Source organism: Neorhizobium alkalisoli (assembly GCF_002968635.1).
Taxonomy (GTDB): Bacteria; Pseudomonadota; Alphaproteobacteria; order Rhizobiales; family Rhizobiaceae; genus Neorhizobium; species Neorhizobium alkalisoli.
The window spans coordinates 1-46,735 of the sequence record NZ_PVBN01000021.1; the positions used below are offsets into that span (position 1 = coordinate 1).

Consider the following 46,735-nt stretch of genomic DNA (forward strand, 5'->3'; position numbering starts at 1 on the left):
ACGCTAAAGGCGACGGAGCAGCCAATCGACACCAGCTCGGCCGCCGGCAAGGCTTTCCTCGACATGCTCGGCGTATTCGCGGAGTTCGAGACAAACCTGCGCAAGGAACGGCAGATGGAGGGCATCAAGGCTGCGAAAGCACGAGGTGTCTACAAAGGGCGACGCCCGAAAATCGACACGGCTGAGATCCGCAAGCTGAAAACTGAAGGCATTGGTCCCGCCGAAATAGCCCGTCGTCTCGGCATTGGGAGAGCGAGCGTGTACCGCGCACTGGAAATATCATAAAAAGGCGTTGCGAAATACCTATTTCGTGCGTTGCAAAAATCGGTCGCAAACTCAAAACTTCGATCGGCTAAATCTCGTTCGAAACCTCGATGTCCTGGTTCAGCACGGCGCTCTCAACGAAGTTTCCGAGTGCGCGCGCCGTCGAGTCGTAGATCGATTTTTCTCCATCGGGGCTCGAAAGGGTTAGGACAAAAGCGACCTCTTGTGCCCCGGCCTGACTGTGGTGCGTCCAGCCGAACTGATACAGGTCGCGCATGTAAACGCGGGCGTAAAGACGGAGATGCGACCCCGAAAAACTGAGACCACTGCTTTTGGTAAAATCCCGGCAATGCCTTCTTATCGGCTGCCATTTCCGGAGCTCATCGCGAGCATCGTTTTCCGGAAGCGTCGATTCCTTCATTGAGCCTAGAAGGGACGGCCATTTCTTCGGCCCGGTAGGATACATCAACGATGTCTCCAGCCGGGACGCGAAGTAATTCGCACCACCAAACGGTGAAACAAGGGGCCTAAGCACAGCGGTCAGGCTGGCGCGGCCAAACAACTTCCCATCGCGTACCAACTCGGGAGGGATGGGAATATCGTTCCAGTAATAGGCGGTCCCGGGCTCAAGTTGCGCCCGCCACGCGAGCGTGACGCTGCCAGGCGCACAGGTCCACGGCAAATGACCTTTATATGGCGTCCCCCAGCCGAGACGCGGATCGTGCTCGCTGCGTTCAGCTGAATTGATCAGGAGAGCTTTAACCAAATCCGGCGTCGGCTCGCGTAAGCTATCGAACGTGTGGGCTGCCAAAGACGAGACCAATGGCGTTGCGTAGCTGCTTCCCGTATCCACGACCCCACCAAGCATCCTGAGATTCGAAAACCACGACAAGTCTGGTTTCATCATCCCATCGGGGCCGGGACCGGGCAGGCAGGCGGGGCAACTATCGCCCGGCGTTCCATCTGGGAGCGCCTGACGCCCCCCGACAACTATTGCAGCTTCACAGTCAGCTGGCGGATTGGGTCGAGAACTGTTGTCAGGGCTGACATTCCCAACGGAGATTACCGGGAGGAAGCCCGCCGATCTCGCCAGGAGGCTGATTTCATGGCCAAGAACGCTAACGTCAGATGGGTCCAAGCCGGCGCCGTCCTGATTGGCAGAAATATTCCAAACGCGCGCTTCGGGATAAAGTCGTGCAACCTCCGTCAGATAGTCGACCAACTCACGTTCATCAAAACGACGGTTTGCATTCTTATGGGGAACTGCCTGAACCGATCCGATGCGGCAATTTAGCTCCGGCAGCAATCGGTTGTTATTCCAGGCGTGGCCGTGGACAACGAGCGAGCTAACACAATTGCCATGAAGCTTGTCGGCTTGGGCGTTCGTCACGAAAGGCGTTGCTTTGAAGGCTTCAGCTGCGCTGTAACTTTTCGCATGTAAGCCGCCGTCGACGACAACGACAACGGGTGCGCTTTCATCGATGACTGGCGCAGGAGGCTCCGCTCCTTCGCCAGGAGCCGCCACCCTGATAGGCCGCACAGGATCAATTCGATAGGAAGCACCGGAGGCAATGAGCTGCCGCAGTCCTTCTTTGTTCGGAATACGAACCGTGGCTCGGCCGACGCCGGTGTTTCGATAATCCCGCATGGCCCTCGCAATGCTGGATTGTCGCGGTGTCGTTAGAGCGCGCGGTTCTTCCGCTTCCTCTGACGTGCCGAGCGTGAGGCGCACACTGGTGAAGGTCGGCAATACCAATCTTTCATTGGCAAAGCTCTGAATACGCTCCAACACTTCAGCCTTGGCCTCGCGATCGCGAAACGGAGCAAGCCAGACCACAAACAAACGTCCGTCATCATCTTCTGGCGCGGAATTCCAGAGTTCGCTGACCGAGCGCCCGCGTAATCGACGTTTCGTATCAAATCGCTCCAGAGACGAAACTCGCGATATGTCCGCTTGCATCGCATAGCCGACTGGATGCTCGATAGCGCCGATAAGGCGAGGCAACTGCTTGACCTCAGCCTCGATCAAATAGCCTCCCGGCAGGGGAGCAACCAAGCGGCACCCCTGCCGCTGGGAGAAGAGATCATCTGGTGTGTGTGTCGGAGCGAGTGAATCTTCGCTGAACATGCGAACGACGAGGTGAGTTAGCCCTGAATATGTTGGCAACTCCGTGCGGTGCGCATAGATGTCGCGTGTTTCGCTCGCAAGAACTTCCTGCTGTCGGCCGAGCCGCTCCGTGACGATACTGTCAATGCCTTTGCCACGCCCGGTCGGGCTCCGGAGCGCGGGATCCATTTGAAGGCTCAGAACAGGATAGAGAAGCGGCTGGTCTCGAACTTCAGCCATGCTATGCCTCCCCATCCTGTTGCTTCAAATAAGCATAGATGGCTTGCCGTGACACACCAAGAATGCGGGCAGTATCCGCGCCGGCAATACCATGCTTCTCTTTTAAAGCTAACGCCACCTGGCGCTTCTGCTCGGCGTCCAACGCCTGCCGCTGCACAGGGGCAGCCCGCCCTGATCGTGGTTCCAGCAATGCCGCAACAACAGCTCCAAAATCGATGTCACGCGACTCATGAACTGCATGGCGCCGTGCTGACAAGCTCATCATTTCGATATCGGCCCCCGATAACCCTTCGGACACTGTAGCAAACAACTCCGCGCGACCTTCTTCATCTTTGTCCTCAAAAAGAAAATGTCGCCAAAGGTCGGCGCGGACGCCTACCTCTGGAAGACCAAGTTCTATTTTGTAGGGAAACCTTCTCCAGATTGCGGGATCAAGAAGGTGCGAGTGGTTGGTCGCGGCAACGACGATCGAGCTCGGATCTAAACCATCCAGAGCCTGAATTACAGTATTGACCACACGCTTGAGCTCGCCCAGTTCGTGCCGATCGTCACGTAGTTTTGCAACAGCATCCATTTCATCCAAAAAAAGGACGGCGTTTCGCGCCGGCACGAAATCAAAAACCGAGCGGATATTTTTTGCCGTATCGCCGAGCAGCGAGGAAATTACGGAGTCGAGCCGGACGACATAAAGCGGGCGGGACAACTGCGCTGCGATGTGACCGGCAAGAAGAGACTTGCCCGTTCCCGGCGGGCCAGAGAGTAAGAGCCCAAGTCGCGACGCCAATCCTTTGGCGCTCAGATCGTCTATGCGCCGAGCATCCGCGATAAAATCGCTGAACACGCGCCACCCGCCTTCGTTCAGAAAAACAGGGGTATCGGGCCAAGTTTGCTCCTCGACAAGCGGCAAGCGGGATTTCGAATCCACGGGCAAGGATTCCACGTAACCAGACGCCTTCAAAGGTACGCCTCGCTTCCGCACCAGGGCTTTCAGTTCCTTCGCGATCGAGGGTTCACCATTCTTGTCGAGATCGCGTGCGAGCGCATTCGCCGCACGACGCACGCGCGTGTAATCAGCCGAAAGCGCTGCATCGGCCAGTTCCAGCACATTTTTCATCTCAATTGTCACGATCACTCCATGCGTAAAACTTCTAGGCTAATTCGTAAACCAAAATAGGCATATTGACAATTAAAATTTGCTTAATGTAAAATGAAATGGCACTCAAGAGAAAGGATTTTGATGCAATGACAAAGAAAAATCAGCATGTGGTGCCTCACAACGGCGATTGGGCCGTGCGAGGCGCTGGCAATCAGAGGGTGACCTCTACCCACGCAACGCAGGCAGATGCGGCGGCTGCCGCGCGCAAGATCGCCATCAACCAGCAGAGTGAAGTGGTTATTCATCGTCCCAACGGACAAATCCGAGACAAGGATTCCTACGGTCGCGATCCCTTCCCCCCGCGTGGCTAAGACCTGAGGTCGCCTGGAGTGAGGCGGCCTCTTCACCAAAGGAGAGAAAAATGCAGTTCGAAGGCGCGTTAGTTCGCGAACAGGGCGTCACATTCGCCATTGTCATCGTTAAGCCGCACGTTCTTAACATCGGTCATCAAGCCGATGACGTTGCTGATAGTTTCCAGCCCGCCTTTCCAGGTGTACCTATTGTACTCATGGCGCAAAATAGCCGAGGCATTCCCACATATCGTGGCCGACGTGATCTCGTGAATTTTCTGTCACGGGTGCCGATGCAGGCCATTCCTTGGCGGCGCTATACCCTGAACTGATCTGGAAGATGCGGCAATGCTGAAGACCGATACCCGTCAGGCGAATTGGCGCCGGGCCAATCCCGCCAAATACGATGCTCACCTTGCCGTGCAGCGAGCAGTGAAGGCCGGCGACTTGGAAAAGCAGACATGTGAGGTCTGCGGGGTCCAAGCGGTTGATGCACATCACGACCAATACGACGAGCCTTTAAGGGTACGCTGGTTGTGCCGCCGGCATCACACACGACTTCATCACTACGGAGAGGATATGTTTCCGATCAGGGATGCATGAGACCTGCAATTTCAATTACCCATGGCGATGAGATTTTGCGGCTCTCCAGCAGCAGGTTTCGCCTGCCATATGGCTCGCTCCCAACGCTTTTCCCCAGACCGTCTTTTCAAGCGCCGCTCCATCGTGGATCGCAAACCCTGTCTCAAAGAGGACGAAGCTACCCGCATCCTCCAGCACTTTCAGACTCAGCCTCTTTTCGTAGAATTCCCTGGATCGGCTGATGTCGCGAACGAAAGGGATTGGATTGATAAAGCGCGTCGAGGCCCCGCTACTCATGGCTGGTCTTTTTTCAGATAATCGCCATACAGGCGCGCGCCCTCCTCGGCGGTGATGACGCCCTTGCGTTCCAAGGTCACAACCAAGTCCTCAACGGGATCATGCACGACCCCATCGCCGGAAAGCTCCGTCACCTTGTCGGCCCAATCATCAATCGGCAGCCGCTCGGCCACAATGCCATGCTCTGCTGCCAGCGCATAAATCCGGGGGCCAGTCCCATGGCGCTGTCTGCTGTAATCATGATCTCCCTCCTATCGGCCTAACCCGAGCCCTTGCGAGCGGGAAAGCTGCTGTTTCAGTGTGTGGTCGCGGCTCAACTCGGCCACGCGGGTGCGCTCCACCATGCGGGCGACGGTCTTGATCTGCTCGGCCCGCTTCGCCAGCTCCGGACGCTGCTCGAGCTCCGTGGCGAAGTTGCGAGGATCGGAATGACCGAACCGGCGCTCGAGCGCCTTGGCAACCTGTTTGGCTTCCTCGAGCGCAGCCTTGCCCTCCGGCGTCGATCGCAGTTCATCAATCAGCTCGTCCCGCTTATCGCCCGACACCTTGTCCACTCGGTCGAGGATTTTGGCGCTGCTGGGTGTCAGGCCGGGAACCTCGACCACATCGCGCTTTTCCCGCTGCCACTGCTCGGCTTTGCGTTCCTCGCCCAAACGCCATTCCCAAGCCGAGGCCGACGATTCCAGATGCGAGGCGACGGAACGGGCATACCGCAATGCGTCCTTGCGCTCCTTGTTATCTCCGAGCAGGCCGGATTTGCCGCGAAGGTCTCCAAACCGCTCCGGCTGCTCGGCCATGGCCTTCGCCATCACCTTGCCGTCGCCATTCTGGTCAATGATCGCGGAACGCAGGCGGCCCGCGACCTCGGCCGGATCGCGGAAGACACGCCGCGCCACCGATTCCACGGTCTCAAACCGCTGCTCGAACACCGGCATCGCCTTTTCGCGGGCAATGTCCTCGATGCTCCTGTCATGGCGCGTGATCGCCGGTACAAGCGGCTCGGGCTTCCCGGCCTGCTGCCGGCGCTGACGATTATCGCCGCTATCCCGCGTGAGATCCTGCGCAGGATCCTCGCGGCGAACAGGGCCGGCCAGCTCGCCGGCGCGTTCCTCGTAAACTCGCTGACGTTCGGATGGCCGGTCCTGCTGCTCCTGGGCCGGACGGGCCGCACGGGACGACATGCCCTGCGCCAGCTTTTGGGCAGGAACAAGGTCGATCTCGCTGCGGACCCCGAACGCCTCGGCGATCCCGCGCCGCTCTGCAAAGGCCTTGGCGTAATCCAGCGTCGTTTCCTTCGCACCGGATCTGGACAGCCGGTTTTCAAGCTGCGCATAGGCCAGTTCGCCAGCATCCTGCACCTTCCACCCATTGCGGTGCGTCTCCGTACCGTCCGGAAGCCGCACCGGCTCCGCCCCCTCATGACGAAGGCCGATTGTCGCGCCAATCTCCGGCGCTGCCTCTTTCATCGCCCGCTCAAGATCGACGCCCCATGTGGTGGACCGCTCGCCTTTGGCGTTTTCCAGCGTCACAAAGTAGCTGTCGCGATTGCCGGCCTTGTGCTCGTAGGGTGCAACCCCATGCTCTACCAGCTTGCCTGGGGCCAACATTTGGCCGGCGCGCCGATCGGTGAATTCATCCTGCGCCGCATAGAGCTGTGCCCCGTCACGATGCCGAGTCATCGCGACATAGGTCAGGTGCCGGTCCATGGTGCTGGACGCCAACACAAACGCGCGATCGACCGTCGCCCCCTGATTTTTATGGATGGTGGTCGCATAGCCGTGATCAACGGCCTGATAGGTATCCATCGGAATGCGGACGCGCTCCCCGCCTCGACCGTCGAGCTGCGCCACGATCATGGGGCCAGCACCTGGCCGGCCGGCCTCCACGCTCTCGACGGTGCCGAGCATCCCATTCTTCACCCCGAGGTCGCGATTGTTCTCAAGGAACACGATGCGGTCACCAGGCGCGAACTCTCGGCGACCGTCATTGGTCTGGAAGGTCCGCGCCCGCCCCAAATGACCCTGATCTACCTCGCCCCCGCTCGGCCCGTGGCTATCGCCGGGTTCGCAACTCTTCGCCAGCTCGCCGCGCTCCTGCAGCGCGGCTCTGATCCCGGCATTGATGGCGCGAACATCGGCACGACGATGCGCCATCGCAACCCGGGTGCCGTCCGGACGCTGCTGCCGATCCGCCAGATAATCGCGCACGATCTCCCCGCTTGCCCCGTCGCGGCTCTCACTGAAACGAATATCGCCTCGCTCCTGATAGGCAGCCAGACCCTCGGCCGTTCGATGCGTGGCGAACGCAACAGAAGCTTCGCGCTGCCAGCCCACACGCTGCCGGCGAATGTCGGAAAGCTCGACATGGCCGACCTGCTCGGCAATCGCCCGGAAGGGCGCACCGGCCCCGATCGCCTGAAGCTGCTCATGATCTCCGACAAGAACGATCTTCGCCCCGCGCGTCTCAACCTCTGCGACGAAACGGGCGAGCTGGCGGCTCCCCACCATGCCCGCCTCGTCGATCACAAACACGTCGCCTCGGCCGACCGCATAGCGATCCCCACTATGTGGGTTCTCCCAACTGCGGGACCAGGACGCGAGCGTGCGGCTCTGGATGCCGGAACTTTCCTCCAGGCCCTCGGCCGCCTTCCCCGACAACGCCGCTCCGTGCACCGTGTAGCCCTCCGCCGCCCAGGCCTCGCGGGCAGCGGCAAGCATCGTGGACTTGCCAGCACCAGCAAAGCCGACGACAGCCGCGATGCGCTCCGGTCCGGTGATATGTTCGATCGCCCGTCGCTGCTCATCCGAAAGCCCCGCCTCTATCCGTTTTGCGCTGCCATCTTGTACACCGCGCTCATTTCCTGGGGATACGAAAGTCGCCATGCTTGAGCGGATCGCCTGGTCCTGCCTCCCTATCGCTCGCTCGACATGATGACGGGCAACGCCATGGCTTCGGGCATTCCCCATCCTGACAGCTCGCCCGGCCATGGCGCTTTCGATCTCGACCATTTCCCGGGTCGAATACCGCGGCTTGTGAACCTCGCCTGTCTCTGGATCAGCTCTCTCGGCCTGAAGCTCGACCAGCGCCGGCGAAGCCATCACCGACGCAAATGCGTTCTCGAACGCCTGCGCGTCATCGTTGATGTAGCGATGCAGGGTGCGGGCAATATCGTGCCGGTCGAACACACTCTTTTCGTTCGTGATCAGCACAAGCACCTGCTCCGGCTTCTCCCGGATCAGATCGGCGTTGCGCCTGGCAGCCTCCTCATCCAGCCGCCCCCGATCGACCGGCTTTCCCTGCCGCTCCATCTGCGTCGCATGCACACCCATATGCTCGGTGGGCTGAAGCTCAAGGCCGCGATCCTCGTGCGAACGATGGTCGATCCGGATATCCAAACCCTCACGCGCCAAGCGCTCGTTGGCGATGCTCTCCCACGACTGCCTGATATCGCGAAGCTGCATGTCGGTCGTGGCAAGACCGTTTGACAACAGACGCGCATTCTTGTGCTCAAGATAGGTCTTCTCGCCAAGCCCGCTCTCGCCAACCTGTCGCGTCGTCATCATCACATGCGCATGATAATTGCGAACGTCGCCGCGCTCATGCGGCGCATGGATCGCGAAATCCACCGCTGCGCCATAGCGATCGGCCAAATCCTGAGCAAACGTCCGCGCCGCCTCGATCCGTCCTTCCGGAGACAGCTCGTGCGGAAGCGCAATCTCGAATTCACGGGCAACGCGGGCATCTTTGCGTTTTTCGGCGAACTCGGCCGCATTCCACAAGGCTGAACGGTCGCGAGCCCAATCGGCTGAAACGCCTTGCGGAAGGACGATCTCTGTATGCTCCACCCCCTCTTTCCGAGTGAAGTCATGCACAAGCCCATCGCGTTCGTTCGTCAGCTTCTCAGCGGAGCGATAAGCCGCTGATGCGACCGCGCTACGACCGGACGCCCGCGAGATTGGCTTTGCGCTGAGATGATAGATTGCCAAACAATATTCCCCGAACCAAAAGGAGGATATCAAGCACTGATTTGCGCAGCAAGTCGTAAGTGCGCCCTTGTAACTTTCTTCGCTACGCTTATCCAGCCACGGTGTGGTGCAAAATTGCTAGTACCTGTGTGTGATCTGAAAAGTAGCAGAGCGAATTCACTCCGCCGTCAAGAGCCAAAACATTTTTCATTCGGGAAGAAGAATCTTCTCGATCGGCTCTTGTGCTTCGCGGAAATCCGAAGTCCCATAAATTCAGGTCGCAGTTTCGGCGACTAACCCCAAACCATGGAGACATCCAAATGAAGCATCGAGAAACACCTAACTGGCCCGACTACATCGCTCGTGCAGTGGCGCTGGCGATCGCGGTCGTCGGCCCCTTCGCTCTGCAGGACCTGCCGCGCATTCATGAAAGTGAACATCCTTATGGATATGCGATCGGCATCTCCACCATCGCTGCCCTTGCCGCCGGCTTCCTTGTCCTCCGGTTCTGCGAGTGGCTGTTCAACGCCCATATGGATAGTGTCGAGAGCAAGAACCGCTTCGGCTTTGCGTCCATGCTGATTACGTTTGGTTTGTTCGCCGTCGCCATTGCAACTTTCGCGATCCAATGGCAGAAAAGCTGACATGGCAAACGACACCGCTTCGACGCTCGCGCTTCTGATCGACGGCGACAACGCCTCGCCGAAGATCATCGCCGGATTGCTGGCCGAAATCGCCAACTACGGCACGGCGAGCGTCAAGCGCGTCTACGGCGATTGGACCAAACCCAATCTCAATGGCTGGAAGGAATGCCTGCTGGAGCATTCACTCCAGCCGGTTCAGCAGTTCGCCTATACGACAGGTAAGAACGCCACCGATGGCGCGATGATCATCGACGCCATGGATCTGCTTTATACCGCACGATTCTCCGGTTTCTGCATCGTCTCAAGCGACAGCGATTTCGCAAGGCTGGCGGCGAGGATCCGCGAACAGGGCGTCACGGTGTACGGGTTTGGCGAACGCAAGACGCCGAGACCCTTCATTACGGCCTGCGACAAGTTCGTCTATTTCGACGTGCTGAAGGGACTTGGAGAGGAAGCGGCGGCAACACCCGCCGCGCAGGAAGAGGCGAAGGCAAAGGCGACGAAAAACGCCAAGGATAAGACTTTGCTCTCCATGCTACGGACCGCCGTCACGGCGGTCTCAGATGAAAGCGGCTGGGCCAATCTCGGCGCAGTCGGCAGTCACGTCGCGAAACAATCGCCGGAATTCGATTCCAGAAACTTCGGCTTTGCCCGCTTGAGCGATCTCGTCGAGGCCACCGCAAAGTTCGAGATGGATCGATCCGGCAAGGTGCAAAAGGGCATCCTCATCCGCGCGAAGACAAAGTGAAAGAAAGAAGACTGATGGCTCGTAAGACGATCGAAGAACGGCTGGCGCAGATCGAAGCGCAGCGAAAGACCCTCAAGGCCAGACTGGGCAAACAGGAACGCGCCGAGGACACCAGGCGCAAGGTACTGCTCGGTGCCCTCGTGCTGCATCGCCTCGAAAATGGCAAGGATGAATTCTCGCGCAACCTGTCCGCTTGGCTAAAGCGGGAACTACCTGGCTTCCTCACCCGCGATATTGACAAGGCACTCTTTGCCGATCTGCTAGCCGCAAAGGACGGTTAGGTGAGCAAACCCCACCTTCGTCACGTCGCAGGAGCCCGGATGACAACGAACGACCAACCCGAGCGCTCCGGCGCGCGAGGCGCCTGTTCTTTTGCTCCTTCTGCCGCAAAAGCACCGATGACGTCGCCACGATGATCGCCGGCCCGACAACCTTCATCTGCGACGAATGCATTGAACTTTGCCTGTCGATGATGACCGAGGCGGCGGCCAAGGCGGATGCTGAGCAACAGGACAAGGATGTCGGCCTCCCCGGAGGGCATCGCAAACCGAATGCCTGGGGGCAACGGCAGGCCGCCGTCTGGGCGAAAACCGTCCTCAAGCGGTTGCCGAAATCGGCCCTGACAGATCTCGAACAAGCAAACGCGCTGGATTTTCTCACCCGCATCACCGCCAGGATTGTCGAGATCGGCTATGAACGCGGCGCGGCCGACGGCTTCGATCAAGGCTACCGCTATAATCGGGACCGCGAGCGGCAAGAAACAAAATTACGAACGGAGGGGGAAGCATGAACCAGGCGACGCTTGCATGGGCCGCGTTCAAGAACATGATGCGCGCCGCTGCGCGAGATCCACTATGGGCTTTCGTCTCCGTGCTCTTTGCACCTTTCCGAATCTGGAAGCCGACACTTCAAATCCTGTTGGTCGTCGTCATCGTCACTTTCGTTATCGGTTTTGGCGGTCGGTTCTTTCTTCAGGATATGTTGGGATTCGGCCCCGGCAGCATTCCGTTCATTGCCGTCGATCTCTTCATGCTGCTGGTGCTCGTTGCACTCGTCTTCCGGCTCATCACCAATCCGCTGATTGCTCATTTCGGGGACATGGAAGGCGATACTCACGGCTCCGCGCGCTTCGCAACTGACAAGGAAGTAGCTCCCCTCTCCCAAGCCGATTCCGGCCTGCTGATTGGCCGCAACGGCAAGACCGGAAAGCTCATGCGCTATGATGGACCGGCGCACCTGCTCACCATGGCGCCGACGCGAACCGGCAAGGGCGTGGGAACCATCATCCCCAACTTGCTCACCGCCGACCGCTCCGTGATTTGCATCGATCCCAAGGGGGAGAATGCGAAGATCACCGGCCGCGCCCGAGAAACCTTCGGGCCGGTCCATGTCCTCGATCCCTTCGGCGTCACCGGCCTGCCCTCGGCGGCCTTCAATCCGCTCGATACGCTCGATCCGGCCGGCCTCGATGTCGCGGAGGACGCCAGCACCCTTGCCGACGCTCTCGTGTTCGATGAACCAGGTATGGCCGGCGAAGCCCATTGGAACGAGGAAGCCAAGGCGCTGATATCAGGCCTGATCCTCAAGATCGTGGCCGTAGAATCTCCCGGTCGGCGTCACCTTGGCACGCTGCGCGAATATCTCACCCTCGCTCCTGAGCGGTTTGCCGCCCTCATGAAACGCATGCAGGACATGGACGACGCAAACGGCCTGGTCGCCAGAGCGGCAAACCGCCACCTCGGCAAGTCCGATCGCGAGGCCGCCGGCGTCCTATCGGCCGCCCAGCGCCATACCCATTTCCTCGACTCGCCGCGCATGACGGCCGTGCTCTCTCGCTCCGATTTCCGCTTTGCTGATCTCAAGCGCCGGAATGTGACGGTCTTCCTCGTGCTGCCGCCTGATCGCCTTTCGACCTATTCGCGCTGGCTGCGCCTGCTTGTCAGCCAAAGCCTGCTCGATATGGCCCGCGATCCGGCAAAGCCGGCCGTCCCGGTCCTCTATCTGCTCGATGAGTTCGCCACCCTCGGCCACCTCTCCCCTGTAGAGCGCGCCATGGGCCTCATGGCCGGCTACGGCGTCCAGCTCTGGCCGATCCTGCAGGACGTTCACCAGCTCCGCGCCACATACGGGCAGAGAGCCGGAACCTTCCTGTCCAATGCCGGCGTGCTGCAGGTGTTCGGCGTCAACGATCACGACAGCGCCCGCCTCGTCTCCGATCTGCTCGGACAGGAGACAGTCGTGTTCCAGACCATGGCCCGCGCTCTCGATTCCGAAAAGTCGGGCATCTCCTACAGCCAGCACCACACTGCCCGGCCGCTGCTCACCCCGGACGAGGTACGCAGCATGCCGCAGAACATCGAACTGCTGTTCCTGGCCGGGCAACGGCCGATCGTCGCCGGAAAGCTCGCCTATTACGCCGATCCGGAATTCAGAGAATTGTTTGATGCGCAGGCATAAGTCAGTAGCCCCGACGTCCTCAAAAGAATTCTGCTATCCAAAAGCCGGCGTCACCCCTGCCCGCGAGAAATTAGACCCTCACCCGCATTTGTCGCCGGGCAAAGCAATTATGAAGGATCTGCTATGACGACCCAAATCAAAGCCTACATTGCCGAGCATGGCCTTGTTAGAACAGTGGAAACGCTGCTCGCATCTCCGGCGACCTTCGATATGACCGAGTCCCATGCGGCGCAAAGAGTGCGCATCATTACTCAGATCATCGATGCCCCCTGGGAGGTGATAGACTCGATCAGCGGAGTCGCCGCCTGCTTTGAGCGCATTGACAGCACGAACTCTGATCGCGATACAGATTCATTCCCTGAATGACGCAACACTATGCGCGCGATCTAACACTGCCTGCGTCGGTTGGACACTGACGGCGCTTCAGGAGCGCGTGAACGAACGAACCCTCCCGGACGGGTGACAGCTCCGCAAGGTCCTCAACAAGACCGTGAAGCTGCTATCCCTGTCCAGACCGACAGTGCACTGAAGGGCCGACCTATGGAAAATGACCGTCTAGCCCATCTGCCCGAAAAAAAGCGCCGCGAACTGAAACGCGTGGCGCAAATCCTGTTCGACGAATTTGAAGATGCCCTGAAAACCAAGCTCTCCGACAAAGGAAAGCGCGGCCGCATCCTCAAGCTCATCCTGTTCGGCTCCCATGCGCGTGGCGATTGGGTCGAAGACCGCACGAGCGGCTATCGCTCCGACTATGACCTTCTCGTCGTCGTCAACTATGAGAGCTTTGGCGAGCAACACGAGGCTTGGGAAAAAGCGGGCGAGCGCTTCTTGCAGGAGCTGACCATAACCCGCCGACTCTCAACGCCGATCAATTTCATCGTCCATAGCTACCAGGACCTCAACAACCAACTCGCTCAAGGCCGCCCCTTCTTCGTCGACATCGCCCGCGACGGGATCGCGCTCTACGAAACACCGGGCTTCCCCCTCGCCTCCCCCAAAACCCTCGCACCCGAGGAAGTTCGCGCCGAGTCGAAACGGCATTTCGACCAGTGGTTTCCAAGCGCCGATGCGTTCAAAGCAGCAGCCGGCTTTCTCGTTGAACGTGGAAACTTACCCGAAGCGGCGTTCCAACTGCACCAGGCCGCCGAACGGCTCTATCATTGCGTCCTGCTTGTGTTGGCACTCTACAGTCCCAAATCGCACCGACTGACATTCCTGCGCTCACAAGCCGAACGCATCGCCCCCCAGCTCATCGACGTATGGCCGAGAGATTCCCGTTTCGCCAAGCGATGCTTTACCCGTCTCGATCGCGCCTATGTCGATGCACGCTATTCATCCGCTTACGAAATTACCGGCGAAGAACTGGCCTGGCTAGTCGGGCGGGTGGAGGCCCTGCAAGAGACCGTCGTTGCGATCTGCGCCGATTGGCTCGACGGCTCCGGTTCCAGCGTGACGGAAGCATGACAGACGGTCCCGGCGCTGGCGCACCGGGGGCACTGTCACTTGGCCCTCCGGCTCTCTACCGCCCAACATGAAAGAGCGTTCGCCTCCGGGCTGGCGCGGCTACCGCCGCGCGTCACGTGGCGACCTTCGAGCCGTGTTACTCCGACGGCTCTTGCGCCAGCGCCTTCACTAAGCTGAGGATTTTTCTTCTGACAGCCGCGTCCTGAACCTTCACGAAGGCGCGATTGAGAGCGAGCCCCTCAGCGGAGTTCAGGAATTGGACGAATTCATTGCGTTCCGTCGTCGGTTCTGATTCTACTGCTGAGAGTGCTCCGGGGTTATTCTCGAAGAAATAGGCGACCTGAACGCCAAGAATGTTCGCGATCGCCTGCAGCCGGCTCGAACCGACACGATTGGTGCCCTTTTCGTATTTTTGGACCTGTTGAAAGGTGATACCAAGCCCTTCTGCCAATGTCGTCTGGCTCATCCCTTTGAGGGTACGCTGCAGACGGATGCGGCTGCCGACATGAACGTCAATTGCATTGGGTGTCTTCTGCTGTGGTTTATGAAGCATCATTTCCTCAAACTGGATGGCGCAGCCGGTGGATTGGGCTGCTGCGTTAAAACTAAACGAATGTCACTTTTTCCGGTACGACCTCGCCGGGGGATGCGCAACGCCGCATGTCCCGCAACACGTGTTGCGCCCGTTCATAGGCCAAAACCAAGTCCGCATTTGCGGCTTGCCAAGGTTCGAACAGCTTCGCGCGTCGTTCACCCAGCGACATGTATGCAGACTGAAACGCTTCATAGTCGTCCGGTCCAATACTCGCCTTCGACAACTTCACCGCCCATATATGCAGGATGACCCGCTCTTCAGTGTCCAGCGCGTCCTTTTGTTTCTGCAATTCATGAAAACGAGCCTCGGCCCGCCGATAGGCATGCAACGCCTTCGCCGCCCTCGCCCTCAAACTCAACGATGCACGGAATCCGCCTTGCGGCCATTCCCCCATTGGTTCACCTTCCAACAACCCGCGTTTCTGCCGGTGACTGCTCCCCAATAGGAAGCAACTGCGGCTTTTCGACCGCTGCTGCGACGGGACCGGGTGTTGGAAAACCTGAAGGTTATCAGGCACAGACGCCTTTAGCCGGAGCCTGGACATACGCGCCCGTCACCCGGTCGCCGTCAACTCCGTTCCTATTCCTAACCTTGCGAGGTTTCCACGCCTCGGCCCACGTCTCCACAGGCGGTTTTTTATTTATGGATTGCGGAGGTTAATTTTGCAACTACGCAGTGAGCTTGCCCTCTCACGCAAACGCCCTCTGTACCAAGCCGGCATTGAGCTTACTTCCGACTAACGGCGAGTGTTCCGGATCTGTGTCGCTATGCGACCGCCAGGGTCAGATGACCGACCGTATCGGCGGCCGGCTTTACGGTAATCTCGATATCGTAGCCAAGGCGGTTCAGGCACTCCATCAGTTTGCGTTCCGACAGGTTCGTGAAGTCACCACGTAAGAGGGCCGATACCTTCGGCTGCGGAAGGCCTATGCGCCGGCCGGCCTCCTCTTGAGTGAGGCTAAGCCTACGCACAGCCTTCGTGATCTCGATCATCAGGCCGGACTTCACTTTCAGTTTTTCGGCATCAGGAAGACCCAGATCGGCAAACACGTTGCCGGAGCTGGTTTCGACCTCGATCCCGTCAACGACGCGGGTTGCCATGTCTCATCTCCTTTGCAACAGTCTCCGCAACCTTGAGCCGGGCGCGGATGATTTCCATGTCCTCTTTCGGGGTTGCTATCCCGCTCTTGCTCTTCTTCTGGAAGCAATGCAGGACGAACACCGCTTGCTCAAATCTGACCGTATAAACGGCCCGATACGTGCCGCCGATGTCATTCTCGACCACCTCGAGGACGCCAGCGCCGCCAAACCCCTTGAGCACCTTCGCGGCCGGATGCTGGTCGCCATGTTGCGCGAAATGCAGCGCGTAGCCGAAGAACTTCCGCACGTCCGCGGGGAGTTGCATCAGGTCTTTTTGGCTACTTCCGATCCATTCAATCGGGCGTTCGTCTGGGTTCATGCTCACCTTATACCTGAAATGATATAAATGGCAACTCACTCATTCAAGCTGGCCCAAAACGCTCCCGCCCTCTACCTTTTCCAAAGCCAAGCGAGGGCTGCCGCGTATGATGATTTTGCGGATTAAATACGAGGGGTGCCGCACCGACCCGCAACTTTACGCGGGTCGGAACCGCCGTAGGGTTGCGTGAGCAGCCCGAACAGCGGCGTCCGCTTATTCTTTCTTATAAGAAAGAGAAACAGATAGGGATTCAGTCTGTCTGGCGGACTCACGTTGTTTGATCGATTTTCCAAGGCGGGCAAGGGCCTGCCCGAGCGGATTGTCACCTGCATCGAACAGGGTTCTCTCCTCCAGAGGAAGTGACTGCCGATGGGCGTCGATCGCAGCCGCTCGAATTTCCCGTGCGTGAGTGTAATCGTCCGGGAGCGGATGGGGTGCACCAAGCCGACCGAGCAGCCGGCGGGCTTTCTCAGGGAGCGAAAGCCGGTAGGCATTGCTGGTTTGCTGGACCTGTGGCCCACGTCCGGCATTGCCCGTGGGTTCGTAGCGCCGCAACCAGTCAAGAAAGCCATGTGTGCGTAAAGCTTTCAATCCGCGCACGACCGCATCGCGTGAACGCCGAAGCTTTCGCATCATCGTGTCGATCGACGGCTCGAGGCGGCCGGTACGGAAGTCTACCAGGTTGACGAATAGCTCAAGGATTTCGACTGCGACCGAACCGAGCGGGCCGCTACGCGATCCAGGCTGCCGCTGCACACGCTCATATCGTTTCGCGGCAAGCAGAATCTGTTGAACCTCTTGGCGGTTGGTGCGGCGCCAGAACACACCTTCGCATTTCCCGGCCGCGCGCGATTGCTTCCGAACGGGCATACGCTCCCGGTCGGCCGATGCTCCGACGAGCACCGCCCCTAATTGTTCAAACATGCTCCTGTCCTGCCTCCGCCCATGGGAGGGCATGCCTGTGGACAGCGGACAAAAATCAACCGTTCCCGCAAAGGGCTACCCCTTGCAGGTTCGTGATCGCTCGGCTATGTTGGGACTTGAAATTGGTTGGCCCAACAAGCCGATGTCTTTACTGACCGAAAACCTCTCTCCGCTCCAACGGAGAGAGGTTTTTTCGTTATGCCCTCGTTTCTTTCTCGATCAACATCCTCAATGCTTCTTCAATCAGCGGGCTCCGCGAACCCGACCCGCGTTTCACCTTGATTTCATCAAGCCGATGCATCAGCTCGGCGGGAATATCGGCGTTAAGGAGAACCCGGCCGGCTGCACGCCGCCGCGCCCGCAACGCATTTACCCTGTCGGTACTGACGTGTTCGGAACGACTCATAGGTTTCATGCAACAAGAACAGGATCGATTCTGCAAATCCTCGCGCGTCGGTTGCTGATGGCCAGGAAAACACCGACGCACATTTCCGCGCAAATTGTACAAATCATACGAAATCTGGATAGGTTGCATCAACTTAGCCCTGCAGGCGCGAAGCGGTCATCACGACACTCTCCGGGTCCCAGCCCCATGAGCCCGCATCAGCGCCATCAGCATCGGCCCGAGCGAAAATTCCCCCCGCTCCGCTTTCGCCGTCAAATCCCGCAGATAGCCTCCGGCATTGTTTATATGCCCTCCCCTTTCGAGGATGCAGGCCATTGCAACCGCGGCATTCTGCGGCCCCATGACATGGCAGGCATCCTCATAGGCCGACGGGCTAACGCCGAGCATGGAGCGCACGACGATCGCAGTCGACATCAGGTCCCGCCAACTGCTGATCGCCCCTCCCGGCGCGTAGTCGGCGATGTCCCTACACGCCTGCAATACCATAGCCAAAGGAAATGCCTTTATCGGTTCCCCTTGCGGCCGGTTTTCCTGGCTCGCCTTCACGCCCTGCTCTTTTCGAGAGCTAGGTTCAAGTTCATGGATGGAATCGGTATTTGAATTCTGTATGTGGCGTTCAAAACGGACATCATTGGTGTCTATTTTTTCACATTTCATCTGCATTTCCAGCAAATTAACGATCTCATCGCGCAACATCTCCATTTCCTCGAGGATCGAGGCAAGGTCAGTAGTTATTGGCGTGCGTGGAATTTTCGCCACAAGGCCCACGAAATGTTTCTCGACCGTTCCCCAGTCGCCGGAAGCGCCCTCCTCCATCGCGGCCGTGATCAACTTGCGGACGTCGCGGCGGCAGATCGAAAGCGCTTCCTTGGCCAGGAGGAAGTGTTTACGCTCTGCGGCGACCTGCTGGGCCATTTGCGCAAGTTCCTCGGCGCGAGCCAGCATCGGAGCAAGGCTGAAGCCAAATGCCTGCTCGATGTCACCGGAACGGCCCTTGTGGGCATATCGTTTCCCGTTCGGGCTGTCCTTGCGCACTATCAGGCCGGCGTCCACCAGGGCCACCAGATGGCGCCGAAGCGTTGTTCCTGCAATCCCATGCGCCCGGACGGAGAGTTGTGCATTCGACGGGAACACGACAAGTCCCCTCTCTTCCGACAACTCGTTTTGCGGATAGAACGTCAGCAGCGCGTCCAGCACAGCCAGAGCCCGATCCTGAATCCCGAGAACTGCTCGCGCTTGGCAGGCGTCGCGGAAGACTTTCCATTTGTCGGCGGTTTTTCCCGCCTTAATCTCGGCCGTATCAAGCTGCCTTTTCACCAAGGCAAGCGTCATCGGCCGCCGCCCAACAGGCGTCGTCACACTATGCGTCTGCATTTTCCTTCACCTTTCAAAAGGCAAAAGAAATTCACCCACCAAAACGGCGCCAAAGGCTCTTGACTGTGATTCGGGGAAATGCGATTCTTCAGTTGTCACATTGAAGAGAAGGCTTCCACGACGGCGACGTTTGGGGGCCTTTTTCTTTTGCGGCTTAGGTCCTTTCTCGGTCCTTAGTTGAGACTAATCGGCAAGCCTCAGGGCTTTCGCGATGTAATGTATTCCCGATGGAGCTCGCGCAATTGTTTCATGACGAAGTCGGCGAATTCAGGGGAAGCTTTTTCGTCGAAAAGTAGCGTGATTTTCGAGCCTTTTCGCTCAACAGATGCCAGTTTCACACCCTCTTCGCTCTTGATGGTCTGGGCTTTGCCATTTGCCCGCTTTGCCGACAATGCTGCCATCACCTGGTTAAACCTGGTGTCGGAATCGGCCGCCTTGAACTCACGACTTTCCAAGAGAGCATTCAGTGACTTGTCCTTCGCCTGAGAAAGACGCTGGGCGAGCGCAGCCCACCTTGGACGGCCCGCTTTCGGTGCGGGCCCGATTGCCTCGACAATGGACCGCGGCAGCGAATGCCCGAGTGCCAAAAGACGAGAAAGCTGTGTCTTCTCCATACTAAGCGATGTCATGATCACCCGCCGGTCGAAACCGCGCTGTTCGAGTGCTAAAGCAAATTGCGCTCGTTCGATGTAGCTGAGATCCGAGCGAGCGGAATTCTCTTGCCCCTGAATAATGACAAGTTCTTCGTCCGTCAGGTTCTGGACGACGGCTTTGACCTTCCACCCCAAAGATGTCAGGACGCGAACGCGTCGGTGTCCAAACGCAATCTGATATCGATCAGCCTTGGCCGGGTGGGGACGAACCAGAACAGGGCTTTTCTGCCCTGTCTCCTTTATTGCTTCGACGAGCCTTTGATAGTCTTCTCCCTCATATGGAAGACGGTCCGCAACGAAAGACGCCTCTAATTGAGAGGGGTCGAGCTCTACGACTGCCGCACCGGAAGCGATCAAAGCTCGCGCCTGGTCGGCAGCACCGGCGATATTTCCGAGTGACCGTCCCATGGCGCCAACGGCGCCAGAACGGATGTGGTGAAGCTTCTTTTCTGTCGCCTGCTCCTCATCCGAGGTGTCGGCCGAATCCGGAGAGTTGCCATGTGGCAACTCTTGCTCACGCCTGGAAAGTATGGCTTTCAGGGTATCCTTGCGGCTCATCCGGCCCTCCCCCATGCCTGTCTGATAAGGCCTTCAATTTCGCCGTTCACCGCATCGAGTGATTCTAGAGCGCGATCATACGTGTTCTTCGAAAAATTCTCTCGTCCGACCTCATAAAGCGTTTGCTTCGAAAGGCCAGCGTCTGAGATTGCGGTGGACTTCAGCATTGCATTTGTCAGCACACGCTCGCGGAAAAGCGAGCGCATGAACCCCACCATTTGTGCTTGCGGCCCATCTGAAGGTTCATAGCGCGTGACGACATATCGAATGAAGTCATAGTCGAGATCGCCCCCCGAGTCCTGGACAACACTCAGGAGATCGGACGCCATAAGCAAGAATTGGCACATCGACATCACATCTAGCATTTGCGGATGCGCCGTGATCAATAATCCCGTTGAAGCGCAAAGCGCCCCAAGCGTCAGGAAACCTAGTTGCGGTGGGCAATCGAGCACCATGACATCGTAGTTGTCGGCAACTGTACCGAGCGCCGAGGCAACACGACCAAAGAAAGGTTCAGTAGAATGCTCCGACAACGCCCTTGGCGTGTCATGTTCAAACTCCATTAGTTCGAGGTTGCCGGGTACAAGGTCTAGCCCAGGAATGTAGCTCTTGCGGATGACATCGCCCAACGGGCGGCGTAGTTCATCGTAACGAACGGCCGCATACATCGTCTCATTGGACGCGATATCATATTCAGGTTGATAACCATGCAGCGCTGTCAAAGACGCCTGCGGATCAAGATCGACTGCAAGAACACGATAGCCCTGAAGCGCAAGGTACTGGGCCAGATGAGCGGCGGTCGTGGTTTTGCCGCTGCCGCCCTTAAAGTTGACGACAGCCATCACCTGGCAGTGTTCATCGTCCTTTCGACGTGGCACATATTTTTTTCCCTTCGCGTTCTCATCGAGAACCGCGCGAATTTGATTAATTTGATCGAGCGTATACGATCGTCGTCCACCGGGGCTGATGGAGGGCTGCGGACCTTTGCCATTCAACGACAATTGACGAAGATAAGCATCAGCGATCCCGATCAACTTGGCAGATTCGACGGACGAGAACGAACGGAGGGTCTTTTGTGATACCGGGGGGAAGAGCGCGGCGCGCATCGCTTGCAGCTCGGCAGACAGAGCCGCACCATCACCAGCGATGACTTCGGTCATCGGGCGCTTCTGGCTCAATGCCGGGGATATCTGACTACGGCCCTTAGTCATAACTACGATATTTCTCTTTGATGATTGTAAATTTCGTAGTTTGAACCTGCCGTGAGTCGCATCCTTTGGCAAGAAAATAAGGGTTAACGAAAGGTTAAGCCCCCCTCTGATGGCAGGGGCCACGCAGAAGTTCACGCACCGGGGCGGGCACCTCCGATCAATTCCAGCGCCTCTTTGTGTCATCTTCTGCCTGCGGCAACACGCTGTTTTCTAACACACAATCCCGGTTGCCATATGGCAACTCATGGCCTCCTGTTCATCACAGCGTTTCGGGTGGGCGGCATGCGTCCCGCCTCCACCTCAACCAATGGCATGGGTTCGATCGTACCTTTGCGGGAACCAATCCTATCGAAACACGAGCCCAGTGCATCGGTTAGCAGAATCATCGGACTCAAATGGCGGGCGGGAGGAGAGCAGGAGAGGCGGGGACGCCTCTCGTCTGGTTTCGGGCGGGTCGATCCCGGCCGAAACCAGCCATCGGCCCGACGATACCGCAAGAAAAAACCCGCAACATAAAGCTGCGGGTCAAATTCACAGAGAGGGCCGGGGAAGGGCCCGTCTTACTATTCCGCGGCGATGGCCGTGACGTCAATCTCCTCTTCTGTCACTGAGCGCAGTTGAACCGGAAGCCATGTCTTTCCAGAAAGCGCCTTTTCCGCCAACGCCACGGCTTCCGTCTTCGGAGCCTTTGTCACCGCCTTGACGGCGCTTGTCGCGCAACCAGCTTCTTCCAATAACTCGGCAATCTGCGCCTTGGACAGGCGGGAAAGGAAGGGGGCTTTCGGCTCCCAATGCTGGCGCATGTCGAGTTTCAGGGCTGCGGCTAACTGGTCGGCATGGGAGAGACGGTCACGATCGTGATCGTGTTTGCCCTCCACGGCATTAATATTGGCGGCGGTAATAACGGCGAGAAGGTCAAGAAGCTCGTCCTGTGGCTGCTCCAGCAACCATTCCCAAAGATCGCCCGGATCGCCGGGGAGCTTGTGGCCCCACGTTTCGTGGATGCTATTCCATTCACTGAGAGCCGCGCACGCTTCCGGCTCCTTGATCGACGGAGCGAGGTCCTTCAGCTGCCCACTGATTTCAATGACTGAACCGATCCGCCAATAGCTCGGCCCGGTCAGGAACACTTTCAGGGCCAACGGATAGAGCATGACGGCAAGGGCGAGATCGGGGCGGGTGACAAGCTCGTTGCGCATGGCAACAGTGCGGATCGCCGTCAGTTCCTCGACCAGCGCTGCGGAATAGCCGGTGGGCTTTTCGTCTTCATCGTCATTACCGGAAAGGGCAGGGGCTCCCCCGGCGCTGGCATCTTCGCCGTCCTCCCGTTCTGTTTCTGGCTGGCGCAACCGACGCAGTGCAGCCAGATCGTCGGCGCGGACAAGCCCCGTTTCGATCTGCAGGGTTCCTCCGTTGCCAATGGTCACGACGGAACCGGCAAGAGCTTTCTCCTGCACATCATAGACCTTGGCCGCATTCCGGATCGCCTCAATCTGCTGCTCGATCTCGTAAAGCGTCGCCTCGTCCGCCTCTGTGGCAGGATCGCCTTCTGCACAGTTGTCGATGCGGGCCGCGATTTCATCGAATTGCTCGCCAAGACTGGAAAGCTCCACCTGCTCCGCCTCGGTCGCAACGCGATTGACGGGAAAGATGCGGGCAAAACCGCCGTTGTGGATGGCCGATGCCTCAAGGCTGATCTCGACCCATTTCCAACCCTTCACCTTGAGAATGTCGGCTTCCTGTTCCAGCTTTTCGGTCGCTAGCTTCGTCAGCAAGGGCCGATCCGTCAAAAAGGTGGTGCTGGCATCGGAAAACAGGTCGCGCATGATGGCACCGCCTGCTTCCTCGTAAGCCTCGATCCCGACGAACAGGGCCAGCTTCTCGGCGCTGCGGACATGATCGCGGGTGAGCATGGACCGCAGGCTGTGAGGGTCGCGGTTCCATGTCTGTGAATCGAACCATGCCCGTTCCTGTGCGGTATAGTCATCGCTGATCGCCAACGCTTTTGCCTGATCGATGCGGATTGCATCCTCGCGCAGCACGTCCAGAATGCGCGGGGAAAGATGGGCAAGCTTGAGCCGCTGGCGCACTGTGGCGACGGACTGACCGAACCGGGCGGCGATCATTTCCGGGGTCATGCCGTCCTCGAGAAGGTGGCGATAGGCCAGAATCTCATCGCAAACGTGCATGGCTTCGCGCTGCGTGTTCTCGGCAAGGGAAATCTCTATGTCGTTATCATCACCGGAACGGACATTGCAGGGAATGAGAGCGGCCTTGTCGATCCGGCCTTGCTTGGCGAGCAGCAGGAGAGCGGCAAACCGGCGCGATCCGGCGACAACCTCATATTTATTGCCCTTCTGCGCCTTCCTGACTGTCAGGTTATGGATGAGGCCATGCGCCTCGATGCTGTCGGCCAATTCGGGAATGGTCATGGCCGCGTTCTTCTTGCGAACGTTCTTCTTGCTGGCGACCAGGCGGGACAGGGGGATTTGCCGCGTGTCTTGAATAAGGGAGGTTGCCGGACCTTCGGCCTCGATCTCGATGGCAACGGCTTCAACCGTGGTTGCGGGCATAGTGATAGCGTTCATGGGAATGGTCCTCATGCTAGTGTGATTGAAATTGTCAGTGGGGGAGGGGAGGGACCGGCGCTTTAAGCGTAGCCGGTCCAGTTGAGCGGTCTGCCGTCCCAAAGGAAAGCGGTTCGCACATTGTCGATGCGGACGGACTTGGAACGCCCGTTGACGCGGCGGCGCATGGGTTCTCCGGTGAAGGCGTCGAGCTTCGGAACCACCTTTCCGGTCATCCACGGCTCGTTCCCGCTATCGGCGGAAATCTGCGCCACCTCGCGAACCTCGACCATGTGACTGCCGATGATCTTGGTCACCTGATAGAAATCGATATTGGTCTGTTCATAGCCCCATGAGGCGTAGAGAAGGTGGCCGACCTCGAAGCCATGGGGCTTCTTGCGCTCGTCGCGGCGTTCCTGCTGCCCCTCGGCCCAGCGCCGCCGTCCCTCGAAATGCTCCGCGATCTTGCGTTCGCGGGCCTGCGGGCTGGCAAAGCTGTGGTGCCAGTCGGGTTTCTGCGCCTTGCCGTGAAAGGCGATGGCGGCGGGTTTGTCCTTGTGGCTCGTGTAGATGTAGACAATAGCATCGCTGGCCTTGTCGGCGATCTTCACGGAGCCTTTCGGAATATAGAATTCGCGGGAAGGGGCGAAGCGCATCATTCCGCGTCCTCCCATTCATCGGCATAGACCACTGCGCCGGCAACACTGCGGGCGCATGTGCCACCGCAAAAGCCATTCTCATAGGCAGGCCAGTACCGGTCATACGCGGCGTCGAAATCGGGCCGTTCTCCGTTAAGCCGGGCCATCTCGCCCGCGAAGCTCTCAAACCATTCCTCAAATGTAGGTTCGCACATTCCCTTGTCCTTTCTCTTTTGGACTGCGAAGCAGGACCTCGTCCTGCTTCCCGGGGCCGCGTGAGTGGTGGGGATGGAAGGGGACAACAGGCTTCGCGGGGAACCGCCTGCACGGAACGGAGCGTGAGCGCAGTGGAGGAAGGCGGGCGGAAGCCTGTTTGGGGGAGAGAAGGGGCAAGGCCCCTCGGCCCCCATTAATGCGTAAGATCGCGCACATGCGCGACATCACCCGGCGAAGTCGCCGGCAGCGCAAAGGATCGTTACCGGAATCGGCGGAAACTCAAAGAGGTTCCGTGGAGCAGCAGCATCGGCCGCTGCGGATTAGAGCCTGGTCCGAAGGATGCGTACCGCCATCAAAAAAGAAACGGTACCTGTCACAAACCAGAAATCTCATCTCCTATTAGATGAGAGGCCACGAGGTTTCTCACTCCGGCGCCGTCATCGATACGAGCGCCACAACAATCGGAGAGATAATATGTCTATTATTGAAAACACCCGCGAAATCCCGGACTCGGTGCTCAACTGGTCCGCAGACGCTCCCAAAGGCGGTAAAGCGGTCATGAACCGCGTGCTGAAAGACGGTGCGGCCGTTCCGCTGTTCTTCGCACAAACCCTTATCGCTTCGCTCAGGGACGTCGGCTACAACACCACGACCTCAGCGCTCTGCGAGCACGTTGACAATGCGATTCAAGCAGACGCGGATGAGGTCCGGGTATATTTTCGCCAGGCAGGGAAACAGGGAGACGCTGTTATAGACGCCGCCGTTTACGATAACGGCAGGGGCATGGCTCCCAACGTCTTGAAGGTTGCGACGTCGTTCGGTGGTTCGATGAACTTCAACAATCGATCGGGCATCGGTCGTTTCGGTATGGGCATGAAAACAGCCGCGTTGAGCATGAGCCCGACGATGGAGCTGTTTTCGTGGCAAGAGCCCAACGCTTTCTACAACATGACCCTTGATGTGGATGCGATCGGCAAAGAGCGCGCCAATGCCGTCGAACTTCCTGATCCAACGCTGATGAACGACTTGCCGGATGAGATTGCCGATTTTTTCATAAAGCCGATGGGATTTCCGACGAGCGCGGCGGAACAGGATCTGTTCGTCGGCCGCGGCGACGATATCAACGAGCGGTTGGGGCAGTCCGGCACGATCGTCTATATGCCGGCCTGTGATCGGCTGACCTACGCCAAGGCGCGTACGCTCGTCGAGCACGCGGTAAAGGAAATGTCTCGCGTGTACCGTCGCGCTATCGCCGACGGATTGCGCCTGTATATCAATAACCGTCGGGTCGAAGCTTTCGACCCGACGTACTCAATGGCCAGCGCGCGCCATGCGAAGATGATCGATGTCGAGACGAAGACCAGCAGATTGCTGTTTGCCAAGACTATCGAGGTTCCGATCAGGGAGCACTCACACAAAAAAGAGAAGATCATCATCCGGCTTTACCGTTTGCCGATCGAAGAATGGTCTACGCTTTCGCGCAAGTGCCTGCGCAACGACCTTCAGGTTTTCAATGGCCTGACCGTCTCCATGCTTAGGAATGATCGCGAGGTTTTCGCGGGCGCAATGACGGAACTGACGACCCGGCATGCTGTGACGCATTGGTATCGTATCCAGATCGATTTTCCGGGCTCGCTGGATGAAGCGTTCGGTGTCGCCGCCAACAAGCAGGGGGTCCGGCCGAAGGGCTATGTGAAGGACGCCATAAAACTGGCGATAGGTGAAGACCTCACCACGTTGAACGAGGAGATCAAGCGCTACCAGGGTGCCCAGGCGAGCGCTCGCAACAGCGCGCAGCCGAGCGCCAGTGAGGCAAAGGCAACTGATGCCGATCAGCATCAGGCCAAACCGCTTCAACTGACCGCCGAAGAGGAAGCGGAGCTCGAGGGAAATCTCCGCGTCCTGGCCGTCGCGCTGCGGCGCGATGGTGAGAGCGATGACGAGGCTTTCGAAAGGATCAAGGAATCGAAGTATCTTATCGAGTTCAAACATGATGAATACTGGCCATTCTATCATATCGAACACCGGTTTGGCCGGGTGATCCTGACCTTGAACACGGCGCATCCGTTCTTCGAGAAGCTGTATGAGCCGTTGCGGAAACTCGCGGCAGGCGGTGCCTTTGGCGAGGAAGACGACGGTATCGAAGCGCCCAAAACCGAGGGTCAGGACGGACCGCTTGTTGCTCTGGAACTATTGCTGTTGTCTCTGGCTCGCACGCAATCTCAGATCGCGGTGAGCAACGAAGATGCAAAGAAAACGCTAGAGACGTTGCGACGTGAATGGTCGGAAGCCTACCGCGTCCAGCTTACGGCGTGATTTTCAAGGCGGGCGAAAGCCCGCCTTGTTCTAAGGCCCTGAAAGGGGTACAACTAGACCGGGCGTTAAACGGCGCTGACGAATCTGTAAAGCTTCGAACCGGACACAGCGTTCCGACCGAAGATCCCAGAACTGAAACCCGCCGTTGCCCATTCCCGCAGCTCACACGAGCTGCACAGACAATGGGAGAATGAACATGGCGGATCTTCCGCATCCTTGGGACGCGTATGCGTCGTATCAAGAGAAACTATCCAAAAGATCATCAGTTGACGATTTAGCTTGGGGTCTCGAAAGCGCCCTCGACAAGATCCTGGACAACCCGTCAGCCACTGACGTCACCCGAAGCGACGTGTTGGCGCGCGTGGTTGCGAACGGAGCGCGCCGAAATCGATATGACAAGGTGTTGATCAAGAAGTTCGTCGAGCCAGCGACAGAAAGCACGACACCGTCTTGTGAAGCTCGCATAGAGGTGAGATCAGATATTCGGCATCTGCAGCGGGTGTTGAGTCTTTCGGACTTTCGAATGCTTCTCGCCGTAGGTGCAGGTGAAAAACAAGCCGCAATAGCCGAGAGCGAGAAAATTGCCGCACCTGCCTTGCGCGCGCGACTAGCGCGTGCTCGCGCGCTGGCCATCATCAAGCTCGCCGCGTAGGAGGATCATGGCCGCCATGGGCGCTAGCTACAACGGCAGATCGGACAAAACCGGTGCAACGGCAATGTGGACACGCAAGCGAGAAACGGCCGTGATCGGTTAGCCGTGGCTCTTCACCTTCTTGCCCCAGGTCTTCTCGAAGCTGTTCGGTGCCGGGTCTTCAGGCTTCGTCGGAAAGGCGACGACGGTGTTCTCAAGCGCCGGATGCACGTAGGATCGTCACATGGATATGCGGAAACGCGTCTGGGTTCCGTGGAGCCGCAACCGCGGCGGAATAGAGCCTGGTCCGAAGGACGTGTCCTAGAATCGCCGATCTGAGATCGGGAAGTTAGGCTGGTCCCAAGGTATTATCCTTTAGGCGATGCCAGGGGTGCATGTGATTGGCGATCTGTACCGCCAAGCTATGCAGCGCAATCTGCTTCATCTCGGTAACGGGGAGGGGCATCTGCTCATCAGTTCGTCTGCCTGCGGCCCACCGCCCCATCTCCTGGCCCAACGACATGGAAAGAGCCACGCCTCGACCAGAATAGACTCCGCCGAACACAAGGCCGGGGCCGAGTCGGTAGAGCCGCGGTCGCCGGTCGGGAACAACGGCGAAGGTTCCATTCCAGTATTCGACCACATTGGGTGGCGTGCTGAAAGCAGCGAAGGCCTTACCGAGGAGCTGTGTCACCTTTGCGCGGCCCCGATCCGCCTCGTCATACCAGAGCGTATGGGTTCCACCACTGACCAACCGACTGTTGGAGTCGTAATGGAAGTAACGAAGATCATTGCGCATATCGGACACAGCCGGATTGCCGACAAGTATCTTGGCGCGCAGGTCTGCCGACAGCGGTTCGGTCGCCGCCTGAAAAACTTTGAACGGGATCAGAGTCCTCTTCAAGGCGGGCCAAATATCACCGGTGAGCGCATTTGTCGCCAAAATCACCTCCGGCGCTGTGACACTGCCTAAAGCGGTATGGATACGCCAGCCGCTTAAAACACGCTCGATGCGCAACGCTCGGGAATTCTCATAGATCGTAACGCCTTCCCGTTCCAGCGCGGCGGCAAGACCGATCGTCATGGCGAAGGGATTGATGTGGCCGGAATTATGCATCATCCAAGCGCCAAGATAAGGGCTTCCGATGCGTGCCGTTGCCTCATCTCTGTTGAGCCACGAAACGTTCGAGCCGAAGGCTTTCCACTCCTCGAAGAATTGCCGCGCACGTTGCAGCGTTTTCTCTGTGTGAGCCGGTTGGATCCAGCCTTCCTGGACCTGATGAGCATCGATGCGGAAGCGCTGCATCAAACCGAAGGCGGCGCCGGCGGCGCCGGCCACCATGCCGTTGTAGCGATCACCAATCGTCTTGCCGTAGATTGCTTCGAACTCGGAAGGCGAAGCCTTAGAGTGGTGGGAAATCACAAGGCCGTTGTTCCGGCCGGATGCCGCAGAACCAATTTCATTGGCTTCGAGCATTATGACATTGACGCCGCTTTCGATCGCGCCTAGGGCGGCGGTCATACCGGTGAAGCCGCCCCCTACGACGAGTACATCCGTCCGGTGGTCCCCCATAAGGCTTGGCGCAGGGAGCCGCATCATGGCCGTCTTACGCCAGAGGTGCGGAGTCTTCCAGTCAACCTCAAACATAGGCCGTCCCCCTTCTGGAGCACCATCGAAGTGTCCGCTGAGTGAAATGATTGACCAGCTCCTGCTCTGATCCCTCTCTGGTAGCACTCGCCCAGATCAGGCGGAGAAGGACGATGTTCAAATTCCTGTTATGTAGAGATTATCAATTACGTAGTTAGGAGCAGTAGCAGCCTGAGTAACGTGCTGCCGAGAATTAATACCTGTTAGGACCAAAGCGCTGGTAATACCGAAATTATTCGCACCCAGAATGTCCGTCGCAAGCTGATCACCTATCATCATCATAGAGCTGTCGCCACTTCGGCGTTTTGCTTCAGCAAACATTCTATCACTAGGCTTGCCAAAAGAGATGACTTCTGGTGATTTTCCGACCAGTTTCTTGAGTGCCTCATCAAACATGGTGGCAAATATTCCTGAACCGAAGGCGTAGCTGTCCGCGCCTCGAGGATATGCCCTATCGCTGTTTGCGAGCAGCAATAAAGGTAATCTGCCGCTCTCCCTGAAGCATCGTACACATGTCGTCAGCGCCGCCTCCAAGGTTTCACGAAAGGGAAAGCCCTCGTCGTCAAGCAGCGCTAGAACGTCGAAGAAGTCGGTCTCACCGCAAGCGACAATAGGATGCGTGCCGGTTTCCAGAACCGCGCGGCATGTCTGAGGCCCAATAAAAGCGACGGTCGCTCCGGCCGGTACGGCGTCACGAAGATACGCCTGAACAAGAGATCCTGCCGAAATGACACGCTCCGGTGAAAGCAGGGGGATGCCGTTGCGACGCAATCGCTCGTATATGCCGGTTTCGGTGTCACCGCAGATGTTCGTCAATATGAAATACGGCTTCTTGCTTTCGTTGAGATATTCGACGAACTGCGGCGCATGTTCGATGGCTCCGCTTTTATCGATCAGGACGCCCATGATGTCCAACAGCAGCGTACCGTGATCGCCCACCAGTCGCTCAAGTATGACCATTTAACGAACCTCTTGAATTGGTGAGGGAAGCATCTGAAGTCGCCCACATCTCGATTACCGGGATGCCATTCGGCATCGGTTTTGCTTCGGGTGAATGAAGGCCTTTTCTCATCGTAGCCGCATAGGCCCATTCCAACCATTGCGTGAGATGCTGCAAATCATCTGCTTCAACGGTCGGTCCGCCCCAAATTCGAAAGCCGGCAGGTGCGTCGTGCATGGTGAAAATATCGTAGGCGACTCCTTCGATCTGAAGCATTTCAATCATGGATTTGCAGACGCGCTCTGCCTCCTTGCGCTCGAACGGTTGAACCAACTGGAGGCACAGGGAGACGCTGGAGCGGGAGTTCTCATCGGCCAGCCAGTCTATCCACGACGTTTCTTTCACCCAATCGTCGACGACCATGTAGTTGAGTTGCACCCGTTGCAGGAGAGCCGGAAGGCCGCCTATCCCTTCCGCCCAATCGAGCGCGGAATGGAGGTCTTCGAGAGCAAGAAGACTCGGCGTGGAAATCGTGTGCCCTTCGAACAAATTATGAAGGGCGCCGCCGTCAGCTTTGCAGAAATTGAGAAGCTTCGGTCGAATGGATTTCGATATGTTGGACGTGGCGCGATTCAATGCCCGAGGCCCGAATGCGATCATGCCATGTCCTGCTTCGCTGCCCAGGCCCTTCTGCCAAGACCACGTCACAGCATCAAGTTTGGTGAAGTCCAGAGGCATCGCGAACGCAGCTGATGCGGCGTCCGCAATGACCAGACCGTCCCGACCGTTCGTCACCCAATCTAGATCTTTGACGCACACGCCGTTGCCGGTTCCGTTGTAGACAAGAACAACGTCATTCTCATCCCTGACATCGGAGGTCGGGGGAAAGCCTCGGCCCGTTCCCTTGTGAACGCGTGCGCGGTGGCCCATAAGACCGGCGATGTCATCTGCCCAATAGGCGGAAAAACCGTCTGACACGATCACATCGACGTCGCGCTGGCCAAGCAAATTCCAAAGGGCAAACTCAATGGCACCCGTAGCGGAACCAGGCACAATACCCACCACCCAATCATCGGGAACGCCCAATAATTGACAAGAACGCGTGATGGCCCCCGCCAGTCGTAATTTACCCGAACGACTACGATGGCTTCTACCAAGCAGGGTTGTCGATAGACGAGAAATGTCCCAACCGGGATGCTTTTTGCACGGGCCCGATGAAAAGTTGGGGCTGCTTGGTCGTGCTGAAGGCCTACGACGACGAAATCCGGACTGATCGTTCATGCCACTTTCTCCATTTGCGCTGTCATGGAAGCCTCAACCGTGAGCGCGCATTGTTTAGCCGTCTCAAGAATCGCTTGGTTGAAACTGGAGGAATTGGCCGGAATGTTTTTGATCCAGTGAAAAACTTGATCGCCAGAAAGAGAACGGTCGCCCAGAATTTCCTGGACGAATGTCGGATGTAAGCCGTTTGCGGCGCCGATCTGATAAAAGAGATTGTCGCCCCAGCCGTATTTTTCTTTCAATGGATTGAAGTGCTTTACGACGAGCTGCTGAAGCCGATCTTCCGCAAGTTTCGAATATCCCGGCGTGACGACGCGCAGCAATTGTTCCGTACTGGCATTGCCCGCACCCCGTCCCATGCCGGCAACAGTGCAATCGAGCCAAGTGCTTCCCGCCTCTGCCGCACACAAAGCGTTCGCGATTGCCAAGCCGCTATTGTCATGAGCGTGGTAACCGATGTCTGCGCCAAGTCCTTCGGCAAAATCGCCGACTAGATCCTTGACCCGGGTTGGTTTCATCGTGCCGAGTGAATCCGCGACATAGACAGCCTCCAGCCCATCGATTTTCTTGACGAACCTGAGGCACTCCTGAATTTCGCGCTGATCCGCCATATCGATTTGCATCAGATTGAGAAAAACCCGATACCCACGGTCAAGAAGAAGCTGCACAAGGCTTTCACACTTGTGTGCCGTCCGATAGTGAACGGCTATGCGAATGATATCGATGCCGCCCTCAACCTTTTGACCGAGGTCTCTGTTGAGCTTAGATCCAGTATCGCCATCGTATTCGAGATAATCTTTCGCATCGATCATGACCGCGAGCAGCGTGTTTTTGCTGAAACGCAATGCGCGCGCCTTGGCGTTGTCCACGTTTGCGAACGGCCCAGCACTCGGACCTTTACCTGCAAGGCCAAGTTCGATGACATCGACCGGAAGAACGGCCATGGCGGCAAGGTAATCTTCCACCAAGTCTTTAGGGAACGTCCAATTTGTATAGTATCCTCCGTCTCTGAAGGTGCAGTCCAAGATGCCCAGTGAATTCGAAATACGTGTATACATAACCTTAAATCCTCCTAACGTTCTGTTTTGGATTGGAAATTTCTTTCAGGCTGCGTGGTATCCGCCATCAACATAGAGGATTTCACCTGTCACGAAGGAGGCAGCATCGCTGGCCAAAAAGACATACGGGCCGAAATACTCCGAAAGCTCCCCCCGGCGACCCATCGGCGTATGAGCCATTGCGCGCCGCTGATAGGGGGTATCCAAGTCGACATGAACGCCCTTCATGAAATTGTTGATGTAGCCCGGAGCGACAGCATTGACGCGGACGTTCCTGTCGGCCCACTCGACCGCCATCGTTTTTACAAGCTGGTTGGCTCCTCCCTTTGACACGGCATACGGGGTCAGCCCCGGAACGCCCAGCGAACTCGCAATCGATGAGGTCATGACAATACTGCCGCGCTTTTGCGGCAACATCCGCTGGGCTGCCGCCTTCGCGCACAGATAGTAGCCGCGCACGTTGATCGATAGGACATGTTCCCATTCATCGATCTCATACGTTTCTGCAGGCTTGATGATATCCGTGCCAGCGTTGCAGATCATGACGTCGATCTTGCCGAAATGGTCAACGGCACCTCCGACAAGATTCTGGATATCCGCCTCGCTTCTTACATCAGCTGGCACGGCCAGGACTTCGTATCCAAGCGCTTCGAATTCTTGCTTCGTTTCCCGGAGCTCGTCCACCTCGTGGGAAGAAATTACAATCTGTGCGCCCAGCGAGGCAAAGCATCCGGCTAACGCTTTTCCCAGCCCGCGGCTGGACCCGGAAACAACGATCGTTTTACCTGAGATATCAAATAGATTCGTGGTCATAGCTGCGCTCCTCAAACAAAATCAAGTTGACAAATTCGGGCGTATTTCACCCGCCGGTTCTTTAAATGCGAAGATCTTCAATCTGGAGCGGTCAAACGCTCTCTGGACGTACCAAAGCACCTGCAATTCCGCGAAGCGCTTTGCTTGCGGATGCCCATCTCGACCGCTTTTCCATCAGGCGCTCACGGTGCTTTTCGGTGTTTTCCGAAAGACGCGAGATCTCCGACTGGGAGATTTCTGGTGACGGACCCGCGCCATATGCGAGGGTCTTTATTATGGCTTCCGGAGAAAGGTCCGGCAGGGTGTCGTCCACCCACTCTGGATGAAGACGCAGCATTGCCGCGAGAAGGTTATCATCATTGCCGGCCAGGACTTCTTTGACCATGCGGCCGACTTCATGATGAACCTGGCGGAATGGCAAATTGAAGCGTTGAACAATCCACTCAGCCAACGCCGTCGCGCCCGTTTGTCCCTTATCCAACCTCGCGTCCATATTTTCTTTAACGGGCGCTGCCAAATCGACAATTAGGCGGGTCAACTTCACAGCATCCGCAAATTGTTTCAAAGCACCCCAGACAGGTTTGACGCTTTCGGTACCAACGGCGATTGAGTTGGAAAAAGGCGTGAAGTGCTGGGCCATTGCGGCGGAGCTGAAGGCACCAAGTGGCACTGCACACATTCCCTTGATGTTTTCGAGAACGTAGACATTGCGTTTCTGCGGCATCATGGAGCTTATGCCTACCATCTCGTCCGGGATGTGGAAGAAATTAAACTCGGCCGTTGTCCAGAGCTGAAAGTCGTGGGCCAACCGACTTAGCGTAGTCGCTGTCACACTGAGCGCCGCAAGTAGTCTCAGAACGACATCGCGCGAAGCAATCGCCTCAATTGAGTGGGAACTGGTCGTTTTGAAGCCCAGGAGTTCAGCTGTTCTTGCGGGGTTGATTGGAAAGCTGGTCCCACAGATCGCTCCGGCGCCCAGAGGGCATGTTTCCAGTTCATCAAAGATTGCTGAAATCGTCTCCAGATCCCGATCGAACGCCGCTGCGACGCCGGAGAAATAGTGGGCAAGGCTTGTCGGCTGGGCAGCCTGATAATGAGTGTAAGCGGGAAGCAGGATCGCTCGGCATTCCCAAGCCTTGGAGAGCAATGCTTTCTGCAAATCCACCAGATCGCGTACAAGGATCGCCAATTCCTCACGCAATCTGAGGCGTAAAACCGTTGCCCCCAAATCATTTCTGGAACGGCCAGCTTGAAGCATGCCCCCTATTTGTTCCCCGGTCTCAAAAATTAGAAGACTTTCATAAAGCATGAAAGTTCCACGGGGAGATGGCACGCCCTGAAGAACCGCAAATCCAGATCCTTGCAGATCATTGATGCGATGAACCAATGTTGTCGCGTCATCAGCGCTTATCAAGCCGGCCTCTTGCATCATTACTAGATGTGCCAAGTCCACCTCGGCTATGTAATTCAGCTCGTGCTCCACGGTGGTATTGTCGATATTACCGAACAATATTTCGGCCGCTTCAGGATCGATGGACGATGCCACACGACCAGTGTTGGCAAGGTCGAAGGGAGCTCTTCTAAGCGCATTCATAAATTTTGCCCTCCTTTGAGCTTTCGCCGGTCTCGACATAGGAGGGCGAAATCATGCTCAGCGCAGCCCGAGCCGCAGCGCTTGCCTTTTCCCCTGTATCTGCAAGAGTGATGATGTGGCCGATGCGGTCTCGAAAATCTCCCTGCAATTCGACATCGAACGGAAGGGACTTGTAGAGCCGGACGTCGGAAACATCCGGCGCGCGCTCAGCGTCGGAGAGGCCGTTTACATGCGATATCCTGCCATTTCGATCTGGAAGCAGGAACCGGATCGAGGTGCGGTTGTATCTCGTCACTTTGGGGCTGCGGCCCGATCCGGTGGAAAGGCGAATAGATTCCTCGATCAGATTTATACCGCTGGCCAAACGAACCAGCTCCGGTAGGAAGCCACCGGCTAAGCGAGGGTTTATCTCGATGATCCGCGGGCGTGATCGTAGATCGAGCTTGAGCTCGACATGCACCGGCCCCCAATCAAGCTTGATTTCCCTACAGACTTCGCGGACGTGGTGATGAATGGCATTCCTGGTTTCGGAGGCCAGTGCTGCTGGAAAATCATGTCCAATTTCGACAAAAAAAGGCTCTTTCCCAAGATGCTTGCGCGTAATTCCGACTGGCTCGCCATTGAATATTTCAACAGAATATTCTTCGCCGGAAATATATTCTTCCAACAACACGGGTGCGGATGAGCCGGCATGCAAAATATGCGTGACCTGCTCCTTCACCTCGTCTTCGGTCAGGCAAAGACGGACACCGACGCTTCCGGAACCGGCGACTGGCTTGACGACGACCGGCAAGCCAATCTGCCGAACGGCTTCATGGACATCACTCAGGTCCGTGATTTCTGCAAAGCGAAGGGTCTCCAGACCTGCACCCTGAAGAGCGCGGCGCAATGCAGCTTTATTCCTGCACGTTCTTACAGCCGTCAGCGACGGCCCGGAAAATCTCAATTCCTGCGTCAAGCGAGCTACCGTTTCGATGAAATACTCGGAACTGGTCATTATTCCGGCAACGCGTCCCAAGGACGCCAAATGCCTGCAAGCGGAGAGAAGGCTTTCCAAATCCGACGTATCACAGGTGACGACTTCGACATCCGTATCGACCAGAAACGCGTATTTACGCGGATCCTTCACCAACAAAACCGGCTCGAAGCCGAGGTCGCGAGCCACGCCGAAGAAGAGCGGTCCTGTTCCGCTCGTGTTGCTTTCGATGAAGACAACATAGGAAGCCATCATGCCGCCCTCGCTTGCAATATCGATCGCATCACGTCGTCATAGGATCGACGGCGCCAATGGAAATAGCTCCACTCCGAACAACCGTCCTGCGGGCGGTCGACGCCGATCGGTTCTTCCGGCAATGAGCCGGTCCAGTTAGCTAGGTTCTTGAGCCAGTCGTCATCGTAGATCGTTTCGACATATCGGTGCCCTTCGTCAGGGAAAAAGGTAACCACTGTTTTCCCGGGATTCTGCTTCGCCCACCAGTCGGCAACAAGCCACGCGGCACCGCTTGTTCCGCCTTGAAACAGGCCGTGCCGCTGATGAAGCTTTCGGGTGGCGAGAAAGGCCGCCGGAGCATCCACCCAATGGACCTCGTCGAACTGGGTATGATCGACATTCTTTGGCATCAGACTGTTTCCAAGTCCGCGAAGAAGTCGCTTTCCATCCTGCTGGCCGAAGATGACACTGTTCGGTGTATCAACGCCAATCACGGTCAAGTCGGGATTGAGATATCTGAGGAAATGCGCCGTGCCGGACATCGACCCGCCAGAGCCGACCGTTCCAACCAGGCAGTCGATCGTACCGAGACGGCTTGCTATCCATTCGGAAACTGCCCCATAGGCCCTGCGATTGTCCTCGTTGGTGTATTGTGAGGGGCAGAAACATCCGGGATTTTCACTCATAGCTTTCGCCAGGCGATCCAGCCTTGCTTGTTGAAAACCGCCCAGCTCGCTCGGCTTTTCCACGATGTCAACGGTCGCGCCAAGCTCCCGCAACCGGTTCTTCAACTTTTCGTCGATCGCAGGATCGCTGACCAAAATGAGCCTGTACCCGCGAACCGCCGCAAGCATAGCCAGCGCGAGGCCGAACGTACCAGATGTGGTTTCGCAGATAGTTCCGCCCGGCAGCAGCCGACCGTCTCGCTCTGCCTGGTCCAGCATGTAACGCGCCGGCAGGAGCTTCATGAGGTGGAAAGACGCAGCGAATAGATTCGGTGCTAATCGGAAAAGCCTGGGAAGCTCCAGGTCATTGAAACTGCGGGAATCAGCAGGCATAGCGATACTCGGCCTCTCTCGTAAGAAATTGCATGAAGGGGGGCATGTCGATCTTGGCAAGTGCACCGGAAGCTCTGTGGACCAACTCCTCAACATTCGGGTTTTGGGCATCAAACATGAGCCCGGCTACCGTCCCGCTATGCGCGACCTGAATGCCCACAGCACCGGTATCGGCAGCGATCCTTTCGATCTCCGAAAACATTGGCTTGGGAAGGAAGCGCTGATTGATACGCGCGCTCGCCGATGCCACACGCCCGATCAAAGAGGCATCCCCCGTCAGGATAGCTTTGCGCGCCATGGCCAGAAGAGACCTGAATGCCTCCATTTCCCAGGCTGTATAGCGGGCAGGCGGGAAGGAAACTGTATCTACCGTCTGGGCGGGCGCAGTATTAACACACACGATTGACAGAGGGGGGAGCTGCGCGCCGACATGTTCGAGGACGACTCCTTCGCGTTGCGCGAAAAGCACGATTGTCTCGGTAAACATGATACTGTCGCTGGCCACCTCGCTTTCGACCGAGAGTTTTGCGACGGTCTCCGGGCTTAGTCTTTTACGGAAAGCATTAGCCACAGCGTTAATCGTCGAGACGATATCACTCGTTGAGGACCCCATCCCAAGCCCGATAGGGATGTTTGAGGACAGCGTGAGTTTTCCGCCGTACCCGTCCAGACCCAAATGAGCGAGTGTTCTCCGCGCTGCAGCTGCCGCTTTGGTTTTACTGGGCGGGAAAACGGAAATTTTTTCCCCTGCAGGCTCAAAATCCGCGGTCGTCGAGAGACTTGGGCACGGAAGCGTGATGAGTCCTCGGTGAAGATGACCCGTTTTGTCAAAAAATACACCTTGGAGGATTTCGCCACAGTGCGCCATGGCGCTATGGGTCCCAATACTTTTCTCTTCAGATGCTATCGATGCAATAACGCCGCGGGCGCTCAAAGAACCGTTCAAAATAAGCTGAGATTCCAATTCCACTCCTCCCTCAGTTGCAACTGACAAGACTTAGAGACCCCTCAAAATACATGAAGAGTTATTTCTAAGTGTGTGAAAGTATTCAATTTATATTATTACCGCCGCCGAAGCGTTTGAAAATATGTAGAGGAAAATTAATGAAATGTAATTTCTATTTTTGGTTTATTTTGTTTTGAAAACATAAATTGGTCGTGCAATATTTTCAGGTATCGTCATTTGCACGAAATTTGGTTCATGGGAGGAAATTTGACGCATGGTGGATCTGGACAGGATAGATTTTAAGATTTTGACGATCCTCCAAAACGACAACCAAATTTCCAATGCCGAGTTGGCCGATACAGTGGGTGTATCGGCCCCGACCTGTTTGCGACGCGTGCGGAGGTTACGTGAAGAAGGTGTGATCACTGGCGACGTCTGTATCGTCGATCCAGCCAAAATTGGCAGTAATCTAATGATCATTGTTGAGGTGGAACTTAGCGAGGAAGACACCGCCAGCATGAAAGAATTCGAGCGAAGAGCCGTAGCTCACAAGCTGGTCAAGCAGTGCTATTTGGTAACTGGGGAGACTGACTATGTTCTTTTCGTTTCAACCCTCGATATGGGCGAATACGAAAGTTTTGCCAGCGAAATGTTCTTCTCAAACAAGCTGGTCAAGAAATTCAAAACACTAATGGTAATGACGCGGCTGAAGAATGACACCACATTTGACGTCACACGTTACAATCCAAGGGCCTAATATGCGCGTGTCTAAAACAAGAAGGGTCTTCATCCTGCATCTTGCTTGAGGTTGGCCACCCGAGCATCGCAGGAGTGTTTTAATCTCTCTGACACTGCCGAAGACCGGAATGAGGCGCCGGCCACCTCATCACGTTTTCATATTGAACGCCGTCGAGAAGAAGGCTCTGTCGCTGGCCAAGCGCAAAACGAAGGCGATTGCCGCCGTCGCTGCAAATGCGAAGAGCACGCGACCTACCAATACGCCAAGGGCGTCTGCGCCAAGCGCCATAACAAGCAGAGTGTCTTCAATAAGACTGTGTGCGAATCCCATGAAAACGCATGAAAGAAAGACTTGACGAGGAGGTATCGCCCCAGACTGGGCCTCGCGGATCAAAAGGCCGGCGCCGTAGGAAATTCCCAGAAACAGCCCAATTGCGGTAAGATAGACGGCGTTACCTTGGATGCCGACGAGGCGCAAGAATGGCGACATCATCTTCATCATCAAGTTTAGCAGTCCCGTTGCGCGCAATGCTTCAAGCCCCAAGGAAAGCGAAAGTAGAATAAAAAACATCCAGATCATCGTTTTAAAGAGGTCCCAGAAAAACTCTGACCAAAGTGGGGTTGTGTTTAGTGGAACCCAGGCAGGATTTACCGGCGCGGACAGCCAGCCTGTCGCCTCGCAAAAGCGATGCAGAAGAAAAGCATAGAGTAACCCACCAGCTATTCGCAGGATCGTTGTTATGACCATACCTGGCCCGGCCTTTTGGATTATTTTTTGCTCGAGAGGTAGTCCATGCGCGAACAAAAGCAGGGCTGAGAAGACCGTGATATCTGCAACACTCAGATCCGAAACCGCGACAAGAGTGAAAACAAGCGGAACAGCGCCCCAAAGACCGACAATTATTCCAGTCAGCCATGCCAAGCCCAATGCAGATGGCAAGCCTATGGTGTGCATTACGGGGTCGAAAAAGGGCGCGATCGCCTCGATGACTCCTGCTCGGGATAGATACGCCGCCATGATGGTTATTGGCACTGTAATCTTTACAAGCACCCAATAGGTCTCAAGCGTTTCGCGGAATTTCTCCCGCACTGTCGCGAACACTTTCATCGAACTTCTCCTCTGTTCTCCCTTTATTCGTAACGCAGGTCGCTTCAAATTTTGGATCAAAGATTGCAAAAGTATGCAATTTTATTGCAATATGGCGTCGAAAAAGGAGGCTTCGAAGGTGGATTCTATTGACAAGAAACTTCTCAACCTGTTGCAGCGCGACGCATCAAGGACAAATGTAGATATGGCGAACCAGGTGGGTCTGTCCCCGTCCAGCTGCCTCCGCCGTCTTCAGCGGCTCCACAAATCTGGGGTGATCGACCGCATCGTTGCAATTCTGAATCCTGCCAAGGCGGGGCGTATGATCAAGGCAATGGTCACTGTTGAACTCAAGCTTCATGGTGAGCAGCATATGCGTCGCTTCCTTAGCGTCGCGTCGGCCGAAGAGGCCGTCTCGCATGCTTATGCTGTGACAGGAGAAAATGATGTCGTTTTAATGCTTCGGCTGCGTGATATGGAAGAATTTGACGCCCTGTGTGACAGATTATTCAGCGATCAAACCAACGTCGCGCGTTACATCACCATGATGGTAATCCGGAGCGCAAAAGAAGAGACCGCTGTTTTGATGTGAGAGCAGATGGGTGGCTCATCAAACAAGAATCCGGAGCTGGCAACGGACCCTTACACTGAATCTCTTATTCCACGAAGCAACACAGCTCTAACCGACAAGCGAAGAAAACCTATCTTTCTCTTTGCAAATCCCTCACTCTCCGTAGTTTTGGAAACCAATACCACCACAGGGTTGACACTCCGATCGTCGCTGCGCCGCCTATGATCACGGCCGGCACGGTCCCGAAAGCCCAAGCGGAAATACCGGCGCGGAACTCGCCAAGTTCGTTCGAAGCGCCGAGAAACATCATGTTCACGGCATTGACACGACCACGAACCGCGTCGGGCGTCCAGAGCTGGATCAGCGTCTGGCGTACATAGACACTCACCATGTCGAACCCGCCCATCAGACCGAGCGCAACTACTGATAGCCACACCTCCGTCGAGGCCCCGAAAACGGCGATGAAGAACCCCACTAAAGCAACGCAGGCGAACATGATCACCCCAGCATGATCTTTCACCGGGTGGCGCAATAGGAACGCCGCCACCAGGATTGACCCGATGCCGGGGGCAGCGCGCAGAAGCCCGAGCCCCCACGGGCCGACGACGAGGATGTCACGCGCATAGACGGGGAGCAATGCCGTGGCGCCACCGAGTAGCATGGCGAATAGATCCAGGGAGATGGCGCCAAGCACAATCTTTTCCTTCCAGATATAGTGGAAGCCAGCAACCACAGATCGCATTGATGGTCTTTCTATAGCAACGCCCACATGTCTCGGCACGCAGACGGCCATGACCGCTGCGACGGCAAGCAACACGAAAGCGGTGATGTAGGCCACCTGCGCGGAGACGCCGTAGAGCAGACCGCCCACCACCGGCCCGAACACAGTCGCGATCTGCCAAGAGGATGTGCCCCAAGCGATGGCGCTCGGTAATTCATCTTCCGGCACGAGGCTAGGCATTAGCGATTGCTGCGCAGGGCCGAAGAAGGCTCGCAGCGTCCCAAGCGCGAGGAGGGTACAAAAGATTGGCACCACGCTTTGCTGCTCCGCCACGGTGAATATGAGCAACGCCAGCGCGCAGAATCCCTCCCCGACAACGCAACCCGTCATGATCATCACCCGGTTAAAGCGATCGGCGGCGGCGCCGGTCACAAGGACGAGCAGGAAGGCAGGAAGGAATAGCGTGAGCCCCACCATGCCGAGATCGAAAGGGTCGCGGGTGATGTCATAGACCTGCCACCCCACGGAGACACCCATGATCTGAGCGGAGAAACTGCCGAGAAAACGGGCAGTCCAATAATGCCGAAAGCCGGCGTGGCGAAAAACGCTCGTGCGCGGCGGAATGCGTTCAGACACAATAGGAAACCCTGACAAGTCGACTTTCTAAGCGGATAAATGGCGTACGAGTGAATTGCTAGCGTCCCACCCTGGCGGTTCTCCATAAAACCGCACCAAGCATTCGCCATGAGTGTTCGCTCACTCACTGCGAGATAGAGTAGATCAACCCATGCTTGCCGCCAGTTTAGTCATTTGACGGCAGCGATCGCCTCTGCGAGCGTCTCGGCAGCGGCCTCAGGTCGTATCTCGCTACGGAAGACCCTCGCCACGACATCGAAATACGCCTGTTGAATACCGGTTGGCTGGATATATCCATGCGACATCGCACCGATAAGCGTGCCGTTGCTATTCGCAGCCCTGACATCAGCCAAGGCTTTCTTGCCAAAAGCATCAAAGGTCGCATCGGGCACATCCATTCTCACAGGCGCGGCGCCCTTCGCATCATTGAACGATGCCTGAAAAGCGCGATCCATAATTGACTTGGCGAGCTTAGTCTGTGCTGACTGACGATCTGGCTCCACATCGAACATCGCGATAATATCGGCGTTGAAAAGCACATCGTCTTCGGTGCCGGGAAAGCGCACGCACAGATAATCGACGTCAGCCTTCTTTTTCGCTGAGCGATACTCGGCCTTGGCCCAATCTCCTGAGATTTCAAGCAGCGCCCCACCTGTGATCACCATATCTGTCGCGTCATTCCAATTCAGCCGGGAATAGCCAGGATCCGCATAACTCGAGAGCCTGCTGAGATTTTGGAAGGCTCTAATCATGTCGGACGATTTCAAAGCAGCGTCATCCAGATCGACGAATGCCCGTTTGTAAAAATCCAGGCCATTGGTGGCCACGACAACGGAGTCGAATAAGGTGGCCATCAGCCACGGCTGCCCACCAATGGCCAACGGGACGAGGCCAGCGGCCTTCGCTTGTTCAAGGGCAACGAATAGCGCATCCATACTGGCGGGTGGCGCATCCAACCCGATTTTCTCAGCGGCGGCGGTGTTGATCCACAACCAGTTGATCGAATGCAACGCGACCGGCACTCCGATCCACTTGCCATTGTATTTGCAGAATTTTTGCAATGCTGCCGGAACAGCGCTATTCCAATCTTCCGCTGCCGCCAAAGTGGAAAGGTCGGCGAGAACGCCTTGCTGGGCCCAGTTCCAGGTATCGTAGCCGGACATCACCGCGGCGGTGGGAATGTCACCCCCAATGATCATGGCTTTCAGATCCGCCTTGAGTTTGTCGCCGCCAGCGATTGGAGTATCGTTAAAAACTAAATCCTCCTTGGCAAGATTTTGCTTGAGCACGTCGAGCGCTGCAGCTTCGCCACCCGACACCCACCAATGGACCAGGCGGACCTCATCAGCCATCCGCGGCCGCGCCTGGGGGTGACTTCTCACGAGCAACGCCTCTTCCTCGAGCATTCTTTTCTCCTCGAATAGATGATCAAATCTCTGGCGGCGACAGACAATTACCCGCGCTCGCCAGAGCGTTGTTGTCAAAGATATTTCTTGAACAAAAACATTACGCCAAAGCTTGTCCTGGCGGCTGGTGTCTATAAGATTCGACACTTTCTGAAGCCCGCAAAGCCTTCTGTAGCACTTCCACGTTTGCCATAAGCAGTTCTTTCAGCTCTGATCGGTTCAGGGCGAAGGCGCTGTTTTGCGCCAAAATTTCTAGAGCAGTGCTAAACTCTCTCTTGCGGATCATCCCCAGAAACAAAAGTGTCAGTTTGCGAAGCGTCAGATCATACTGAACATCAATACCAGACGCGGATATGAAATCTTTATTGTTGCTATAAATTCGCTTCAGACAGGCAGTGACGATATCAGGAGCAAGCCTTGGAGCACCGCTAAAGTAATATGCAAGAGCGACCTCGTTCTTCAAACCAAAGATTTTTGTTCCGATACCGAGCAACTTTATACCCATATCTAGGTCTTCATACCACGGGAGTTCGGGATCAAAACCACCCGCCTCAATAAAATGTGAAGCCCGAGAAAATGTGGACTGCAGATAAAATGGAAACGACATATATTTATCCGAGCAGATAAAATTCACGTCGTAAATTTGAGGAGGATGCAGTTCGCCGTAGTATCCCTGGCTCAGAACCTGTGAAAGATAATGGTGATCGTTATCGATTTCCCCCTTCGGCCTGCATCGCTCTAAGGATGAAACGAGTGCAATCTTGTCGTGGCCGCACTGATGATACATTTTTTCATAAAAGGAAACTTGCTTGGCTAGTTTGGTCGGGTGCCAAAGATCGTCGGCATCCTGCCATGCTAAAATAGCATTCTGAGCGAGGTCCAGAAGTGCATTTCTAGCCTGAGGACGACCTTGGTTTACTTCGTTACGATGAAGAAGAACCCGAGAATCCCGTTTTTCAAAAGATCTTACAATATCCGGTGACGCGTCGGTGGAGCCGTCATCATAGACAACAACTCGAAATTCTTTATGTGTTTGATCGAGTACGTTTTCGAGCGTTTGACCAATTGTCGTTTGGGAATTGTAACAAGGCATGGCGACGACGATATTATCCAGCGACGGAACAGAAATACTGGTCATGGTACCCTCCACAGATTTGTAAGATTGTAAGTTTGCAGGCTGCGCCTCAATAGAATGAATCATCAAGGTTCAGTTTCAGGCTCAGCTCGATTTGGTGTCAGCAGCAGATGTCTTGCCCGCCATCAAACTGATGGCGGCCAGCAGGAAGGCGACCGCGACATAGATCGACGCAATGCCAACTTTCCCAGCGGCGAAACCAATGATCGAGGGTGCGAGCAACAAACCTACATGACCGATGGTGGTGACCACACTCATACTGACGCCGGAATTCAAACCGGGCTGATTGCCGGCGGTCGAAAAGAGAATCGGCACCAAGTTTGCCGCACCGATTCCGCAAACGGCAAACGCCGCGATCGCCAACCATGGCCAGGGGGACAGACCAGCAACCAGCATGCTGAGGGCTGCGACGATGCAAGAGCAGCGGAATGTGGCAACAGCCCCAAAGCGATTGCGGATGCCGTCGCCGCAAAACCGCGTCAACGCCATCACGCCGGAAAAGCCGGCAAACGCGAAACCCACCATTGCGGTATCGGCGAACAACTCCTTTTGGAGGTACAAGGCTGACCAATTGAGCACGGAGCCCTCCGCGCACATGCACAGGAGCGCCATTGCACCAATCACATAAATGCCGACCTGACGAGGCCAAGTGAAGTGCTTCGGCCCTTCCTCTCGTGGTGGAGGCGCGCCGTCTCCAATGTGCGCATAGCAAAGTGCCACCGCGACAGCCGCGAGAGTGGCAACCAGAATGGCATGCTCGAGCGGACCAAAGGTTTGGATGGCGATACCGCCGAGACTGCCGCCGGCAAAGCCACCAAGGCTCCAAAAGCCATGGGAGGTCGACATAAGTGCGCGCCCCGATTGCCTTTCGACCGCCACAACGTTGGCATTCATGGCAACGTCCATGCCGCCAATGGCACTACCGAAGAGAACCAGCACGGCAGCACCGACCCATACATTCGAGGTCTGCGCCGCCAACGGCAGCATAAAAATAACTGGCAGGACAAATAGCCGCAATGTTTTCCCAGAACCCATTCGGGCGATCAGTTGGCCGGCAAGCGTCATGGTCCAGAGCGCTGCCAAGCCATACCCAAAAATGAGGACGCCGAGCGTGAACTCGTCAATGCCTAACCTGACAACGAAACTGGGAACCTGCGGCGCCCAACTGCCGACAACAAAGCCATTGACGCAAAACATAGTTGCCGCAGCCCAGCGACCGAAATGAATTGCTGGCTGAGTTTCAGATAATGTCATGTCGGGAAACTCCATTCTTTGCTTCCATCAGGAAGACATTGCGATTTTGGAAGCGCAGAAAAAATCCTCGATACAAGATATTACTCTCTTGTCTCGCAGTAATTGTATTTATACCGACAACTGATTTAGCTTCTACAAGGCGCGAATCTATCTCTATGCTCGATCAAACCCTAGGAAATATTTAGAATAAAATCGGTGAAATGTAATTTCTAATTACACTTTCTTGTTTTCTAGAAACGCAAATTCGACAAGCGATATTTTTCAGTTACGGTCATTTTGAGCTGTTTGGCAGGCAAAAAAGATTTAGCACGCAAGAGAGAACCCTGATCAAGATGGTCGATCCTCCTCCTCAACCGCCGCTTTCGCCGGTTCTTTTGAGTATACCCATGAGACAGATCGCCATGAGACGGTTTTCGCGTCTCATTTGAGTTGATTTTCGCATTACGAGACGATAAGCCTTGCGGGTCTAAACTCTAATGAGACATTTCCATGGCGATATACGGTTATGCCCGAGTCAGCACCACGGATCAGGATTTACAGATTCAGGAAGCGGCCCTTCACGCGGCCGGGTGCCAGATCGTTCGCTCGGAAAAGAAATCTGGCACCTCCAAAGAGGGCAGGACGGAGTTGGCCACGCTGATGGATTTCCTGCAGAGCGGCGATACGCTGATGGTGACGCGCATCGATCGACTGGCCCGCTCGATCGGCGACCTTCAGGACATCGTCAGGGAGCTGAAGTCGAAAGCCGTCACGCTAAAGGCGACGGAGCAGCCAATCGACACCAGCTCGGCCGCCGGCAAGGCTTTCCTCGACATGCTCGGCGTATTCGCGGAGTTCGAGACAAACCTGCGCAAGGAACGGCAGATGGAGGGCATCA

The 46,735-nt window shown here is 56.6% G+C and carries 46 protein-coding genes and 1 pseudogene; 16 read left to right on the plus strand and 31 right to left on the minus strand.

Going from position 1 to position 46,735, the window contains the following annotated elements; genetic code table 11:
* The coding region (locus tag C5L13_RS27615) for a recombinase family protein (protein WP_158693548.1) at positions 1 to 285 on the plus strand (285 nt) is incomplete at its 5' end.
* A gap of 67 nt (positions 286 to 352) precedes the next feature.
* Here the strand turns inward: C5L13_RS27615 and C5L13_RS27620 are convergent.
* A complete protein-coding gene (locus C5L13_RS27620) occupies positions 353 to 2,611 on the minus strand; it encodes a S8 family peptidase (protein ID WP_105386480.1) in 2,259 nt (752 codons plus the stop codon).
* Between the two features lies 1 nt (position 2,612).
* Positions 2,613 to 3,737: an AAA family ATPase gene (locus C5L13_RS27625; RefSeq protein ID WP_105386481.1), complete on the minus strand. Its 1,125-nt coding sequence runs from the start codon at positions 3,735 to 3,737 to the stop codon at positions 2,613 to 2,615.
* 116 nt (positions 3,738 to 3,853) lie between these two features.
* Here C5L13_RS27625 and C5L13_RS27630 point away from each other — a divergent pair, with 116 nt between their 5' ends.
* From C5L13_RS27630 to C5L13_RS27640, 3 genes are read left to right on the plus strand one after another with little or no spacing between them, the layout of a single operon-like run.
* A complete protein-coding gene (locus tag C5L13_RS27630; protein ID WP_105386514.1) occupies positions 3,854 to 4,078 on the plus strand; it encodes a DUF2188 domain-containing protein in 225 nt (74 codons plus the stop codon).
* A gap of 50 nt (positions 4,079 to 4,128) precedes the next feature.
* Positions 4,129 to 4,389, plus strand: coding sequence for a hypothetical protein (locus C5L13_RS27635; protein WP_105386482.1), 261 nt, complete (start codon positions 4,129 to 4,131; stop codon positions 4,387 to 4,389).
* A gap of 16 nt (positions 4,390 to 4,405) precedes the next feature.
* Positions 4,406 to 4,660 (plus strand): hypothetical protein, encoded by a 255-nt coding sequence (locus tag C5L13_RS27640; RefSeq protein ID WP_105386483.1) that lies wholly within the window; start codon positions 4,406 to 4,408, stop codon positions 4,658 to 4,660.
* Positions 4,661 to 4,706: 46 nt separating this feature from the next.
* Here the strand turns inward: C5L13_RS27640 and C5L13_RS27645 are convergent.
* The 3 genes and pseudogenes from C5L13_RS27645 to traA form a co-directional block, all read right to left on the minus strand.
* Positions 4,707 to 4,936 (minus strand): annotated as a pseudogene (locus C5L13_RS27645) (glyoxalase/bleomycin resistance/extradiol dioxygenase family protein); the annotation flags it as partial.
* Entirely contained in the window at positions 4,933 to 5,109 is a 177-nt protein-coding gene (locus C5L13_RS28870) for a hypothetical protein (protein ID WP_158693549.1), read from the minus strand. The gene C5L13_RS28870 and the pseudogene C5L13_RS27645, both read right to left, overlap by 4 nt.
* A gap of 78 nt (positions 5,110 to 5,187) precedes the next feature.
* The gene (gene traA / locus C5L13_RS27650; protein ID WP_105386484.1) at positions 5,188 to 8,922 is read right to left on the minus strand and encodes a Ti-type conjugative transfer relaxase TraA; all 3,735 of its coding nucleotides are present in this window, start codon (positions 8,920 to 8,922) and stop codon (positions 5,188 to 5,190) included.
* A 299-nt stretch (positions 8,923 to 9,221) separates the two neighbouring features.
* Here traA and C5L13_RS27655 point away from each other — a divergent pair, with 299 nt between their 5' ends.
* The 7 genes from C5L13_RS27655 to C5L13_RS27685 all read left to right on the plus strand — a co-directional run bounded on the left by C5L13_RS27655 (position 9,222) and on the right by C5L13_RS27685 (position 14,214).
* A complete protein-coding gene (locus C5L13_RS27655; RefSeq protein ID WP_105386485.1) occupies positions 9,222 to 9,545 on the plus strand; it encodes a hypothetical protein in 324 nt (107 codons plus the stop codon).
* A gap of 1 nt (position 9,546) precedes the next feature.
* Positions 9,547 to 10,293 (plus strand): NYN domain-containing protein, encoded by a 747-nt coding sequence (locus C5L13_RS27660; protein WP_105386486.1) that lies wholly within the window; start codon positions 9,547 to 9,549, stop codon positions 10,291 to 10,293.
* 14 nt (positions 10,294 to 10,307) lie between these two features.
* Complete coding sequence (locus tag C5L13_RS27665) at positions 10,308 to 10,574, plus strand: mobilization protein (RefSeq protein WP_105386487.1); 267 nt, start codon at positions 10,308 to 10,310, stop codon at positions 10,572 to 10,574.
* Positions 10,575 to 10,657: 83 nt separating this feature from the next.
* Positions 10,658 to 11,083 carry a ClpX C4-type zinc finger protein gene (locus tag C5L13_RS27670; protein WP_105386488.1) on the plus strand — a complete coding sequence of 142 codons (426 nt, stop codon included), beginning with the start codon at positions 10,658 to 10,660 and terminating at the stop codon, positions 11,081 to 11,083.
* Positions 11,080 to 12,750 (plus strand): type IV secretory system conjugative DNA transfer family protein, encoded by a 1,671-nt coding sequence (locus C5L13_RS27675; RefSeq protein ID WP_105386489.1) that lies wholly within the window; start codon positions 11,080 to 11,082, stop codon positions 12,748 to 12,750. Before C5L13_RS27670 ends, C5L13_RS27675 begins: the two co-directional genes overlap by 4 nt.
* A gap of 123 nt (positions 12,751 to 12,873) precedes the next feature.
* Positions 12,874 to 13,116 (plus strand): hypothetical protein, encoded by a 243-nt coding sequence (locus C5L13_RS27680; RefSeq protein ID WP_105386490.1) that lies wholly within the window; start codon positions 12,874 to 12,876, stop codon positions 13,114 to 13,116.
* A gap of 174 nt (positions 13,117 to 13,290) precedes the next feature.
* Entirely contained in the window at positions 13,291 to 14,214 is a 924-nt protein-coding gene (locus C5L13_RS27685) for a HEPN domain-containing protein (RefSeq protein ID WP_105386491.1), read from the plus strand.
* A gap of 136 nt (positions 14,215 to 14,350) precedes the next feature.
* Here C5L13_RS27685 and C5L13_RS27690 read toward each other — a convergent pair whose 3' ends face one another.
* The 12 genes from C5L13_RS27690 to C5L13_RS27745 all read right to left on the minus strand — a co-directional run bounded on the left by C5L13_RS27690 (position 14,351) and on the right by C5L13_RS27745 (position 24,814).
* Positions 14,351 to 14,767, minus strand: a complete 417-nt coding sequence (locus C5L13_RS27690; RefSeq protein WP_407070482.1) for a helix-turn-helix domain-containing protein — start codon at positions 14,765 to 14,767, stop codon at positions 14,351 to 14,353.
* Between the two features lie 52 nt (positions 14,768 to 14,819).
* Positions 14,820 to 15,203 carry a hypothetical protein gene (locus tag C5L13_RS27695; protein ID WP_105386493.1) on the minus strand — a complete coding sequence of 128 codons (384 nt, stop codon included), beginning with the start codon at positions 15,201 to 15,203 and terminating at the stop codon, positions 14,820 to 14,822.
* A 371-nt stretch (positions 15,204 to 15,574) separates the two neighbouring features.
* Complete coding sequence (locus C5L13_RS27700; RefSeq protein WP_105386494.1) at positions 15,575 to 15,910, minus strand: helix-turn-helix domain-containing protein; 336 nt, start codon at positions 15,908 to 15,910, stop codon at positions 15,575 to 15,577.
* Positions 15,891 to 16,268, minus strand: coding sequence for a type II toxin-antitoxin system RelE/ParE family toxin (locus C5L13_RS27705; RefSeq protein WP_105386495.1), 378 nt, complete (start codon positions 16,266 to 16,268; stop codon positions 15,891 to 15,893). The genes C5L13_RS27700 and C5L13_RS27705 overlap by 20 nt, the downstream gene beginning before the upstream one ends.
* A gap of 213 nt (positions 16,269 to 16,481) precedes the next feature.
* Positions 16,482 to 17,192 carry a replication protein A gene (locus C5L13_RS27710; protein WP_105386496.1) on the minus strand — a complete coding sequence of 237 codons (711 nt, stop codon included), beginning with the start codon at positions 17,190 to 17,192 and terminating at the stop codon, positions 16,482 to 16,484.
* A gap of 196 nt (positions 17,193 to 17,388) precedes the next feature.
* A complete protein-coding gene (locus tag C5L13_RS29580) occupies positions 17,389 to 17,727 on the minus strand; it encodes a ribbon-helix-helix protein, CopG family (protein WP_342588207.1) in 339 nt (112 codons plus the stop codon).
* A 30-nt stretch (positions 17,728 to 17,757) separates the two neighbouring features.
* Positions 17,758 to 18,972, minus strand: a complete 1,215-nt coding sequence (gene repC, locus C5L13_RS27720) for a plasmid replication protein RepC (RefSeq protein WP_105386497.1) — start codon at positions 18,970 to 18,972, stop codon at positions 17,758 to 17,760.
* Between the two features lie 197 nt (positions 18,973 to 19,169).
* Positions 19,170 to 20,183: a plasmid partitioning protein RepB gene (repB, locus tag C5L13_RS27725; protein WP_105386517.1), complete on the minus strand. Its 1,014-nt coding sequence runs from the start codon at positions 20,181 to 20,183 to the stop codon at positions 19,170 to 19,172.
* Complete coding sequence (gene repA / locus C5L13_RS27730; RefSeq protein WP_105386516.1) at positions 20,180 to 21,343, minus strand: plasmid partitioning protein RepA; 1,164 nt, start codon at positions 21,341 to 21,343, stop codon at positions 20,180 to 20,182. The genes repB and repA overlap by 4 nt, the downstream gene beginning before the upstream one ends.
* Before the next feature lie 614 nt (positions 21,344 to 21,957).
* Complete coding sequence (locus C5L13_RS27735) at positions 21,958 to 23,982, minus strand: ParB/RepB/Spo0J family partition protein (RefSeq protein ID WP_245571511.1); 2,025 nt, start codon at positions 23,980 to 23,982, stop codon at positions 21,958 to 21,960.
* Positions 23,983 to 24,044: 62 nt separating this feature from the next.
* A complete protein-coding gene (locus tag C5L13_RS27740; protein ID WP_105386499.1) occupies positions 24,045 to 24,620 on the minus strand; it encodes a hypothetical protein in 576 nt (191 codons plus the stop codon).
* Entirely contained in the window at positions 24,617 to 24,814 is a 198-nt protein-coding gene (locus tag C5L13_RS27745; protein WP_105386500.1) for a hypothetical protein, read from the minus strand. Before C5L13_RS27745 ends, C5L13_RS27740 begins: the two co-directional genes overlap by 4 nt.
* A gap of 559 nt (positions 24,815 to 25,373) precedes the next feature.
* Between C5L13_RS27745 and C5L13_RS27750 the strand changes: the two genes are divergently transcribed.
* Both C5L13_RS27750 and C5L13_RS27755 read left to right on the plus strand, forming a co-directional pair.
* Positions 25,374 to 27,131 carry an ATP-binding protein gene (locus C5L13_RS27750; RefSeq protein WP_245571513.1) on the plus strand — a complete coding sequence of 586 codons (1,758 nt, stop codon included), beginning with the start codon at positions 25,374 to 25,376 and terminating at the stop codon, positions 27,129 to 27,131.
* Between the two features lie 196 nt (positions 27,132 to 27,327).
* Positions 27,328 to 27,783 (plus strand): hypothetical protein, encoded by a 456-nt coding sequence (locus tag C5L13_RS27755; RefSeq protein WP_105386501.1) that lies wholly within the window; start codon positions 27,328 to 27,330, stop codon positions 27,781 to 27,783.
* Positions 27,784 to 28,111: 328 nt separating this feature from the next.
* On the opposite strand, the gene C5L13_RS27760 is transcribed toward C5L13_RS27755, so the two are convergent.
* The 9 genes from C5L13_RS27760 to C5L13_RS27800 all read right to left on the minus strand — a co-directional run bounded on the left by C5L13_RS27760 (position 28,112) and on the right by C5L13_RS27800 (position 38,328).
* Positions 28,112 to 29,410, minus strand: coding sequence for an NAD(P)/FAD-dependent oxidoreductase (locus C5L13_RS27760; protein ID WP_105386502.1), 1,299 nt, complete (start codon positions 29,408 to 29,410; stop codon positions 28,112 to 28,114).
* A gap of 117 nt (positions 29,411 to 29,527) precedes the next feature.
* Positions 29,528 to 30,370: an HAD-IIA family hydrolase gene (locus tag C5L13_RS27765; protein WP_105386503.1), complete on the minus strand. Its 843-nt coding sequence runs from the start codon at positions 30,368 to 30,370 to the stop codon at positions 29,528 to 29,530.
* A complete protein-coding gene (locus C5L13_RS27770; protein WP_205836896.1) occupies positions 30,357 to 31,631 on the minus strand; it encodes a PLP-dependent aminotransferase family protein in 1,275 nt (424 codons plus the stop codon). Before C5L13_RS27770 ends, C5L13_RS27765 begins: the two co-directional genes overlap by 14 nt.
* Positions 31,628 to 32,689 carry a beta/alpha barrel domain-containing protein gene (locus tag C5L13_RS27775; RefSeq protein ID WP_105386504.1) on the minus strand — a complete coding sequence of 354 codons (1,062 nt, stop codon included), beginning with the start codon at positions 32,687 to 32,689 and terminating at the stop codon, positions 31,628 to 31,630. The genes C5L13_RS27770 and C5L13_RS27775 overlap by 4 nt, the downstream gene beginning before the upstream one ends.
* Before the next feature lie 45 nt (positions 32,690 to 32,734).
* On the minus strand, positions 32,735 to 33,502 hold the full coding sequence (locus tag C5L13_RS27780; RefSeq protein WP_105386505.1) for an SDR family NAD(P)-dependent oxidoreductase: 768 nt from the start codon (positions 33,500 to 33,502) through the stop codon (positions 32,735 to 32,737).
* Positions 33,503 to 33,593: 91 nt separating this feature from the next.
* Positions 33,594 to 35,096: an argininosuccinate lyase gene (locus C5L13_RS27785; RefSeq protein ID WP_158693550.1), complete on the minus strand. Its 1,503-nt coding sequence runs from the start codon at positions 35,094 to 35,096 to the stop codon at positions 33,594 to 33,596.
* A complete protein-coding gene (locus C5L13_RS27790; protein WP_105386507.1) occupies positions 35,083 to 36,327 on the minus strand; it encodes an ATP-grasp domain-containing protein in 1,245 nt (414 codons plus the stop codon). The genes C5L13_RS27785 and C5L13_RS27790 overlap by 14 nt, the downstream gene beginning before the upstream one ends.
* Positions 36,324 to 37,364: a PLP-dependent cysteine synthase family protein gene (locus C5L13_RS27795; RefSeq protein ID WP_105386508.1), complete on the minus strand. Its 1,041-nt coding sequence runs from the start codon at positions 37,362 to 37,364 to the stop codon at positions 36,324 to 36,326. Before C5L13_RS27795 ends, C5L13_RS27790 begins: the two co-directional genes overlap by 4 nt.
* A complete protein-coding gene (locus tag C5L13_RS27800) occupies positions 37,354 to 38,328 on the minus strand; it encodes a GHMP family kinase ATP-binding protein (protein ID WP_105386509.1) in 975 nt (324 codons plus the stop codon). Before C5L13_RS27800 ends, C5L13_RS27795 begins: the two co-directional genes overlap by 11 nt.
* 256 nt (positions 38,329 to 38,584) lie before the next feature.
* On the opposite strand from C5L13_RS27800, the gene C5L13_RS27805 reads away from it, so the two are divergent.
* A complete protein-coding gene (locus tag C5L13_RS27805; protein WP_105386510.1) occupies positions 38,585 to 39,067 on the plus strand; it encodes an Lrp/AsnC family transcriptional regulator in 483 nt (160 codons plus the stop codon).
* A gap of 129 nt (positions 39,068 to 39,196) precedes the next feature.
* Here the strand turns inward: C5L13_RS27805 and C5L13_RS27810 are convergent, their stop codons facing one another.
* Positions 39,197 to 40,156, minus strand: coding sequence for a nucleoside recognition protein (locus C5L13_RS27810; RefSeq protein ID WP_105386511.1), 960 nt, complete (start codon positions 40,154 to 40,156; stop codon positions 39,197 to 39,199).
* A gap of 118 nt (positions 40,157 to 40,274) precedes the next feature.
* Here C5L13_RS27810 and C5L13_RS27815 point away from each other — a divergent pair, with 118 nt between their 5' ends.
* A complete protein-coding gene (locus C5L13_RS27815) occupies positions 40,275 to 40,727 on the plus strand; it encodes an Lrp/AsnC family transcriptional regulator (RefSeq protein WP_105386519.1) in 453 nt (150 codons plus the stop codon).
* Between the two features lie 109 nt (positions 40,728 to 40,836).
* Here the strand turns inward: C5L13_RS27815 and C5L13_RS27820 are convergent, their stop codons facing one another.
* The 4 genes from C5L13_RS27820 to C5L13_RS27835 all read right to left on the minus strand — a co-directional run bounded on the left by C5L13_RS27820 (position 40,837) and on the right by C5L13_RS27835 (position 45,873).
* Positions 40,837 to 42,066, minus strand: a complete 1,230-nt coding sequence (locus C5L13_RS27820; protein WP_105386520.1) for an MFS transporter — start codon at positions 42,064 to 42,066, stop codon at positions 40,837 to 40,839.
* Positions 42,067 to 42,233: 167 nt separating this feature from the next.
* Entirely contained in the window at positions 42,234 to 43,469 is a 1,236-nt protein-coding gene (locus C5L13_RS27825) for an ABC transporter substrate-binding protein (protein WP_245571516.1), read from the minus strand.
* A gap of 100 nt (positions 43,470 to 43,569) precedes the next feature.
* Positions 43,570 to 44,607 carry a glycosyltransferase family 2 protein gene (locus tag C5L13_RS27830; protein WP_158693551.1) on the minus strand — a complete coding sequence of 346 codons (1,038 nt, stop codon included), beginning with the start codon at positions 44,605 to 44,607 and terminating at the stop codon, positions 43,570 to 43,572.
* A gap of 81 nt (positions 44,608 to 44,688) precedes the next feature.
* Positions 44,689 to 45,873, minus strand: coding sequence for an MFS transporter (locus C5L13_RS27835; RefSeq protein WP_245571518.1), 1,185 nt, complete (start codon positions 45,871 to 45,873; stop codon positions 44,689 to 44,691).
* A 474-nt stretch (positions 45,874 to 46,347) separates the two neighbouring features.
* On the opposite strand from C5L13_RS27835, the gene C5L13_RS27840 reads away from it, so the two are divergent.
* The coding region (locus tag C5L13_RS27840; RefSeq protein WP_105386513.1) for a recombinase family protein at positions 46,348 to 46,735 on the plus strand (388 nt) is incomplete at its 3' end.

Bases quoted from the DNA above. Each gene is read 5' to 3' on its own strand.
- C5L13_RS27620 (WP_105386480.1), bottom strand. From the start codon at position 2,611: ATGGCTGAAGTTCGAGACCAGCCGCTTCTCTATCCTGTTCTGAGCCTT.
- C5L13_RS27630 (WP_105386514.1), top strand. From the start codon at position 3,854: ATGACAAAGAAAAATCAGCATGTGGTGCCTCACAACGGCGATTGGGCC.
- C5L13_RS27635 (WP_105386482.1), top strand. From the start codon at position 4,129: ATGCAGTTCGAAGGCGCGTTAGTTCGCGAACAGGGCGTCACATTCGCC.
- C5L13_RS27640 (WP_105386483.1), top strand. From the start codon at position 4,406: ATGCTGAAGACCGATACCCGTCAGGCGAATTGGCGCCGGGCCAATCCC.
- C5L13_RS27655 (WP_105386485.1), top strand. From the start codon at position 9,222: ATGAAGCATCGAGAAACACCTAACTGGCCCGACTACATCGCTCGTGCA.
- C5L13_RS27660 (WP_105386486.1), top strand. From the start codon at position 9,547: ATGGCAAACGACACCGCTTCGACGCTCGCGCTTCTGATCGACGGCGAC.
- C5L13_RS27665 (WP_105386487.1), top strand. From the start codon at position 10,308: ATGGCTCGTAAGACGATCGAAGAACGGCTGGCGCAGATCGAAGCGCAG.
- C5L13_RS27675 (WP_105386489.1), top strand. From the start codon at position 11,080: ATGAACCAGGCGACGCTTGCATGGGCCGCGTTCAAGAACATGATGCGC.
- C5L13_RS27680 (WP_105386490.1), top strand. From the start codon at position 12,874: ATGACGACCCAAATCAAAGCCTACATTGCCGAGCATGGCCTTGTTAGA.
- C5L13_RS27685 (WP_105386491.1), top strand. From the start codon at position 13,291: ATGGAAAATGACCGTCTAGCCCATCTGCCCGAAAAAAAGCGCCGCGAA.
- C5L13_RS27690 (WP_407070482.1), bottom strand. From the start codon at position 14,767: ATGCTTCATAAACCACAGCAGAAGACACCCAATGCAATTGACGTTCAT.
- C5L13_RS27695 (WP_105386493.1), bottom strand. From the start codon at position 15,203: ATGGGGGAATGGCCGCAAGGCGGATTCCGTGCATCGTTGAGTTTGAGG.
- C5L13_RS27700 (WP_105386494.1), bottom strand. From the start codon at position 15,910: ATGGCAACCCGCGTCGTTGACGGGATCGAGGTCGAAACCAGCTCCGGC.
- C5L13_RS27705 (WP_105386495.1), bottom strand. From the start codon at position 16,268: ATGAACCCAGACGAACGCCCGATTGAATGGATCGGAAGTAGCCAAAAA.
- C5L13_RS27710 (WP_105386496.1), bottom strand. From the start codon at position 17,192: ATGTTTGAACAATTAGGGGCGGTGCTCGTCGGAGCATCGGCCGACCGG.
- C5L13_RS29580 (WP_342588207.1), bottom strand. From the start codon at position 17,727: ATGCAACCTATCCAGATTTCGTATGATTTGTACAATTTGCGCGGAAAT.
- repC (WP_105386497.1), bottom strand. From the start codon at position 18,972: ATGCAGACGCATAGTGTGACGACGCCTGTTGGGCGGCGGCCGATGACG.
- repB (WP_105386517.1), bottom strand. From the start codon at position 20,183: ATGAGCCGCAAGGATACCCTGAAAGCCATACTTTCCAGGCGTGAGCAA.
- repA (WP_105386516.1), bottom strand. From the start codon at position 21,343: ATGACCGAAGTCATCGCTGGTGATGGTGCGGCTCTGTCTGCCGAGCTG.
- C5L13_RS27735 (WP_245571511.1), bottom strand. From the start codon at position 23,982: ATGAACGCTATCACTATGCCCGCAACCACGGTTGAAGCCGTTGCCATC.
- C5L13_RS27740 (WP_105386499.1), bottom strand. From the start codon at position 24,620: ATGATGCGCTTCGCCCCTTCCCGCGAATTCTATATTCCGAAAGGCTCC.
- C5L13_RS27745 (WP_105386500.1), bottom strand. From the start codon at position 24,814: ATGTGCGAACCTACATTTGAGGAATGGTTTGAGAGCTTCGCGGGCGAG.
- C5L13_RS27750 (WP_245571513.1), top strand. From the start codon at position 25,374: ATGAACCGCGTGCTGAAAGACGGTGCGGCCGTTCCGCTGTTCTTCGCA.
- C5L13_RS27755 (WP_105386501.1), top strand. From the start codon at position 27,328: ATGGCGGATCTTCCGCATCCTTGGGACGCGTATGCGTCGTATCAAGAG.
- C5L13_RS27760 (WP_105386502.1), bottom strand. From the start codon at position 29,410: ATGTTTGAGGTTGACTGGAAGACTCCGCACCTCTGGCGTAAGACGGCC.
- C5L13_RS27765 (WP_105386503.1), bottom strand. From the start codon at position 30,370: ATGGTCATACTTGAGCGACTGGTGGGCGATCACGGTACGCTGCTGTTG.
- C5L13_RS27770 (WP_205836896.1), bottom strand. From the start codon at position 31,631: ATGAACGATCAGTCCGGATTTCGTCGTCGTAGGCCTTCAGCACGACCA.
- C5L13_RS27775 (WP_105386504.1), bottom strand. From the start codon at position 32,689: ATGTATACACGTATTTCGAATTCACTGGGCATCTTGGACTGCACCTTC.
- C5L13_RS27780 (WP_105386505.1), bottom strand. From the start codon at position 33,502: ATGACCACGAATCTATTTGATATCTCAGGTAAAACGATCGTTGTTTCC.
- C5L13_RS27785 (WP_158693550.1), bottom strand. From the start codon at position 35,096: ATGAATGCGCTTAGAAGAGCTCCCTTCGACCTTGCCAACACTGGTCGT.
- C5L13_RS27790 (WP_105386507.1), bottom strand. From the start codon at position 36,327: ATGATGGCTTCCTATGTTGTCTTCATCGAAAGCAACACGAGCGGAACA.
- C5L13_RS27795 (WP_105386508.1), bottom strand. From the start codon at position 37,364: ATGCCTGCTGATTCCCGCAGTTTCAATGACCTGGAGCTTCCCAGGCTT.
- C5L13_RS27805 (WP_105386510.1), top strand. From the start codon at position 38,585: ATGGTGGATCTGGACAGGATAGATTTTAAGATTTTGACGATCCTCCAA.
- C5L13_RS27810 (WP_105386511.1), bottom strand. From the start codon at position 40,156: ATGAAAGTGTTCGCGACAGTGCGGGAGAAATTCCGCGAAACGCTTGAG.
- C5L13_RS27825 (WP_245571516.1), bottom strand. From the start codon at position 43,469: ATGCTCGAGGAAGAGGCGTTGCTCGTGAGAAGTCACCCCCAGGCGCGG.
- C5L13_RS27830 (WP_158693551.1), bottom strand. From the start codon at position 44,607: ATGACCAGTATTTCTGTTCCGTCGCTGGATAATATCGTCGTCGCCATG.
- C5L13_RS27835 (WP_245571518.1), bottom strand. From the start codon at position 45,873: ATGGAGTTTCCCGACATGACATTATCTGAAACTCAGCCAGCAATTCAT.